The organism is Niveispirillum sp. GW835-FHT14G11 (assembly GCF_058793615.1).
Genome location: NZ_JBXAFZ010000007.1, coordinates 166,951 through 224,324, shown reverse-complemented (window position 1 = coordinate 224,324; position 57,374 = coordinate 166,951). Strand labels below are relative to the sequence as shown.

Here is a 57,374-nt window from a genome sequence, read left to right as displayed (position 1 = left end):
AAGTTCATGGCCTGGACTTCAAGGACAGCGCCTTGCCGCTGGCCTCCTTCAACAGGGTCGATCTGCGCGACCCGGCTTCGATCGAGGCAGGTGTGGCCGCCATCGGCGGCACGGTGGAGGCGCTGTTCAACTGCGCCGGTCTGCCGCAGACCGCCCCGCCCATGGATGTGATGAAGGTGAACTTCATCGGCACCCGCCACCTGACCGAACAGGTGCTGCCGCTGATGGGTGCGGGCGGGGCCATCGCCAACATCTCTTCCATCGGCGGCATGGGGTGGAGCCGGCGCGTGCCCGTGATCATGGGCATCATCGCCACGCGCGGCTATCAGGCAGCCATCGATTGGTGCGAGGCCAACAAGGACACCGTAGCGGAAGGCTATGCCTTTTCAAAGGAAGCGGTGAATGTCTGGACCATGCTGTCTGGCGCACACTTGATCAAAAAAGGTATCCGTATCAACGCCACCATGCCCAGCCCAACCCAGACGCCGATGATGGCCGCGTTCGAGGCGGCAACCCCGGCTGAGATTCTGCTGGCCGCCACCCAGCCCATCGGCCGGCGCTCCACGCCCGCAGAACAGGCCGGCGGGCTGGTGCTGCTGAACAGCGCGCTCGCCGGTTTCGTCAACGGCGTCGTGCTGCCGGTGGATGGCGGCTTCATGGGTGGCGTAGCCACGGGTCAGGTCGACATATCGGCCATGATGCGGCGCTCCGGCTAACCAGAGCGGTTGCCTCCCGATGCCTTGCAACGCCGCCCCCGCATGATGCGGGGGCGGCGAACGTCCTTTCTTTGCCTTTGACAGGGCCATCCCCATGAATTTCGAACTGACCGAAGATCAGGAGATGATGCGCGACCAGTTCGCGCGTTTCCTCAACAAGCACAGCAGCACGGAGCGGGTGCGCGCCACCCAGGCCACGGGTTTCGATGGCGCGCTCTGGCGCGGGCTGGCCGAGTTGGGCGCCTTCTCCATCCGCGTGCCGGAGGAAAGGGACGGGCTGGGCCTGGGCCTAATCGTAGCCACCATGCTGATGGAAGAAGCAGGCCGCACCCTGGTTTCCGGTCCGTTGGCCGAGGCGCTGGTCGCCGCCCGCCTGCTGGCCGAATGGGAACAGCCGCTGCTGAGTGCCGTGCTGGTCGGGGAGGTGGTGGTCACGCTGGCCCTGCAAGATCTGGAAACCCAGCCCGTGCAATGGGTGGCCGGCGGTACTGTCGCCCGCGCCATCCTGGCCCGGCGGGGACCGGACGTGCTGCTGTTCGACCTGTCGGGCCAACCGGGCAAGGCCGAGCCCAACCTCGCCTCCACCCCGCTGGCGGAGATCGACTTCGCCACCCTGCCCGGCACCGTGATCAAGTCCGGCCCCGATGCCGCCGCCACCTTCCAGGCGGGGATCGAGGAATGGAAGCTGCTGATCGCCGCCGGTCTGGCCGGCCTGTCGCGCGAGGCGCTGAAACTGGCGGCATCCTATGCCTGCGAGCGCAAGCAGTTCGACCAGCTGATCGGCGCGTACCAGGCCATTTCCCATCCGCTGGCCGATCTGCTGTGCGAGGTTGATGGTGGCAAGTTCCTGGTCTGGAAGGCCATCCGCGACGTGGCCGATGCGGCGGCCGATGTCGGGGCCACCATCTCGCTTGCCGCCTGGTGGAACGCCGATGCCGCCGCCCGCACCGTGGCACAGGCGCTGCATACGTTCGGCGGCTATGGCCTGACGACCGAATATGACATTCATCTCTACAATCTGCGCGCCAAGGCCTGGCCCCTGGTCTTTGGCGACCCCCGCCTGTGGCTGGAAGAGGCGGGCCGCCGGCTCTATGGCGGCGAGGCCACGTCCCTGCCCCCCGTGGGCGAGGTGCCGATCGAGTTTGACCCCGGTGAGGAAGCCCGCGCCCTTGTGGCAGAGATTGACGCCTTCTTCGCAGAACACATGACGCCGGACATCCGCGCCAACGCCCATTATTCATGGGAAGGCCATAACCCGGTTTTTCACAAGAAGCTGGCGCAGGCGGGCCTGCTGTTTCTCGGCTGGTCCAAGGATATGGGCGGGCGCGGCCTGTCGGCCTATGCCCGCAACGCCGCGATGGAGGCGTTCGAACATCATGGCTGGACCAATCCCGTCGCCAATGTCGCGGGGCTGGTCGGCGCCATGATCCACCGGTTTGGCAGCAACCAGGTGAAGCGGGAGGTGCTGGAGCCCATCCTGGCGGGCGAGGCCATCGCCTCGCTGGGCTATTCCGAACCCGGCTCCGGTTCCGACGTGTTCGCGGCGCAGTGCAAGGCCGTGCGCGACGGTGATGGCTGGCGCATCGACGGCACCAAGATGTTCACCTCGGGCGCCAACCTGACCGATTATGTGCTGATGCTGACACGGACCAACCCGGACGTGCCCAAGCACAAGGGCCTGACCATGTTCATCGTGCCGCTGAAGACACCGGGCGTGACGGTGCAGCCGGTCCATACGTTCCAGGATGAACGCACCAACATCACCTTCTATGACGGGGTGCGCATCCCCGATGCCTATCGCCTGGGTGACGTCGATGGCGGGGTGCGAACGATGAGCGCTGGCCTGGAACTGGAACATGGTGGTGGCTTTGCCAAGGTGCAGCGCGGCATGCTGCGCGCTGCTGAGAGTCTGGCACGGGAGATCATCCAGGGCGATCGTCCGCTGATCGAGCAGAGCCAGGCCCAGATGCGGCTGGCCCGCACCGCCGCCAATGTCATGGTTTCCGACCTGCTGACCTGGCGGTCCCTGTGGGCCAGCGTGGAGAAAAAACCGAACCTGGCCTATGGCCCCATGGTCAAGATGTTCTCCTCAGAGAAGTTCCTGTCCGATGCGCGTGACCTGCTGGACCTGACGGCGCCCTTGTCCCTGTCCAAGCGACCGGGGGCCGCGGCCCTGATCAACCAATGCTATCGCCATGCCCAGGGCACCACGATTTATGGCGGGACCAGCGAAATCCACCGTTCCATGATCGCCGAACGCGGTCTGGGCCTGCCACGCACCCGGGCGTAAGGGGGGGGAAGATCATGTCTGACGAAGCACCCCATCTGATCACCGAAAGCGCCGACGGCATCCTGGTCGCCACCCTGAACCGGCCGGACAAACTGAACGCCCTGTCCGGACAGACCATGCGCCTGTTCGAAGACGCTCTGCACCGGTTGCGCGATGATCCCGGCCTGAAGGTCATGCTGGTGCGCGCCACAGGCCGCTATTTCTGTGCCGGGGCCGATCTGCGCGACCGCAGCGACAGCCCGCCCTCCCCCCTGCGCTCCGCCACCGCCATCCGGGAGAACCACCGGCTGCGGCTGCACGGGATGCAGCGGATCTATGACGAGATGGAGCATGTGGAAAAGCCCATTGTGGCCGCCATCCACGGCCCTTGCGTGGGCGGCGGGCTGGAAATGGCTTTGTCCTGTGATTTCCGGCTGGCGGCGACCGGTGCGTCCTTCGCCTTTCCGGAGGGGTTGATGGGCGTGCTGCCGGCATCGAACGGCGTTTCCCGCCTCACCCGCCTGTGCGGCCCGCACTGGGCGCGTTACCTGATCATGGCCAACAAGCCCGCCGATGCGGAGCGCGCGCTGATGATGGGGCTGGCGCATGAGGTATATCCAGATGCAGGGTTCGATGCGGCAGCGCTGGATTTCTGCCGTCATCTGGCCCGGCAGAATGGGGAGCAGATGGGTGCCGCCAAGATCGCCATCGAACTGGCGCACGAGGTCGGGCGTGATCAGGCGCGCCATGTGGAACGGCTGGCCAACAGTGCCTTGATGCTGAACCCCGCCTATCTGGAAAAGCTGGACGCCTATATCGCCAAGGTGGGCAAGGGGGGCTGACGCCCCCCTCGGCTTCCCTACCCGGCCCGCATCTGCCTGCGGATTTCCGCGATGCCCAATTCCATCAGCTTGGCTTCCGCCTCAATGCGGCGCAGGGTCATCTGATCACTCATCGACGCACCGAAGAAATTGACCAGGATCGTGTCGGTCACAATGGTGACGACACGTTCCACCCCGGTCAGCAGCACGGTGGCCATGCTGAGCGCCGGGCTGTCCGGGGTCGGACTGGTGCAATCCATCTGCCGCACCAGCATGCCGATCATGGGCTGGGCCGAGTGCACACGGTGGATCATCATGCGTTCGTCATGCTGGTCGGCCATGCTGTTACGCAGATGAAGCAGGAAGGAATGCTTGCGCCAGAAGGCAAGATAGGCGTTCACGAACCGCAGGCAATACTCGTTCAGGTCCGCATCCGGCCAGCGCTCGCGGGCCAAGCCCATATAGGCCTCCTCCGCCGTCTCCATCACCGGCTCCAGCGTGGCCAGCAGCAGTTCCGTCAGATCTTTGAAATAAAGATAGAGCGTCGTCATCTTCAGGTCGGCCTCGCGGGCGACGGCGCTCAAACTGATCGGGGTGGAGGGCGGGCCGGCCAGCAGCTTCTGCGCGGCGGCGATGATCCGCTCGCGCGTTTCCCGCCCCTTGCGGCCCAGACGCTGGCCATTCAGGTTGAAATTGTCGTCATCCCCCGCCGCCTCGACGGCAACCATCGCAACGGCAGGCTTGCGCCCCCGCCGCTTGCGCTCCCCATCGCCCCCGGCCAGCTGCTTCTCTTCGTTCCCCATGCCCCTCACGCCCTGACCGCGATGACCTTCGATTCCAGAAATTCCTCGATGCCCTCGACGCCCCATTCGCGGCCGATGCCGCTGGATTTGTAGCCGCCGAAGGGCAGGTCGCCGGCGATGCACAGGCCGCCATTGACGCTGACCGACCCGGTACGGATGCGCCGCGCGACCCTGATCGCGCGTTCTTCCGATCCGGAAACGCCGCCAGATAAGCCATATTCGCTGTCATTGGCAATGCGGATGGCATCGGCATCATCCTCATAGGGGATGACGACCAGCACGGGGCCGAAAATCTCCTCCCGCGCGATGCGCATGTCGTTGGTGACATTGACGAAGCAGGTCGGCTCGATGAAGAACCCATCGCCCTTGTCGGGCCGGACATTGCCGCCGGCCAACAGGGTGGCACCCTCCGCCTTGCCCAGCTCGATATAGGACAGCACGCGGTCCAGCTGCTTCCTGGACACGACGGGCCCCATGATCTGGGCCGGGTCCTCTGGGTCACCCCATTTGGTGGCGAAGCCGGCATAGGCCATCTTCAGCGCCCCCACTGCCTCCTCATACCGGCTTTTCGGCACCAGCAGGCGCGACTGCACGGCACAGCCCTGGCCGGCATGGAAGACCAGCAGCGACATCATCACTTCCATGGCGAAGTTGGGCGCGTCATCCAGGATGATCTTGGCCGACTTGCCGCCCAGTTCCAGGAACAGGCGCTTCAGTGTGCCGGCCCCCTTCTCCATGATGCGCTTGCCGACACCGGTGGAGCCGGTGAAGCTGATGACATCCACACGCGGATCGGTGACCAGCATCTCCCCGGCCAGGGCCGGATCGCTGCCCGTCACGACATTCAGCACACCGGGCGGGAACCCGGCCTGTGCCGCCAGTTCGCCGAAGATCGCCCCCATGCCCGGCGTGTCGGGGGCCGGCTTCAGCACGATCGTGCAGCCGGCCAGCAGGGCGGAGACCACCTTGCCCACATTCACATATAGCGGCACGTTCCACGGCGTGATGGCCCCCACCACGCCGGCCGCGTCATGCACGACCCTGCGCTTGGAGGTGAAGCCGAAGCCCTGGGCCTCGCCATAATCCTTTTCCCACCTCACCTGCGGGAAAACGCGCAGCAGATCGTCCCAGCCGGCAAGGGCCATGCCCACCTGCGCCTTGTCCACGGCACCCAGCGCCGACCCCGCCTCGAACCGGGCCAGTGCCACCAGCCGGTCGCGGTTGGCCTGGAACAGGTCGCGCAGCTTGCTGACCAGGTCGAACCGCTTGGCATGGTCGGTGGACCAGTCGGTGGTATCGAAGGCCCGGCGGGCGGCGGCGATGGCGGCATCCACGTCTGATGCCGATGCATCGGCCGCCTGGCCGGCAACGCCGCCGGTCCAGGGATTGATCACGTCGAAGGTCTTGCCCTCCGCGGCCGGGCGCACGACACCGTCAATATAGAGCTTGGCTTCAGGCAGGATGGACACGGGCGTGGTTCCTTGGAGCTGGAATGTCGGGAATACGGGCGGCGGTCAGCGATGGCGCGCCTGCAGGGTCACATGTTCGATGTTCAGATCGTCGGGCAGGTTGAGGATCTGCCGGAAGATCTTGGCCGGGGAGGCGAAGTGGGAAATGGGGCGCGAGCGCAGATCCAGCCCCGCCTTCATGCAGGCCGCGCCGAACTTCTGCGCCACCTCCGGCGTGATGTTCCAAGTCATGTCCTCGCCCATCATCTGCCCGGCCCGGACTGTCGTCACGCGGATGCCGTCGGCGGCCAGTTCACCCGACAGCGCCTGGGAAAACCGCTCCAGCCCGGCCTTGCTGCTCTGGTAGAGCGAGAACATCGGGAAAGGCAGATCGACGGACTCGCTGGAGACATTGATGATGTGCCCACCCTTGCCCATCAGCGGGATGGCGGAACGGGCGCAGAGGATGGGACCGATATAGTTGGTCTGCGCTGCCGACAATATCTGCTCGTCCGTCGCCTCCTTCACCAGGAAGGGCTGGTAAACGGCGGCATTGTTGATCAGCACATCGATGCCCGCACCACGCGCCGCGATCTGTGTGAAGGCATCGCGGACGGACGCGGGGTCACCCACGTCGCAGGCTAGCGCATAGGCGCCGCTGCCGATCTCCGCCACCACCTTGTCCAGCTTGGCCAGTGTGCGGCCCAGCAGGACCAGCACATGCCCGGCGGCCGCCAGTTCGCGGGCCACCTGACGGCCCAGGCCGCTGCCGGCACCGGTGATCACGATGGTCTTGGCCATTTCTTCCCCCCAATTCATTGTCTTCAGGCTGCACAAGATCACGGCATTCGGGCAAGCATGAAGCCCATCGCCCCCGCGATGCTTTGTGCCTTCAATCCAGTGGCGTCGGTGCGCCCGTGTCCATGTATTCCGACAGCACGCGGTGGAAATTGGTCACCCCGCGTTCCTGCACGGGGTTGGGCCGGGCGCCGGGGAAGCCGCGCGACTTCATGCCCTTCTGCACCTGGCCCATATTGGCGAAGTCCTGGCACAGGACCTTGCGCCAAGTTTCCTCGTCCTGGGTCGGCTTGAACAGGTTTTCCGGCTTGGGCTCCTGGCCCTCCGGGAACCGTTCGATCACATAGACCTCAAAGATGCAGCTGTCGGGATCAAAGCCATTGGGCCGCGCCCGATAGCACAGCGCAAAGGTCGGCCCCTGGATGACCACCGTATTGGGGAAGATGTGCCAGACGGTGCCGGCCTTGGCGAAATGCGCCGGGTCGATGCGCGGCCAGAACACGCCGCGCGCCGCATCGTCCTTGGCCGCCTGCATCATCAGATGCGCCTGCACCTGCATCGGCGACGTGCCCGCCGGCAGCTCATCCACCAGCCTTTTCGCGGCATTCACAATGGTCTGCGTAGTGGTGGCATTCACCTCCTCCCACAATTGGCCGATCACGTCGGCCAGGGCCACGCGCATGTCGATATCGCCCGACACCCCACCCGACGCCCCGCCGAAGCCCTTCTGCGCCGCCGGACCGAACACGCTGTGCCGTCCATGCGCCTGGCTCCAGGTGGCCTTGGCACCGTACTTGGTCAGCTGCGGATGCGTGCCGGGCACGTGATAGCCTTCGACAAATGCCTCAATCGCGACCTTCCAGTTGCAGGGGAAGGTCAGCCATTGGCGCCAGCGATAGCGCATGCGGTCCAGCTCGAACGGCGCCAGCATGTCGGCCGCCACGTCCAGATAGGCGCGCAGCGGCTCCGCATCCGGGTCCATGTTGATGAACACCCAGCCGCCCCAACTGTCGACCTTGACCTGTTTCATGGTCAGGCTCTCGTCGGTCAGCGCCCCTTCCCAATCGTCGCGTGCCAGGCATTCGACATTCTTGCCATCCAGGCCCCATTTCCAGCCATGGAACTTGCAGACGAAGCGCTTGGTATGGCCGCAGCCTTCGGTCAGGCGCCGGCCGCGATGCAGGCAGACATTGTAATAGGCGGCGATCCTGTCCTCGGCCACGCGAGCGACAATGATGCTCTCATCCAGGATGTCATAGGTGACATAGTCGCCGACCTTGGGGATTTCCTCCGCCCGGCAGGCCACCTGCCAGACCTTGGCCCACAGCTTCTCCTCCTCCGCCCGTGCATAGTCGGGGCTGGTATAGGCCGCGATGTCGATGATCGTGGGGCGGTCGGAAAGGGCGCGGCTGACCTTGCTGATTTCATTCATGGCGGCGGCTCCGTTCCAGCTCTTTCAGGGTTGCTGAAACCTAGGCTGCGGGCCGGCGGATGAAAAGCCGGCGGCCGGGGATGCGGCACCGATATCGCTGCGGCGGGGTTTTGGCCCGCCGGGTTTACGACGGCCCGCACCCACCCTATTGCTTGAAGCCAGATCAATGACAGCGATGGATTATCCGGCATGTCCGAACAGGCAAGCTTTCAGGGGGCCGGCGTGCGGCTGGCCGCCGACATTTGCGGGCCGGCGGACGGTGTGCCCATCCTGTTCCTGCATGGCAGCGGCCAGACGCGGCAAAGCTGGGGCAAGGCGTTGGGCGAGGGGGTGTTGCGCGGCTTCCGCACCATCGCCCTCGACCTGCGCGGCCATGGCGACAGCGAATGGTCGCCCGACGGGCAGTACGAACTGGGCCTGTTCGCCGATGATCTGGCGTGCGTGCTGGAACAGCTTCCTGCCCCGCCCATCGTGGTCGGCGCCTCGCTGGGTGGTCTTGCCGGCATGCTGACGGCGGCACAGGCACCGCAGCTTCTGCGGGCCCTGGTGCTGGTCGACATCACGTCGCGCATCGAATTCGACGGCACGCGGGAGGTGATGGACTTCATGGGCAGCGGCCTGGACGGGTTCGCCTCGCTGGAGGAAGCGGCCGATGCCGTCGCCGCATATCTTCCCCACCGTGACAGGCCGCCGGACACGCGCGGTCTGGCCCGTAATCTGCGCCGGCGCCAAGGCCGCTTTTACTGGCACTGGGACCCGGCCTTCATGAAAATGGGGGAGAATGCGCAGACGCGAAAGGACGCCCCGGCCCGGCTGGAGGCCGCGGCCCGCGCGCTGACCATCCCCACCCTGCTGCTGCGCGGTGGGCGCAGCCGGATCGTGTCGGAGGCCGGGACGCAGGAATTCCTGACCCTGGTGCCCCATGCCGAGCATGTCAACATCGCCGACGCCCATCACATGGTCGCCGGCGATGCCAATGACGCCTTCAACCAGGCGGTGTTCGCGTTTGCGGCGCGGGTCGCTGCGGCCTGACCCTCTACACCTTCCGCATCACCTCGCTGCCCGCCAGTCGCTGCGCCGCCAGTTCCTTCAGCAGGCCGGTCTTCACCTTCTCGCTACCGGTCACCGCCCATTCCTGTTCTTCAAAGAACAGGATGGCGCGGGGCACCTTGAAGCTGGCCAGGCGCAGCTTCAGGAAGCCGGTGATCTCCGCAATATCCAGCGCCGCACCGTCATGTGGAATGATGCAGGACACGACCAGTTCCCCCAGCGTGTCGTGTGGCACGCCCACCGTCTGGGCGCGCTTGACGCCGGGATAGTTGGCCAGCACCTCGTCCACCTCCTGCGGCGCGACATTAGCGCCGCCGGTCTTGATCATGTCGGTCAGCCGGCCTTCCCAGAACAGATTGCCATCCGCATCGACATAGCCACCATCGCCGGTGCAATAGAAGCCTTCCGCATCAAAGCATTGATCCGCCGTCTTGCCGATATAGCCCAGCATCAGGGTCGGCCCCTTAATGGCAATCTCGCCCCGCTGGCCGATGGGCACCACTTCTCCGGTGCGCGGATTGAAAATCTTGAGAATGTTGCCGGGCAGTGGCTTGCCAAAACTGCCGCGATAAGTCTCACGCGGGGTATTGGCCGTCACCGCCGCCATGATGGTCAGCGTCTCCGTCGTGCCGAAGGCCGGGCAGTGGCACCAGTTGGTCGAAGCCGTTGGATGCTCCAGCAGCTTCGACCCATAGGTCACGTAATGCAGGCTGGACAGGTTCACATCCGGCCATTTCGGCGACGCCTCCAGCCGTGCCCATTGGTGCGGGCGGCCCATGGGGAAGCTAACCCGTTCCGCCTGCATCAATTCCAGCGCCTGATCGGCGTTGAACACGGGCTGCAACACTGCCGTCCCGCCTGTGGTCAGGGCATTGCCCACCACCATGGAGATGATGCCAGACCAGAAAAAGCCATTGCCGGTCCAGCAGCGCACGGGGAAATAGTCGGCATCGATATCCATGACGCGCGGCCAGCGCCACCATTGCACCGTGAAGGCGCGATGGGTGTGGATGATGCCCTTGGGCAGGCTGGTGGTACCGGAGGAGAAGAACACAGCCCCGACATCCGCCGGCTGTACCGCATCGGCGCGCGCCTGCACCATCGCATCCGAAACCGAACGGCCGCGATCCAGAAAGGCGGTCCAGCTTTCAACCGCTGCCGCGTCCGCCACCGTATCGGGACCGGTGACATTGTCCAAAGCCACCAGACGGCGCAGGAACGGCAGGCGGGTGGAAAGCAGCGCCCCCGGTGGGGCCGTCGCGATCTCCGGCTCCAGCCCCGACAGAATAGCCCCGAAATCCTTTTTCAGCACCTGCCGGTCATAGAGCAGAATGGAAACCGCCCCCGCCTTCAGCAGGTATTCCAGTTCCTCGGGCGTGGAGAAGGTGGACAGCGATACCGTGACGGCCCCGGCCAGGCCCACGCCGAACACCGTGGCCAGATATTCCGGCCGGTTGGTCATCAGCACGCCGACGCGCGTATCCTTGCCGGCGCCGGCGGCGATCAGGGCCTTGGCCACCGCCATCGACTGGTCCCAGAGCTGATCATAGGTCCAGGCGATCCGCCCATCCCGGCCATGCAGGACCACGGCTTCCCGCCCGGAGAAGCGTCGCGTCACCTGCCGCGCATAAGCACCAATAGTGAGGGGCCCCAGCCCCGGTTCGTCGGACAGGGGCGGGCCATGGATGATGGATGGACGCAGGCCGTCGGGTGCGGTGACCGGGCTGTTCATGGATTTCGCCTTCTTTACCGGGGCAGTTGTACGGTTGCTTTGCCTGTCAGGATCGTGTCGCCATTCTGGGTGGTCATGCGGGTCTGGACCAGGATGACCGGACAGCCGAACTCGCTCTCCTCCCGTTTCTCGATCACCTCCCCATCGATGAAGGTGACGTCGCCCTCGAAGGCCGGGCTGCGGAACTGCGTCTTGGAATGCCAGATATAGCCCTCATGCCCGGCCCAATAGGCGATGGTGTCCAGGTGCCAGGCATTCATGGAGGAGCCATAGCCATAGGCCCCACCCATGCCGACATTCTCGCCCTTCTTCTTGTTGATATGGCCCGAGGAGGGACCGTGATAGAGCCCGTCGCCCCGGCGCGGGTCGATCTTGCGGGCTTCGAAGTCATAGGTCATGTCCTTGCCGAAGCCGGCATCCTCCGTCGCCGGGTCGCGCATGCCGGCCGGCGGGTTCCAGCGCCAGGTACCCCAGATATTCTGGCGATGGGCGCGGCATTCATTGGCGAAGCTGACGATGGAATGCGGCCCGACCACACGGCGCGGCAGCTTGTCGCCGACCTGGACAGCGTCGAAGCGGGGCGACACGCCCTCGCGGTTGGACAATATCCAGTCATGCCGCAGCTTGTGGATCGCCTCCACCTCCTCATCCGCCCATTCCTTGGGATCGCGCTTTTCCTTGCCATAGACGCCGCGCTTCTTCGCCTCCTCCACCAGATAGCGGATGGAGGTGGCGCGCTCGCGGGCCACCAGCTCGCCCTTCTGGTTGCGATGGACCGTGTCGCCATCGGCGAACATGGTGGGGCCGGCGAAGCCCGTCTCCACCACCTTGTAGCCGGCGAAGGTGCGTTCCTGCACCAGCTTGTCGCCCGGCCGCACCGGCACGCCATGGAACCACCATTCCTCGCCCGCGAAGATCAGGTGGGTACCCGGCACCTTGCCCACACAGGAAGGGTGGCAGCCATGGCCATAATCCATGGCCACGGTGAAGCTCTGCGGCGCCACGATGCCGCCAAATTTGGACTTCGCGGCGAATTCCTGGTCCCAATGGATGGGGTTGGGATAATCCATGGCCTGCACCCAGCGGCGAATATCCGTGGCGTTGCAGGGGTCCCACATCTCCGCGAAGACGATGGGCTTGCCGACCCACTGGTCAACATCGCTGGTGTCCAGCACGGGCTTGTTCTCGTCGCTCATGATCGGCCCCTTGTTCAGCGGTTGACGTTGACGGTGATGCGGCCGCGCACCTTGCCGTCGATCAGATCGGCACCGGCCTGGATGGCGTCGGCCAGCCTGATCTCGGTGGCGATGGTATCCAGCAGGGTCGGGTCCAGATCTTTGGACAGGCGGTTCCAGGCGGCCAACCGGCGGGCCTTGGGTGCCATCACACTGTCGATGCCCAGCAGGCCCACGCCGCGCAGGATGAAGGGGGCGACCGAGGCCGGGAAATCCATGCCCTGGGCCAGACCGCAGGCCGCCACATAGCCGCCATAGCGCACCTGGGCGCAGGCATTGGCCAGCGTGTGGCTGCCCACAGCGTCCACCACCGCGGCGAACCGTTCCTTCTGCAGGGGCTTGCCCGGTGCCGACAGTGTGGCGCGGTCGAGGATGGCGGCGGCACCCAGCGCCTTCAGATACTCGCCTTCCGACGCCTTGCCCGTGGCGGCGACCACGTTGAAGCCATTCTTGGCCAGTAGGGCCACGGCCACGCTGCCCACCCCGCCCGTGGCGCCGGTCACCAGCACTTCGCCCTGGTCAGGAGCCACGCCGTGGGCCAGCAGGGCATCGACGCAGAGTGCCGCCGTATAGCCCGCCGTACCAATGGCCATCGCCTGCTTGGCCGTAAACGCCGCCGGCAGCCCCACCAGCCAATCGCCCTTCAGCCGCGCCTGCTGCGCCAGCCCGCCCCAATGCGTCTCCCCCACGCCCCAGCCGTTCAGGACGATTTTGTCGCCCGGCTTCCAGTCGGGATGTGCACTGTCCGTCACGGTACCGGCCAGGTCGATGCCGGGCACCATAGGGAACTTGCGCACCACGGGGGACCTGCCCGTGATGGCCAGGCCATCCTTGTAGTTCAAGCTGGAATAATCCACGGCGACGGTGACGTCGCCCTCGGGCAGGGCGGACGGATCGACCTGGGCGACGGCGACCTTCTGGCCGCTATCGTCCTTGGTAATCAGGATGGCGGAAAACATCGGCAAGCCCTTCTTGGTTCGCAAGGCTGAAAGGGCCGGCTTGGCCGCCCTTTGGGTTTTGCGCAGAGGCTTGCGTGAAGCAGGCAATCAGGTCAATAAAAATGAGATATATTCACTTGCCCGCAGACGCTGGTTAAATTATTGAAATACAACAATTTCAACAGCACCCAAGGCGTCGATGTGCACCTGTGGGCAAGCCGATCAGCCGCCCATCGCTGGGGCGATGACCAGGCGATCCAGGATTTCCGCAATGCGGTCCACGGACAGGTCCTGCCCGCGCCCCAGCCACCAAGCCAGCGTGTCCAGCACACCCGAAGCCCCCACACCGATGGCCAGGTCCAGCGGCACCCAGTCCGGCACCCGCACGTCGGCGGGCACGGCCAGCCGCGCCTGACGCACGAACTCCGCCCGCAGCTTTGCCGCGGCGCCGCCAGTCAGCAGGGCTGACCACAACCGGCGATGCGCATCCACATACTCGCACAGCACGCGGCAGCCGGCCCGGCTGTCCATCGCCACGGTCAGCGGCATGGCCCGGCTCAGCAGTTCCGCAATCTCCTGCGCCGCCAGATCGTCCAGCAGCGTGGCCGTGTCCGGGTAGTGCCGAAAATAGGTCGCATAACCGATACCGGCCCGGGCGCAGAGGTCGCGGATGGTGATCGCCTCGAATGGCGCGGTCTCGATCAACTCCAGCAAGGCGGCGCGCAGCGCAGCACGGCTGCGCCGGACACGGGCATCCTTGTGAATTGACGGAGGCGGAGCAGACGAATTATGATCCATAGTATATCATAAAATCCCAACTATCAGGTGCATGATGCAGGATGGTGAAACGGCCCCCATCATTGATGGGAACGGCGACGAACGCAAATCTGCAAGTCTGGCGGCCCGGCATGTGGCCGTTCCAGACGGCGTCAGACGGGTGGAACGTTTCGCCGATGCCCGCGACATCCTGCGCAACCCGGCTTCCCGCCAGGGCGGAGCCGGGGCCGAGCACGTGGATGTCGGCGATCCCGAACAGGTACCGGTCTTCTATCTGGACGGGGAGATGCACCGCAAGCGGCGCGCTGCCATCGCCAATCTGTTCACGCCCAAGGCCATCGCCACCCGGCATGCCAGGGTGATGGAACAGACGACCGACATCCTGCTGGCCCGGTTTCGGACCAGGGGACGGGGGCAGCTGGACACGATCAGTTTTGAACTGGCCGTTGCCGTGGCAGCGGAGATCGTGGGCCTGACGGAAAGCCCGTCGCAGCACATGGCGCCCCGCATCGACGCCCTGCTGCGCAGCGCCCTGGCCGGCAAGGGCCTGATGGCGAAGCTGGCCAGTGCGGTACACGGCCTGCGTTTCTACTGGCAGGACGTGCGGCCCGCAATCAAGGCGCGGCGACGGCAGCGACGGGACGACATCATCTCCCAGACGCTGGACAAAGCCTATTCCACCCGTGCCATCATGATAGAATGCATGACCTATGCGACTGCCGGCATGGTGACGACGCGGGAGTTCATCACCATGGTCGCCTGGCACCTGTTCGACCGGCCCGACCTGCGCCGGTATTTCCTGGACAGTGACGAAGCCGGCCAATTCGCTCTGCTGGAGGAGATTCTGCGGCTGGAGCCCGTCGCGGCGATGATCCAGCGGCGGGCTGGCGACAGTGGCGATATGGCCGGGATCGACATCCGGGCCGTCAATGCCGACCCGGCCGTGGTCGGCACCTGCCCCCACCGGATCGACCCCGGCCGCGCCCGCCGCCAGGGCCAGAATGGCGGCTATATGAGCTTCGGCGATGGCCCCCATACCTGCCCCGGCCGGCAGGTGGCGATGCACGAGACCCGCATCTTCCTGGACCGGCTGTTCCGGGTACCCGGCCTGCGCCTGTTGCAGGCCCCCGACCTGGGCTGGAACCAGGTGCTGATGGGGTACGAACTGCGCAACGCGTGGATCGGGTGCGAGAGGACATAAGGCCACCCGCCCCATTGACAGCTGCGCATCCATATACTAACCTAGGTTAGTGTTTTCAGCGCGCCGACGAAGGGATCACCCCCGGCGCCCCTTGGAGTGATGACCCGTGAAGAAGATTCTGCCGTTCCTCGTGATATCCCTGGGCCTTGCTACGCCGATCCTGGCGCAGGCCCAGACCGCCCCGGCCAGCACCGCAAATGTGGAAGTGGGCAAACCACTCGTTGATGTTGATGGCAAGCGCATCGGCGCCGTCTATCGCGTGGGCGAGGATGGGGCCGCCCAGGTGATCATCGACGGCAAGATGTATGTGGTGCCGGCCGCCACCCTGTCGGTGGTCGATGACAAGCTGGTGACCAGCCTGAAGAAGAAGGAAGTGCTGGCCAAACGTTGACATCCTTGGGTGCCGCCACCCAATCCTCCCCTTGGGGGTGGCGCGCCTGAGCCCAAGATGCCGGTATCCGGGATGGCCTGGATACCGGCTTCTTTTTGTTTGGGGGAGCCGCGCATCGCCCCGCCGATGATTTCCAGTGACACCGCTCCCCCGGTTCTGCGGGGCGGCATCAACTGCTAGTTCTGGGGCATGGGACAAGCGGCAGGAGGAGTTGATGCTTCGCATCGGGATAATCAGCGCCAATTGGGGTGCCGTGGCCCATCTGCCGGCCTGGCGCGCCGTGCCGGGGATCGAGGTGACGGGCATCTGCACCTCGCGCCGGGAAACGGCCGATGCGGCATCCGCCCGGTTCAAGGTGCCCCGCGCCTTCTGGAACGCGGCGGAGATGATTGCGGATCCGGATATCGACATCGTGGATTGCGGCACGCGGCCCAGCATCCGGCACCCCATGGTGCTGGCGGCCCTGGCGGCGGGCAAGCATGTCTATAACGGCATCCCGTTCGCCGCCGACATCGACCGGGCGCGCGAACTGTATACGGCCTGGACGGAAGGCGGCGGCACCGCCATCGTCGATGCCTATGCGCAATGGCTGCCGGCCCATCGCATGGCCAAGGAGATGCTGGAGGCCGGCTTCCTGGGCCAGCCCTTCGGCGGCACCTGCATCTTCAACCTGGGCCTGTTCAACCAACCGCATCCCCAGTTCCCCTATAACTGGTTCGCGCAGGCCGGCCATGGCGTCTCGGCCCTGCGCAACCTGGGCAGCCATGCGCTGCATATGCTGGTGCATCTGTTTGGGCCAGTGGCAGAGGTGATGGCCGACGACCGCCGCCTTCTGGACGAATGGCGCTTCCCCGACGGGTCGGTGGTGATGCCGGAGACCAATGATTTCGCCAACCTGCTGCTGCGCTTTGCCAGCGGTCTGGTCATGCAGATGCAGGTTTCCTGGAGCGCCACCGTGGGCCGCGGCTGGCATCTGGAGGCGTTCGGCAGCGGCGGGCGGCTGACGCTGACGGCCCCCACCTTCCCGACCAGCACGGATACGGTTTTGCAGGCCGGTACGCTGGGCAGCCGTGTCCTGGAACCCGTGGCGATCCCGGAGCGGTTGCGGCACCCGGAAGGCATCGGCATCAGCCCGGAGGTGCAGCCGCAGGCGGCGCACGGCATGGCCATATCCATGCGCAACATGCGCGACGCCATCACGGGCGGCAGCCGCGCCGCACCGGACTTCGCCCAGGCCTGGGCAGTGGAACGCACGCTGGAGGCGGCACGGCTGTCCTCGCTGCACCGGCGCTGGGTGGCGCTGGACGAGATCAACTGACACGTTCCCGATAAAGAGTTTGCTCATCGGGAACGAATACAAACCAGGGAGGCGGATGTGAGAGGGATCGTGGCCGTGACGGGAGCGGCGGGTGTGCTGGGCCGCAAGACGGTCGAACGGCTGGCCGCCGCCAAATGGATCGTGGTCGGCATCGACCGGGCGTCGCTGCCGGGTGACATCTCGTCCGACATGGATATCGACCATGTCGATCTGGCGGACGAGGCGGCGATGGCCGGGGCCGCGGAAAAGATCCGTGACGCGTTCGGCCGGCTGGACGCCCTGGTCAATGTGGCCGGCGGCTTCCGTTGGGAAACCATCGCAGACGGAGAGGTGGCGACCTGGGACCGGCTTTACACGATGAATGTGAAGACGGCCCTGGTGGCAACGCGCGCCCTGCTGCCCCTGCTGCGCGTCAATGGCGGTTCCATCGTCAATGTCGGTGCGGCGGCGGCGGTGAAGGCGGCGGCCGGCATGGGCGCCTATGCGGCGTCGAAGGCCGGTGTGGCCCGGATGACGGAGGCGCTGGCCGAGGAACTGAAGGATGCCGGCATCCGCGTCAACGCGGTGCTGCCCAGCATCATCGACACCGAGGCCAACCGCGCCGATATGCCCGATGCCGATTTCTCCCGCTGGGTGGCCCCGGACAAGCTGGCCGACGTTATCGGCTTCCTGCTGTCGCCGTCGGCATCGGCTGTCACCGGGGCACTGCTGCCGGTGACGGGCCGGGTGTGACATCAGCTACCGGGGTGGTGCCAACGGTTCCACCCCACCCCCACTGAAATCCCTTACCGTCCCGGTCACGTATTTCGCATTGGGCGCGTTCTCCGGCTGGAACGTGTAGCATTGGCCCAGCGGCAGGCGGCTCTTGTCCGACCGTTTATCGAACGCCATCACCCTTCCATGCGCCAGGATGGTGCCCCAGCGCAGCAGCCTTGCGGCCTCCTGCTGCCCGGGGTCCAATTTGGCGATCCAGGGACTGATCTGGTCCGGCCGCCGGCCTGCCAGCGCTGCCGGCACCCCGAACAGCCCGTTCTCCAGAACCCATTCCAGCAGGGCCGTGCCATTCAGGCGCAGTTCGGCCCGCACAATCCCGTCCACGGGGTCCGAGACCAGGATGTCATACTGCACCGGCCCCGCAGCATCCGCATGAGAGGCCGCCAGCAGGGCAAGGTCGTAAAGATGGGTGCAGTTGGAAAGCTTGGCCCCCTGGCGCACGAACCGGTTGAGCGGTGCGCCGGTGAAGGTCCGTTCCACGATGGCGGGGGCCCCCGGACAGGTCGTCCAGGGCACGCGGTGCATCACGGCCTGTACCCGCGAGGCGATGCCGTCGGCATGGTGGAGGACGATCCCCATGCAATGGTAATCATCCTCCAGGTCGCTGGTCACCCGTCCCGGCCCCGGCACAACGCGGATGCGCCGCCGGAAACCGGGAAGATCATCAATGGCCGGGGCCACAATCAGGCCTGCCAGGTCAGCCAGAGTTCCTCCGGCCCCACGACATGGCCGCCATGGTAGCGGACGGTGCGGGCGGGATCGAGGCTGAAGACCGGCAGGCGGGCCAGCAGCTCCTCATAGACCACCTGCAGCTCGATGCGTGCCAGATGGGACCCCAGGCAGCGATGCGGGCCCGTGCCGAAGGCCACATGCACCTTGTTCTCGCGCTCCAGGTCATAGCGTTCGGGCGACGCATATTCCTTGGCATCCAGGTCGGCCGCCGGCAGGAACAGCATCACCCGCTCATTGGCCTTCAGATGCGCGCCATGGAAATCGATATCCCGGGTCACGCGGCGCGGCGGCACCGTGAAGGTGTAGCGGCGCAGCAATTCCTCCGCGGCTTCCGGGATCAGCTTGGGATTGGCGCGCAGTTTGGCCTGCAGATCATGGTCGGCGGCCAGATGGCGAACGCCATGGCCGATGCCGTTCATCACCGTGTCCAGGCCAGCCAGGAACAGAAGCACACAATAGTTCTCCATATCCTCCAGCGTGGTCTGCGCACCACCGATATTGGCCTGCCACAAGAGGCTGATCAGATCATCCTGCGGGTTGTCCCGGCGGGCGAGCACCGTATCCCGCATGATGGCAGCCACCTGCACCAGCCGCCGGGCCATTTCGCGCGGGTCATTCTGACCGGCGCTCAGATGCTGCTTCACCAGGGCGCGATAGTCGGCCTGGCGTTCCAGCGGCAGGCCGAACATCTTCAAGAACACCTGCACCGGCAGCGGCTCCGCCACCTCGCCCATGAACTCCGCCCCGCCCTGCGGCTTGATCTTCTCGATCAGTTCGGCCGCCAGCGCGCGGATGCTATCTTTCAGCGCTAGCATCGACTTGGGCGAAAAGGCGCTCTGCAGTGGGGCGCGGTATTTAGTGTGCTCCGGCGGATCGACATTGATCGGCACGGGTTGCGGGATATGAGGGGCGCCGGGCGGCAATGCGGCCATCATTGCCTTGATCTGCGCGCGCGGCACGATCTCGCTGGAGAAGGTTTCGGTATCGCGCGACGCCTCGAAATTGGCGGCATGGCTCATCAGCATCCAATGCCCGCCATTGCGCGGGGTCCAGAATACCGACGGCACCGTCGCGGCCATCTCCAGGATGCGGCGGTGCGGATCGGCCAGATAATCGGGATCTTGAAACATGTCGAAATCATACAGGGCCGTTTCCGGCACATGGTCCGGGCGGGGAACAGCCGGGCTCAGCATCGCACCAGCACTCATCGGGGGCCTCCAACCTGTTGGGATGCGCGGGGCCTGATCGGGGGTGGCCTCACGTCCATTCTTCGCTGCTCCGGATTTACTAAACTTGGTTAGTATTTTCAATCCCACGCCGGTGCCAGATTGACCGGGACCCAAGGGTCCGGCCATGCCGGATGGGGGCCGCTGGCCAATCATCACCGGGGCGATGTTGGTCAGAACCGTTCGCCCACCAATGTCTCGCTGAGGCGCCACAAGGCCGCCGCCCGCACCGGGTCAATGGCATAGGCGGCCACGCCCGGCCCCAGCGGTCCCACCGTCACGCCGGACGGCACCGTCTGCGCCACCGCGCAATCCTCGCAATACCGGCCGCCCACCATGTCGGCATCGGCCACGATCCCGGCCCAGACGCTGGCGGCCGCCCCCTGCCTTACGCTCTTGCGCTGGAAATCGACGACGCCGCCGGCCGCACTTTGCAGCTTGGCCCGCTGTGCCTCCCGCGTGGCGGAATCCATATGGCGGCCCAGTTCCGTCTCCACCCCGCCCGGATGCACGGCGGTGGCGCGGATGCCCCGGTCGCGCACGCGCCGGTCCAGTTCCACCGCGAACAGGATATTCGCCGTCTTCGACCCGCCATAGCCGGTATAGGGTGTATAGTCCCGTTGCTGAAAGTTCGGGTCATCCAGGTCGATATCGGCGATGTGATGGGCCGACGATGCCAGCACCACGACCCGCCCGCCCGGCCGCATGTGGCGCGCCAGCCGGTTGACCAGCAGGAAATGGCCCAGATGGTTGGTGGCGAACTGTGTCTCGAACCCGTCCAAGGTCCGTCCCAACGGCGGCCCCATCACGCCGGCATTGGCGATGATCAGATCGAACGGCACCCCGCTCTCCAGCCGATTGGCGCAGGCCCGCACGCTGTCCAGTGACGCGAGATCCAACTCTTCAAGCCCGATCCCCGCTGCGTTGGCCGCCGGCACCTTTTTCCGGTCGCGGACCGTGCCCAGCACATACGCCCCGTGCGCCCGCAGAACCCGTGCCGTCTCCATCCCCAGGCCCGCCGACACCCCCGTGACCAATACGCGCCTGCCCGTCAGGTCGATACCGTCAAGCACCTCGTCGGTTGTACTGCTGAATCCGAACCGTCGGCTCATTCAGCGGCATCCCGGTTGCGACGGGCGCCCGCCGCGATGTCGTTGGCGGCGATGAAACCGAAGACCATGGCCGGCCCGATGGTGCCGCCCGCCCCCGGATAATTCAGGCCGAACGGGCTGCCCGCCGCATTGCCGGCGGCATAGAGGCCGGCGATCGGCTGGTCCCGCCCATCCAGCACGCGGGCCAGATGGTCGGTCTTCAACCCGCCCTTGGTGCCCAGATCGCCCAGGTGGATGGGAATGGCGTAATAGGGTGCCTGGGACAGCGCGCCTAGCGCCGGGTTGGGCTTGCAGGTCGGGTCCCCGAAAGTCTTGTCATAGATGGTGCTGCCGCGCCCAAATTCCGGGTCCTCGCCCGTGCGCGCAGCCTCATTCATGCGGGCGATGACCATTTCCAGCTTATGCGGGCCCAGCTGCAGCTGCCGGGCCAGCCCCGCCACACTGTCGGACTTGAAGATATAATGGCCCCACCAATCTACCGGGATTGATCTGTCGGGCATCACGGCGGATGGCAGGAAGCCGCCGGCGGTGAACTTGGTCCGGAACGTGCCATCAAAGATCAGCCAGCACGGCAGGTTCGCGCCCGAGCGTTTCTGATCCCCTACCATTGCGGCACCGAAACGATCGTACGAACAACTTTCGTTAACAAAACGATCCCCGTTGCGGTTGACACAGACGCTGTAGGGACGCCCTACATCGAAGATGGCCTGATGCACTTCCTCGAAATTCGAGGCGCTGGCGCTGGGCATGATCATGGTGGGGGCCCACCAGCCCTCCTGCGTATGCTCCGTCGCCGCCCCGGCGGCTTCCGCCGCGATCAACGCCTCGCCCGCATTCGCCCCTTGCGGGGTGGAGGACCACCAGATGGAGGTCTTGACCGGATAGAACCGGTCGCGCAGCTGCTGGTTCCATTCGAACCCGCCGGCACAGATGATCACCCCGTGCCGGGCCGCAATGTCATAGCTTGTGCCGAACCGGCTGACCCGCACGCCCGCCACGCGGTCGCCCTCGACAATCAGTTCGTCCAGCCGCGTTTCCAGCCGGATTTCCACGCCCATGGTGTCCAGCTGTTCCAGCATCGGCCCGATCAGCGCGGTGCCCGAGGTGAACCAGCGGTCGCGTTTCGTGATCGCCCTTGTCGACCGGTCCAGCCAGTAGCGCCCGATGACACGGGCCAGCGCCCGTTTCCAACCCTTGGCGCGGGCGGCGATGGTGAAGGTCTCCGCCAAATTCATCGCATAGCGGTTGAACAGCTTGAAACGCGGGAACTGCTCACGCACTAGCGGGAACCGGTCGCCCAGCCGGCGCCCATCCCACATGGGCAGCACCAGCGACCGGTCGGTGCGCGATCCCGGCAGTTCGGCGAAATAGTCCGGCCAGGGCATGGAGATGAAGTTGATCCCCAGCCCGCCCATATAGCGCAGCAACTCGCCACCCGTATCCACGAACGCCTCCAGCTTGCGCCGGTTCACCGGCTGTTTGATGACGCCGTCCAGATAGGTCAGCGCCTCTTCCCGCGTGTCGGTACTGCCGGCCAATCCATGGTTGGGGATCCAGGCGACGCCGCCCGACGTGGCCGAGGTGCCGCCATATTTGTGCGCCTTCTCGACGACCAGCACCTCCAGCCCCATATCGCGGGCGCGCAGCGCCGCCGCCAGACCGGCCGCACCCGACCCCACCACGATCACATCGACAATCTCGGCCATCGCTTCCCCCGTTCATCGCCTTCGCCTAGCGTTCTGGAGGGGGAGAGTAGCGACGCCAAGGCCCCGTTTCGACGACGCGGGCGCCACAGCGCGGGCGGGGGCTTGTCCCTGTGCCCTCAGGGACAAGTGCCGTTGCCAAACAGGCTGTATGTCTTCGCACTGAAGAACCGCCAACCGGGGAGCGTCCATTGTCCGCCTTGCGCAATATCAGGGTCATCGAACTGGCCGAGAGCGTCTCCGGCGAATATTGCGGCCGCCTGCTGGCCGATTTCGGCGCGCAGGTGGTGAAGGTCGAACGGCCCGTCTGCGGCAGCCCCACCCGCCGCCTCGGCCCCTTCAAGACCGGGGTAGGGACCGGGGAGAATAGCGGCCTGTTCGCTTATCTGAACACCAACAAGCAGTCCGTGACCCTGGACCTTTGCGCGCCGGAAGGGGGCACGGCACTGGCCATCCTGCTGAAGCAGGCCGACGTGGTGATCGACGATCATGCGCCGGGCTGGCTGGCCGGCATCGGCCTCAATCCCGGCGCGCTGGCGCAGACCCACCCCAGGCTGATCCTTTGCGCCATCACCCCCTTCGGCCAGGACCCGCCGGCGGATCGCCGCCACGCCACCGACCTGACGGTGATGCATGCCAGCGGCTGGGCCTATCACACGCCCAGTGCGGAGATGAAGCGCCCACCGCTGAAGGGGGCCGGCCGCTTCATGCCCAGCTATGAGGCGGGGCTGGAAGCCGCCATGTGTGTCGCCGCCTGCCTGTATGATGAAAAGGGCCGCTTCATCGACCTGTCGGTGCAGGAGGTGATGGCTTCGCGCGCCGATTATGTGCTGGGTCAGATGGTGGCGGGCGACATGGATGTGGACAATGCCCGCACCCGCTTCGACCTGGGCGGGCCGGCCGGCATCTTCCCCTGTCGCCTGGGCTTCGCCTATCTGTGGATGTCCATCGCCCAGCATTGGCAGGCGGTCCGTACCTTGCTGGGCGATCCCGCCTGGATGCGGGCCTTTCCCGACGACTGGCTGGAACGCGGCCTGACGCCCGAACGCATCGCCGACTGCCGCCACCATATCGGCGATTGGCTGGCCACGCAGGACAAGGACGATGTATCCGCCCGCGCCCAGGCGCTGGGCATCATCATGGTGCCCGTGAACGATCCGGGCGACCTGATCCGGCATCCGCAGTTCCGGCACCGCGCCTTCTTTACCGAACTGACCCACCCGGTCCTGGGCACCGCGCTTTACCCGACCGCCCCCTACGAGCTGTCTGCCACGCCGGTGGCGCTGACCGGTGCCGCCCCGCTGCTGGGCCACGACAATGCCCAATTCCTGGCCTGAAGGGAGTGATCCGATGAGCATGGTGAAGCGGGGGGGCCCCCTTCAAGGCATCCGGGTGCTGGAACTGACCAAGGTCTGGGCCGGCCCCTATGCGGGCAAGCAGTTGGCTTTCTTAGGTGCTGAAGTGATCAAGGTGGAAAGTCTCGGATCGCTGGACATCACCCGCGTCTATGGGGTGAAGGATATCGACAAGGCGCCCGGATTCATGGCCGTCAACCCGCAGAAACTATCGGTACAGATCGATATGAAGTCGGCCGACGGGCTGGCCCTGCTGAAGGATCTGGCGTCGACATGCGACATCCTGATCGAGAATCTGCGCCCCGGCGCCATCGACCGGCTGGGCATCGGGTACGAGGCTTTGCGGCAGGTGCGACCCGACATCATCTTCGTGTCCATGGGCATGTATGGCAATGACGGCCCGCTGGCCTATCAGACCGGGTACGCCCCCTGCTTCGTGGCGCTGGGCGGCCTCTCCTCCCTGGTGGGGTATGAGGGGGAGGCACCGCGCGGCATGAATATCCGCTACGCCGACAGCACGTTTGGCACCGCCGCCGCCTTTGCGGCCCTGGCGGCCCTGAACCACCGCAAGCGCACCGGCGAGGGGCAGTTCATCGACGTCTCGGCGGTGGAGACAATGACCAGCATGATCGGCGACAGCGTCATGGAATTCAGCCTGAATGGCCATGTCCCGGCCTGCGACGGCAACCGCCATGCGGAGATCGCCCCCCATGGGGCCTACGCTTGCGCCGGCGACGACTGGATCGCCATTGCCGCCCAGGATGACGGGGCCTGGGCCGCCCTGGCCGACCATGCCGGCATCCCGGACAGCCGCTTCGCCACGCTGGCCGGTCGCAAGGCGCACGAGGCGGAAATCGATGATGCGCTCGCCGCCTGGACAGCATCCCAGGACGCCGCCACCCTGGCGGCGGCACTGCAGGCGCGGGGCGTGGCGGCGGCGAAGAGCGCTTCCTCCATGGACATGGTGGCCGACGCCCATCTCTGGGGCCGGGAATTCTTCCGGCCCGTCATCGATGCACAGGGCGAGGAGCGCCCCATCATCGGCCCCGGCTACCGCATGAGTGATGCCGCCGCCCTGACCGACGGCGCACCAAAGCTGGGCCAGCACAATGGCTATGTCTTCGGGGAGATCATGGGCCTGTCGGCGGCGGAGCAGCGGCGGCTGGCCGATGCCGGCGCCATCCGATGATGCGCGCCGCCATCGCCACGGGCGGGGCCGGCCTGTCGGGCGTGACCTTTCGCGACATGCCCGTGCCCGAACCGGGGCCCGGCGAGGCTCTGGTGCGCCTGACCGCCGCCACGCTGAACTATCGCGACTTGATCATGCTGAAGGGGTTGCTGCCGGGCCTGGCCAAGCAGCCGGATTATGTGCCCCTATCCTGCGCGGCCGGCACCGTGGTGGCGGTCGGTACCGGCGTGACCCGCGTGAAGCCCGGCGACCGGGTCAGCCCGCTGCTGGCGCAAGGCTGGATCGACGGCCCGCCCGATTCCAAACGCATGCTGGGCGCCAGCCTGGATGGCGTGGCCCGCCCCTATGCGGTGTTCGAAGCGGAAAGCCTGGTTCTTCTGCCCGATGCCCTGGACGATATGGAAGCAGCATCCCTGCCCTGCGCCGGCCTGACCGCCTATAGCGCGCTGTTCGGCGTTTGCCCCCTGCAACGCGGACAATGGGTGCTGGTGCAGGGCACTGGGGGGGTCTCCATCGCCGCCTTGCAATGGGCCAGGGCGGCCGGCGCCCATGTCGCCGTCACCTCCTCCTCCGATGAGAAGCTGGCCCATGCCGCCTCGCTGGGTGCCGACCTGACGGTGAATTATCGCACCGTGCCCGACTGGGCCGGCGCCATCCGCGCCCTGCTGGGCCATGGCGTGGATATCGTCATCGATGTGGTGGGGGCCGGCGGCCTGGACGCGTCGGCCCGCGTGCTGCGCGAGGATGGGATGATCGCCGCCATCGGCATGCTGGACGGCCCGTTCAACTGGACAGCCAAGGAATATCAGGGCTGCCGCATCCTGCCCGTCACGGTCGGCAACCGCGGCCGGCACGAGGCGATGCTGGCCTTCGCCGCCCGCCACCGGGTCAAACCCATCGTGGAGGCGGTATATGCGCTGGACCGCCTGTCCGACGCGCTTGCCCACCTGGAAAGCGGCCGCTTCTTCGGCAAGATCGGCATCGACATCAACGCGTGAGGAACAAGCAATGACAGCAGCGGCGGAGCGCCCTTCGGCGGAGGAGATCATCCTCTATGAAAAGGACCCGAAGACCAAGATCGCCACGATCACGCTGAACCGGCCGGAAGCGCTGAACGCGCCCACCATCGCCGCCCGCCAGCGCTATTCAGCTTTGATCCACCGCGCCAACGTCGATGACGACGTCAAGGTGCTGGTGGTGCGCGGCGTCGGCAACAATCTGGGCAGCGGGGCGGACCTGGATGAACAGGCCGACATGCTGGGCGACAATCCGGATTTCTCCTTGCTGCATGAATTCGGCATCGGGGCGGATGAGGATGTGAAATACCCGCCCAAAGGCTCCTATCGCTATCTGGCGCAACTGACCCAGCTTTACGCCAATTCCGCTTTCGGCTGCCGCAGCCTGCAGGATTTCAAGAAGATCAGCATCGTGGAGGCCAAAGGCTATTGCTATGGCTGGCACTTCTACCAGACGGCCGATGCCGATCTGGTGGTGTCATCCGACGACGCCCTGTTCGGGCATCCGGCTTTCCGCTATGTCGGCTGGGGTCCGCGCATGTGGCAATGGGCCACCATGATGGGCATGCGCAAGTTCCAGGAAATGGTCTTCACCGGCCGCCCCTTCACGGCCAAGGAGATGTATGAATGCAGCTTCGTCAACAGCGTCGTGCCCCGCGCCGACCTGGAGGCGGAAGTGGCGAAATATGCCAAGGCCTGCGCCAGCACGCGGCCCACCGACGTAGTCTATATGCAGAAGACCTTGTTCGAGATCATGAAGCAGCAGCAGGGCGAATATATGGGGTCCATAATGACCGCCTGGCTGGAATCCATGCTGCCGCTGGTGAAGAATGACGGGGGCGAGGTGACGCTGGGCGACGATGCCTTCGACAAGGGCATCAACAATGTCGTGAAGGATAATGACGCACTGTTCCCGCCGGAATGGCGGTTGGCCAAGGGCGCGCGGCGGCGGCCGGAATGATGGTGAGGGGGCAACGCCCCCCTCACAACCTCTCCACGATCGTCACATTGGCAATCCCGCCCCCTTCGCACATGGTTTGCAGCCCATAGCGGCCGCCCCGCGCCGTCAGGGCGTGGATCAGCGTTGTCATCAGCTTGGTCCCCGACGCACCCAGCGGATGGCCCAGCGCGATGGCGCCGCCATTGACGTTCAACCGGTCGATATCCACGTCCAGCGCCTTGGCCCAGGCCATCGGGATCGACGCGAAGGCCTCGTTCACCTCGAACAGGTCGATGTCTGACAAGGACAGGCCGGCCCGCACCAAGGCCCGCCTGGTGGCCGGGATCGGTTCCTCCAGCATGATCACCGGGTCGCCACCGGTCACCGTCAGGTTGACGATGCGGGCCAGCGGGGTCAGGTTGAAACGCTTCACCGCCGCCTCCGACGCCACCAGCACGCCCGACGCGCCATCGGTCATCTGGCTGGCATTGGCCGCGGTGATGGTGCCGCCTTCGGTGATGGTCTTGACGCTGGCCATCCCCTCCAGGCAAGCGTCAAAGCGCACGCCCTCATCCTGCATGAACAGGCCGGTTCCCGTTTCCACCGGCACGATCTCCGACGCAAAGGCACCCGACCGGATGGCAGCAGCCGCGCGGCTATGGCTGCGCAGGGCATAGGCGTCCATGTCCGTGCGGCTGAAACCATACTTGTCGGCGATGGCCTGGGCACCGTGGAACTGGTTGAATTCCTTGACACCGTAGCGGGCCTGGATGCTGGTGGGCCAGGGCCCCTCCCCGATCCCCGCCTCGGCATGCAGGCGGAAGTTGGAGCCCATGGGCACACGGGTCATGCTTTCCGCACCGGCCGCGATCACCAGATCCTGGGTGCCCGACATCACCGCCTGCGCCGCGAAATGCAGGGCCTGCTGGGATGACCCGCATTGCCGGTCGATGGTGACCGCCGGCACGCTGTCGGGCAACCGGGATGCCAGCACCAGGTTGCGCCCGAAGGCGAAGGCCTGCTCCCCCGCCTGGGTGACGCAGCCGACGATGACATCCTCGATGGCCGCCGGGTCGACGCCCGACCGGTCCACCAGCGCATTCAGGATGACAGCCCCCAGATCGGCGGGATGAACACCAGTCAGCGCGCCCTTGCGCTTGGCCCCAGCGGTGCGGGCGGCTGCGACGATATAGGCTTGGGCCATGATCATTCCCCCTGTTTCACGAAATCGGGTTTGCGTTTGGCCAGGAAGGCGGCGATGCCTTCCTTCCCGTCGCCGGTGCGCGCCTGGGCGCTGATCGACCGGCTTTCCGCGTCCAGCTGCGCCTCCAGCCCGTTCACCCCGCTTTCCAGCAGCAGCCGGCGGGTGGCGCCCAGCGCCGTCATGGCCCCCCGTGCCAACTCATGGGCCAAGGCCCCGGCCTCTTCCCGCAAAGCGCCGTCCGCCACGACGCGGGTGGCAAGGCCGATCTCCGCCGCCTCCGCCGCCCCGACGCGCCGGTTGCGCAGGCACAGTTCCTGGGCACGGCGCATGCCGACCAGACGCGGCAGGAACCAGGTGGTGCCGCCATCGGGCGACATGCCGATGCCGGTATAGGCGACGGTGAAATGCGCCGCCGGATCGACCAGCACGATGTCGCCCAGGATGGCCAGACCGAAGCCGGCACCCGCCGCCGGGCCGTTGACGGCCACGACCAGCGGCTTGTTCATGCGGGCCAGCCGGGCAACGGCGGCATGCACATAGGCCGTGATCTCCTTCAGGAAGGCCGGCAACCCCTCGCCAGCGGCGGCGAAAGCGGCGACATCGCCACCCGCACAGAACAGGCGGCCCTCGCCGGTCAACAGGACGCAGCGCACGCTGTCATCCTCCTCCAGCGTGATCACCGCCTCCATCAGGGCGCGGGCCATGGGAATGTCCAGCGCATTGCCCACCGCCGGACGGTTGAGGATGATGGAAGCGACGGGACCGTCGCGTCTTACCAGGATGCTGTCATTCATGGCATCACCGCGGCGCCATGCGGATGGCGCCATCCAGGCGGATGACCTCGCCATTCAGCATCGGGTTGGCGATGATCGCCCCCACCAGCTGCGCATATTCCGATGGTTTGCCCAGGCGGCTGGGATGGGGCACCTGGGTGCCCAGACTGTCTTGGGCGGCTTGCGGCAGGCCCATCAGCATCGGCGTCAGGAAGATGCCGGGGGCCACCGTGACAACGCGGATGCGATGCTGCGCCAGATCGCGGGCCGCCGGCAGCGTCAGGCCGACCACCCCACCCTTGGACGAGGCATAGGCCGCCTGCCCGATCTGTCCGTCATAGGCGGCGACGGACGCCGTGTTGACGATCACGCCAGCCTCTTCCCCCTGAATGCCGGCCGCGATCAGACGGGCGGCGAATTTGGAGATCATATTGAAGGTGCCGATCAGGTTCACCTCGATCGTGCGGCGATAGGCGGCCAGGGAATGCGGCGTTCCGTCCTTGCCCACGATGCGTGCCACCGGCGCCACGCCGGCGCAATTGACCAGCACCCGGGCCGGGCCATGCGCCGCTTCCGCTGCCGCGAAGGCGGCAACGGCACTTTCCTCCTCCGTCACGTCGACCTTGAAGAAGGCGCCGCCGATCTCCCCGGCCGCCGCCTGCCCCGTCGCCTCGTCCCGGTCGAAGATGGCCACCCGCGCGCCAGCACCCGCCAGCATGCGTGCCGTCTCGTTGCCCAAACCCGATGCCCCACCCGTCACGATGGCGGCCAGATCTGTCAGTTCCATATTCCCTGTCTCCGGAATGATCGATCGATGCCGGCATTAGGGGTCAGGAAGGCGGATGGGGGGCAAGTCGCCAATGACGCCAGGACCGTTAGGGACAAGTCAGAGTGCGCTTGTGCTGATTGAGCCCGGCGGAACCCAGGGTCTATAGGATGGTCAATTGAGACGGCGAGGAACGCATGTCGGACACCAGATCCCTAGAGACCCTGCGCCGCCAGGTCCGCACCTGGCTGACAGCCAATGTGCCGGCCGGATGGCGCGACCGCCTGACCGGCTGCGACCAGGAGACCTTCGTTGCGGCCCAGCGCGACTGGCTGGGCAAGCTGGTCGATGCCGGCTACGCCACCCCGCACTGGCCCGCCGAATGGGCGGGTGGCGGCCGCGGCCTGGCCGAACAGCGCGTGATCTATGAGGAGATCGCCCGCATCGACGCTCCGCGCCTGATCCTTTATTTCGTATCACTCTATCATGCTGCCATGACGCTGCTGGAATGGGCCTCGCCCGATCAGGCGCAGGACCATCTGAACGGCATCCTGAAGGGCGACATCTGGTGCCAGGGCTTTTCGGAACCCAATGCCGGCTCCGACCTGGCGGCCCTGCGCACCAAGGCGGTGCGCCAGGGCGATGTCTATATCGTCAATGGTCAGAAGACCTGGTCCACCATGGCGCAGTTCGCCGACAAATGCCTGCTGCTGTCGCGCACCAGCGGCGACGGGCCGAAACAGGCCGGCCTGACCTACCTGATCCTGGACATGCGCAGCCCCGGCGTCACGGTCCGCCCCATCGTGCAGATCACCGATGATGAGGAATTCGCCGAGATCTTCCTCGACAATGTCGAAATCCCCGTCTCCAACCGCTTGGGCGCAGAAGGACAGGGTTGGGCTGTGGCACAGTCGACGCTGGCGTCCGAACGCGGCCTGACCTTGCTGGAACTCAGCCGCCGGATGCAGGGCATGCTCTGGCGCATCGTGGCGGCGATGGATATGGCCGGCCGTCGGGGCGACCCGCTGGTACGGCGTGACCTGGGCCGGCTGCACGCCCAGGTCACCGCCGTCTGCGCGCTGGCCGACAATTACATGTCGGGTCGCATCGACGGCACGGAACGGGTGGGCGATGCCTCCATCGTCAAGCTGGCCTATGCCCGCGTCTTGCGCGCCTACACCGCCCTGGGCCTGCGCCTGGGCGGCATCGATGCGCAGGTCCATCAGGACTTCACGCGTGGCGGCAGCCAGGAAACCGGCAACTGGGCCGTTGATTTCATGAACAGCTACGCCTGGTCCATTGCCGGCGGCTCTGACGAAATCCAGCGCAACATCATCGCCGAACGCATGCTAGACATGCCGCGCGAACCCAAACATTGGCAGGGAACGCCATGAGGATCGAACAGACCGAACTGCGCGACGCCGCGCGCGACATCCTGGCCGGACTGACCGGTGCCACTCCCGATACCGCGTGGCGGACGATCATGGAGGCCGGATGGACCGTCCTCACCGCACCGGAGGCGGCGGGCGGGCTGGAACAGCCGCTGGAAGCCGCCTGCTGGCTGCATCAGGAACAGGGTTTTGCCCTGTCACCCGTGCCGCTGCTCTCCACCCTGCTGGCCGCCGACGCGCTGGCCGCCGCCGGATCTGACCTGCTGGAACGGGTGGTGACGGGGGAAAGGGTCGCCGTGTCTCTGCTCGACCCAACGCGGGCAGAGGTCACTTGTGCCGATGGCCACCTGTCGGGAACCTTGAAAGCGGTGGAGAATGCCGGAAGCGCCACCCATCTCCTGCTGTCGCTGCCCGGCCGGCTGTTGCTGCTGCCGCTGGATCGGGTGGCGGTGGCGCCGCGGCGGATGTGGGATGAAAGCCGGGTGCTGGCGGATGTCACCCTGGCCGACATGCCCCTGTCCGGCATGGAAATCCTCGCACAGGGCGACGCCGCCGACCGCGCGCTGGCCGCGCTGCGCATCCACCTGCATTTTGCCATCGCCGCCGACAGTATCGGCGGGGCCGAGGCGCTGCTGGCCCACACCATCGATTATCTGAAGACCCGCCGGCAGTTTGACCGGCCGCTGGCCATGTTCCAGGCGCTGAAACATCGCTGCGCCGACCTGAAGATGACCCTCGCAACGGCCCAGGCCCTGCTCAGGGACCATCTGCGGGCCTTGCAGGAGAGGCGGGGCGATCCCGTATCCTTGGCCCTGGGAGCGAAATCACTCTGCTCCTCCGCCTTCCGGGCGGTGGCGGAGGAGGCGGTGCAGCTTCATGGCGGCATCGGCATGACGGCGGAGCACCCCTGCCACCGCTATGTGAAGCGCGCCTTGCTGAATGAACAGTTGGGCACCCCGGACGATCTCTGTGATCTGGCCGTGGCGGACGCGTTCATCGCATCACTGTCGGCGGCGTAATCTTCCCGACCTACGGCACCTGCATCAATTCCGCCACCTTGGCCCGCCACGCGGCCACGCCCGCCTCCTTCACCGGTCCATAACCGGCGATCAGGCGGGCGGCACCGGCGATTTCCACCGCGCGGTCAACATCCCCTTCGCCCAGGCCCTGGGCCAGGCGCGTCACCAGGTCCCGGTATTCCCCGATCAGCGCCCGTTCCATCCGCCGTTCGGCCGTCATCCCGAAAATGTCGAACGGCGTGCCGCGCAGGCGCTTCATCCCAGCCAGCAGCTTGAAGACGGGGAATATCCAGGCCCCGAACGCCATCTTCTTGGGCCGCCCCGTCCTGGCATCGCGACGCCAGGACAGCAGCGGCGGGGCCAGGTTCAGTGAAACCTTGTAATCCCCGTCGAACTGGGCCGCCAAGCCTTCACGGAAAGCCGGCAGGCTGTAGAGGCGCGCCACCTCGTACTCGTCTTTATAGGCCATCAGGCGGGCCAGCTGTTCGGCCACCTGCATCAGGAAGGGCCGGGCCTGCGCAACGCCCGCGACCGCCGTCAGATCGGCCATGAAGTCGGTGAAAGACCTTGCATAGTCCCCATCCTGGTAATCGGTCAGCAAGCGCCGCCCGCGCTCCACCAGTGCTTCCAGATCAACCGGGGCCGCCCGCGCCTCCAACTGGGCGAAGGCCAGCAGTTCCCTTGGCTTCACAGCCGCCAGCCGGCCGATGGCGAAGGCTTGCAAGTTCGCCGCCACCGCCGTGCCGTTCAGGCGCACGGCCTGTTCGATGGCGTCCAGCCCCACGGGCAGCAATCCCTGCTGTGCGGCGAAACCCACCATCATCAGGTTGGTGAAGATCGTGTCCCCCAGTAGGCGCGCGGCCAGCTCGTTGGCCCGCAGCAGGGCGACATGCTCGTCATCTACCCTTCCGTGAAAGGCGGCCAGGAAATTGTCCGGCCGCAGGTCCAGGTCCCTGCGGGTCTGGAACTCGCCCGTGGGCACCACGTCCTGGTTGGCGATGATGCGGCTGTCGGCGCGCAGCGTTTTCACCACCTCCGGCCCGGACGCCACGATCAGGTCGCAGGCCACCAGCAGGTCGGTCTGGCCCGTGCCCAGCCGGGCGCTGGGGATGGTGGCGGCGTTGGTGGCAAATCGGACATGGCTCATCACCCCGCCACCCTTCTGCGCCATGCCGGTCATGTCCAGCACCTTGGCGGCCTTGCCCTCGATATGGGCGGCGGTGCCCAGGATGGCGCCGACGGTCAGCACGCCGGTGCCACCGATGCCGGTGACCAGCATGGAATAGCTGTCGGTGACATCGACGATGGCAGGGACGGGCAGCCCGGCGATCAGCGCCTTCAGCACGCCCATGTCGCGCGCGCGCTTCGCCGGCTTGGCCCCGCGGAGCGAGACGAAGGACGGGCAGAACCCCTTGATGCAGCTGTAATCCTTGTTGCAGTTCGACTGGTCGATCACCCGCTTGCGGCCCAGCTCCGTCTCCAGCGGCGCCACGGAGACGCAGTTGGACTGCACCGAACAATCCCCACAGCCCTCGCAGACGGCGGGGTTGATATAGAGGCGCAGATCCGGGTCGGCGAGGGTGCCGCGCTTGCGCCGGCGGCGCTTCTCATTGGCGCAGGTCTGCTCATAGACGATGGCGGACACCCCCCTGATCTCCCGCAATTCCTTCTGCACATCCTCCAGATGGTCGCGGTGCAGGATGCGCAGGTCGCGGGGCAGATCGGCCTTCGCCCATTTCTCCGGCTCATCGCTGACCAGGATGACGGGGCTGACCCGTTCGGCCAGCAGTTCCTTCACGATCATCTCCACCGAGACATCGGCCTCCAGCGGCTGGCCGCCCGTCATGGCGACGGCGTCATTATAGAGGATCTTGAAGGTGATATTGGCTTTCGCGGACACCGCGGCACGGATGGCCAGGGTGCCGGAATGGGTATAGGTGCCATCGCCCATATTGGCGAAAACATGGCTCGTCTCGACAAAGTGCTGCGCGCCCACCCAGGACAGCCCCTCCGCCCCCATGCCTACCACATTCATGGTGCGACGCTCCGGCATGAAGGCGGCCAGGCCATGGCAGCCCGTGGCGCCCAGGGCGAAGCTGCCGTCGGGCACATGCGTGCTGGTATTGTGCGGGCAGCCTGAGCAGAAATAGGCGGGCCGGACGGCGGCAGGCGGCTTGGCGGCCAGCACCTCCAGGGCGGCCCGCTGCGTCGCCCTGTCCGCCACTGGCATCTCCAGCATGCCCAACCGTTCCAGCTGCCGCACCAGGGCGCGGCGGACGGCACCGGGGTCCAGCACCCCGTCCAGCGCGAACTGCGGCCGCCCGGCTTCGTCCCGTTTACCGATGATCGCCGGCCGCTGCCCGTCCATCCCGTAGAGGGTGGTGGCCACCTGTTCCTCGATGACCGGCCGCTTCTCCTCCACCACCAGCAGGGTCTGTGCCCCGGCACAGGCATTGCGCACGAAATCGGGGTCCAGCGGCCAGGTCATGCCCAGCTTGACCAAACCCAGGCCCATGGCCCGGCACCGTACCTCGTCCAGTCCCAGGTCACGCAGTGCCTGACGGACATCCAGCCAGGACTTGCCCGCCGTGACGATCATCAGTTTCGCCGCCGCCGGCGCGATATCGACACGGTTCAGACCGTTGGCACGGGCAAAGGCGATGGCGGCGGGCAGCCGTTCATTCACCACCAGCGCCTCCTGGGCCAGGGCCGGCAGGCCGCGACGCAGGTTCAGCATGATGCCGGGTGGCAGGACGGGCCGCGTGAAGGATGGGGAGGCCAAGGTGATGGACGATGTCAGATCCAGCGTATCCGTCACCGTCTTCAGCCCGACATACAGCCCGCTGTAGCGCGACATCGCCCACCCGGTCAGGCCATATTCCAGGATCTCGTCCGTCGTCGATGGCGCCAGGACGGGGATGAATCCGGCAATCAGCGTATGCTCGGACTGGTGTGCCGATGCCGACGACTTGGCGGCGTGATCATCGCCCGCCACCACCAGCACGCCGCCCTTTGCCGCCGTGCCCTCGAAATTGGCCAGCTTGAGTGCCTCGCAGGCACGGTCAACGCCCAGGCCCTTGGCGTACCAGAGGGCGAACACCCCCTCATATTGCGACGGGCCGAACCAGGAATGCTGCTGCGTGCCGCGCAGGCTGGTGGCCGCCAGCTCCTCGTTCAGCCCCGGTTCGAAATGGATATTGTGGGCCTGGAGCAGCTTCTTGGAACTCCAGAGCTGGGCGTCCAGCGTCGTGATGGGCGATCCGCGATATCCCGTCACATAGCCGGCCGTCTTCAATCCCGCCGCCTGGTCCAGGCGGGCCTGATCGATGGGCAGCCGCACCAGGGCCTGCATGGAGGACAGGAAAACCTGGCCCGACCGTTGCTCATATCGGTCTTCGAGCGTCACGACGGACTTGGTCAAGGCGGGGGCTCCCTGGGTTCAACAATGTCTGGACCTTCATAGCCCAATGGCCGCGGGCACAATTGCCCCCCGCCGCCCTCCGGCTTGCCCGCCGCTGCGTGGCATACCCGCCATCCTGGATAAGCCGCCCCTCCCCCCCAGTCATCGCCGCCGCAAGGGAGTGTTTATAAAGGACGGACAGGGGCACCTCGGCGCCCCCCTCCCCCACGAGTGGACGCAATGCAATTCGTATGGTCCGATTTCCATCGCGACTTCCGTCAGCGCATCCGTGATTTCCTGGCGGCCAACCTGCCGCCGGATTGGGAACGCATGGCCCATCACGGGCCGGGATCGGAAGGGCAGACGCATTTCTCCCGGGCGATCTGCGGCAATCTCGCCGAAGCCGGGCTGCTGATCCCGCATTGGCCGGCGGAATGGGGCGGCCAGGGGCTGGACCCCTGGTGCCAGATCATCCTGGCGGAGGAGATGTGGTCGGCGGGGGAGCCGCGCGGCGCCCAGTACATGAATGTCAACTGGATTGGCCCGACCCTGATGCGCTATGGCAGCGCCGAACAGCGTGCGCGCTACCTGCCGCCCATCGCGCGCGGCGACGCCGTCTGGTGCCAGGGCTTCTCCGAGCCCGATGCCGGGTCGGACCTTGCGTCCTTGCGCACCCGGGCCGTTCTGGACGGCGATGTCTATCGCGTCACGGGCCAGAAGATCTGGACCTCCTATGCCGGGCTGGCGGAGACCTGCTTCCTGCTGGCCCGCACCAGTGTGGACCGCAAGCGCGGCATCTCCATCTTCCTGGTGCCCATGGACAGCCCCGGCATAGAGGTGCGGTCCATCCCCAGCCTGATCGGCGAGGGCGACATCCATGAAGTGTATTTCGACGATGTCGAGGTGCCGGCATCCGCCCGTCTGGGACAGGAGGGGGAGGCATGGGAGATCATCGCCTTCTCGCTGGCCAATGAACGCCTGGGCATCCCGCGCTATGCCCTGGCGCGCCGCGCCCTGGATCGGGCCGTGTCGATCCTGCAGGCGCGCGGCGGGTTCGGGCGTGAGGCGGTCCGTATCGCCGCAGCCAGAGCGGCCGGATTGTGCGAGGCGGCGCGCATGGCGGCCTATGCCCTGATCGACCAGCGGGCGCGCGGCATCCCCATCGGTGGGGAGGCCAGCTCTGCCCGCGTCGCCACGGTGATGGCCGAACGCACGGTGGGGGAGTTCGTGGTGGAACACCTGCCCGAAACCCTGTGCGGGGAGGAAGGCGACCCGCTGCTGAAGGCCCATCATCAGCGGGCCATCGTGGCCGGCATCGCATCCGGTGCCGCCGAAATCCAGTTGAACCTCGTGGCCGGCGACGTGCTGAAGCTGCCCAGGGAGACCCGTTGATGGAACTGTCACTGAACCAGGACCAGAGCGTCATCCTGGATGCCGTGGATGGCCTGTGCCGTCCTTATCTGGGGCCGCCTGCCGACAGCCGCTATTTCGCCCTGACCAGTGCCGCCCTGGACCGGGACCTGGAAGAGGCCGGCTTTCTGGATGTCGGGTTCGATCCCGACCTGGGGACGCTGACGGCGGCCCTGGTGCTGGACCGGCTGGCCCGCCTGCCATTCGCGACGGAAGCCGCCGCATCGCTGCTGGTGCGCCCGCTGCTGGGGCAGGTGCCGGGCCCGCTCTGCCTGGTCGATGCATCGACGCCCACCAGCCCTGTCCGCTTTCTGAAGGCTGGTGCCAGTGTGGTCACCCTGCATGCCGACCGGGTCACGCTGCTGACGGCCAGGGCGGATCAGGTGCGACCGGTGGACAGCCTCTATGCCTATCCCATGGCCATGCTGGCGAACACCAACGGCACGACAACCACGGATGTCTGCCCGGACGCCCTGCGTACCCGCTGGCGCATCACGCTGGCGGTGGAGATGGCGGCGCTTCTGCATGCCGCCATCGACAGCACCGTGACCTATGTCGGTGAGCGCAAGCAATTCGGCAAACCGCTGGCCATGTTCCAGGCCATCCGCCACCGCCTGGCGGAGGCCGCTGTGCGGGCCAATGGCGCCCGCTGGCTGGCGCTGCAGGCGGCGGGAACGGAAAGTCCCGGCGATGCAGCCCTGGCCGCCCATGTAGCGCAGGAGGCGGCGAACGCCGTGATCTACGACCTGCACCAGTTCCTGGGCGGGATGGGCATGACGCTGGAACATCCGCTGCATCTGTGGACCTACCGCCTGAAGGCGCTGGCATCCGATCTGGGGGGCCGGGCCGTGAACGCGGCCGATGCGGCAGCCCTGATCTGGACAGCGGCGTAGGAGACGCGATTATGAGCTTCGAACCCGAACGCGACGTCGATTATGCCGACTACAAGGCCCTGAAACTGTCGCTGACCAACCGTATCCTCACCATCACCCTGTCCAATCCCGGACGGCGCAACGCCATCAATCCGCAGATGAGCGTGGAACTGGCCCGTATCTGGAACGATGTATGGGACGACCGCAACGTCAGCGTCGTCATCCTGACCGGCGAGGGCGACAGTTTCTGTTCCGGGGCCGATCTCTCCATCCTGCCCGACAGCGGGACGGAGGCCGACGCCCGCCCCCTGAACATCACCACCCGCATCGCCCGCAAACATATCATGGGTCTGCTGGACCTGGAGAAGCCGGTGCTCGCCAAGCTGCGGGGACCGGCCTTCGGGCTGGGCGCCACACTGGCGCTGGCCTGCGACATGGTATTCGCCGCGCCAGGGGCAAAGATCTGCGACAGCCATGTCAGGGCGGGGCTGGTGGCCGGCGACGGGGCCGTCCTGCTGTGGCCGCTGGCTATTGGCTTCCACCGGGCCAAGGAATATCTGCTGACCGGCGATCCGATCCCGGCGGAAGTGGCCGAACAGATCGGCCTGATCAACCGCGTCATCCCCGATCCCAACCTGGACCTGCATGTCCAGGCCATGGCGGAGAAGCTGCGCGACCTGCCGCCGCTGGCCGTCAACTATACCAAGTCCGCCATGAACATCACCCTGAAGCAGATGACCCAGGCATCGTTCGAAGCCTCGCTGGCCTATGAGGTCTATTCGATGGGCACGCAGGATCATCAGGAAGCCATGCGCGCCTTCGCCGAACGCCGCCGGGGCCGCTTCACCGGCCGCTGACCGTCGCGTCATGCTGCTGTAGGCGGCGATGCTTGCCTGGGTTGGCAGTCGGGTCCGTGCCGCCTTGCCCCCCACCCCGCCACAGGTCAGAACGGGTGACCGGTCACCATACCGGTTCACGACAACAGACAGGACAACGCGCCGAACGCCGGGCGTGGCCGATCGGCCATGTCCGCGAACGGGCGGACATGACAGGAGGGGACACCCATGAAGGGATCGACAAGCCTACAGCATCGCCACCATTTGCTGGCCGGCACCGCAGCCTTGGCCATGCTGGCTACACCGGTCGGCGCACAGCAACAGGCACCCGCGACCGAGAGCGATACGCTGCGCCTGGAGGAGATCGTGGTGACGGCCCAGCGCCGCAAGGAGAACCTGCAGGAGGTTCCCATCGCCGTCACGGCCATCACGGCCGACAGCCTGGAAGAGGCCGGCATCACCAATACCAGCCTGCTGCCCCAGGCCGTGCCCAGCCTGCAGATGAGCCGGTCCGGCCCGTCGGGCATCTTCTTCGTGCGCGGCGTGGGCAATACCAGCGGCGGCACGGGGGAGGAAGGCGCCAACGCCTTCTATGTCGATGGTGTCTTCCTGTCCAACCTCAACCAGTCGGTCCTGAAATTCAACAATATCGAGCGGATCGAAGTGCTGCGCGGGCCGCAGGGCACATTGTTCGGCCGCAACGCGTCGGGCGGCCTGGTCAATGTCATCACCCGCGATCCGGGCGACCAACTGGTGATCAAGGGCCAGACCGGCATCGCCAATCATGAGACCTATAGCGGCCAGCTCTATGTCGCCGGCCCCATCTCCGACAATCTCAGCGCCGATATCGCCCTGTCCGGGTCGGACCAGAAGGATGGCTGGGGCACCAACCTGGCCACCGGCAAGGAGGTGGGCAAGGGCTGGAACTGGGGTCTGCGGTCCAAATGGCTGTGGACACCCACCGACAATACAAGCCTGACCTTTGCCGGCGAATATGGCAAGCAGGATGAGGATTTCTCCTCCCTGTTCGCCTTGGCCCCCGGTTCGGTGGGTACCGGCGGCACCCGCCGCCCGGCGGGCCGGTATGACACCAACACCGTCAATGCCCAATATGCAGCCCAGCGCACCTACGGCCTCAGCCTGACGTCGGAATTCGACCTGGATTGGGCGACGCTGACCAGCATCACCGCCTTTCGCGGCAACAAGACCAACAGCGCGCTCGACCCCGATGGCGGCCCCCTGCCCCTGTTCGCCAACATCCTGTCCACCAATGGCAAGTCATTCCAGGAGGAACTGCGCCTGGCATCCGACATGGATGGGCCGCTCAGCTGGCAGACCGGTCTGTTCTTCCTGCGTACCGTCGCATCGGTCGATCCGTTCGCGTCGCGCGGCACGGCCCTGGGTGGGGCCAATGCCGGCAACGATATCTTCGCCTCAATGACCACCCAGTCCTATGCGGCGTTCGGTGAAGCCACCTATGCCATCCTGCCCACGACCTTCCTGACGGGCGGCATCCGGTACACCCATGATGACCGCACGTTGACTGGGCGCCAGGTGTCGGTGGGTCTGGCCACACCCACCTCCCAGACCCGCGATGCCAGCCAATCCTATGGGGAGTTCACCTATCGCGCCTCGCTGCGGCATGAGTTCAGTGACGATTTCAACGTCTATGCCTCCTATAACCGGGGGTTCAAGTCGGGCCTGTTCTCGCTGACCTCGCTGTTCATCGCGCCGGTAACGCCGCAGACCATTGACGCCTATGAGATCGGATCCAAGGCGGAACTGTTCGATAATCGCCTGCGCCTGAACCTGTCGGCCTTCACCTACAAGATCCACGACTATCAAGTACGCGCGGCCACCGGCGTCGGCGCCACGGCGGTGCTGTTGAACGCGGCGGAGGTGAAGAACCAGGGGGTGGAGGCGGAATTCGACCTAGTCGTCACCGACGGTTTGAACCTGTTCGGGTCCTTCACCGTGCTGGACAGCAAATTCTCCAGCTTCCCCTTCGCCCCTTACACCTATCCCAACCCGTCGGTCTGCACGCCCACCGGCACCACACCGGGCCAGGTGACAGGGGGTACACCCACCGGCGGTGCACGCAACTGTATCGGCAGCGCCAAGGGCAACCGCACGCCCGTGGCCCCTGAATTCGTGGCCAGCCTGGGCACATCCTACACGGTGCCGGTCGGTAATGATGGCGAGGTCCGGTTCTCCGCACTCTACAGCTACAATGACGGCTATTTCTTCGAGGTCGATAACCGCCTGCGTCAGGACAGCTACAGCACGCTGAACCTGTCGGTGGAATATTCGCCGGTGCAGCACTGGAGCGTGGAATTGTGGGCGCAGAATGCCACCAACGAAAAATACTATGTCCAGAAGCTGGGCAGCGCGCTGGGCGACCTGGCCGTCAGTGCCGCCCCGCGTCAGTACGGTCTGAATTTGAAATATGAGTTCTGATTAAGGAAAGCAGGGTGAGCCTACTCAGTCCACCCTATGTTTCTCTCAACACCGCCCGCCCCGACATTGTCGGGGCGGGCGTTTTGTTGTCAGAACTTCACCGACAGTTCCAGACCGTAGGTCCGCGGTTCGCCCACAGCCGCCGCATTGTGGCCCAGCGCCGACGCCAGGGTCATGCCACCCGCGAAATAGGCCTTGTCCAGCAGGTTCTTGGCGAACAGGGCCCCCGTCACCTCGCTGCCCAGGATATTGGACCAGGTCAGGCGGGTATTGACCAGGGCATAGCCCGGCAGGCGCGTGCGCGGCGCGATAGAGGCGGCGGCATTGGAGAAATACTGCCCCGTCTGCGCATAGACCTCCCCGCGCAGGGTGATGTCGCCCGTCTCCGCCCCCGTCGGCAGTGCCAGTTCGGCATAGCCCACACCCGACCATTCCGGCGTGTCCCCCACGGGACCATAGGAATAGGCATTACCGAACAGGGAGATACGGCCATTGGTGAACTTCGCGCTGGTATAGTTCAGCGACCCGCCGATCGTCAGCCCGTCGACCGGCATCAGGGCCGCCTCCACCTCCAGGCCCCGCACCCGTTCCGACGGCACGTTGGAGGTAACAGCGATGGAGGCCAGGCCGCCCGGACCATCGGGATCGGGAAATTCCACGCGCTGCACATCCTGGATCCACTGATTGTAGACCGCGACGGTGAAGGTCGCGGGACGGTCGAACGCCTGACCCTTGTATTTCAGGCCCGCTTCCACATCCTGGGTATGTTCCGATCCGAAAACGTTGCCGCCCAGCGTGGCGGTAGCATCCACGGGCGGTGCCGCCCCGTTGAAGCCACCGCTGCGGAAACTGCCGCGCGTCTTCAGATAGGTGAACATCTGCTCCGTCGCCTGGTATTCCAGCCCCACCTCCCAACTCGGGTCCTTGAAGGTGCGTTTCTGGTCGGGTGCGCCGAATGTATAGGTGGCGCGGGGCAACTGCGCGATGGACACCCGTTCCCAGGTGTAGCGGATGCCGGCGGTCAGCCGCACATCCTGCAAACCGGTGTCGCCCAGGTCATAAGTACCCTGGCTGTAAACTGCGTCCGTCTTGTTCTTGATGCGGAACGCATTGGTCACCGAGGCGGGCGCCATCACCGGGCTGACGTCGAAATAGGTCTGCGGCCAGAAGGTATCGGTGCGCAGCCGCTGGAAATAGGCACCGACAATATAGGTCAGGTTGCCGTCCAGCGCCTTGCCCTGCACTTGCAGTTCGTCCGACCAGGACCGGTTATGCACCTCGTTCCCCACCTCACCCGAGACAAGGTTCTGGGTCAGGATGGTGACAAACGGTGCGCCCAATTGCGGCTGCTGTGAATCCACATCGGACTTGGACCAGCCGAAGATGTTCTTCACGGTCAGATCGTCCGACAGCTCGATGCCGGTCGTGTTGTTCAGGTTGTAATCCTTGCCGATATGGTCCGCCCCGGCCGGATGGTTGGTGACATAGGGCCCAAGCCGTTGTTGTTCGGCGACATAGGCCAGCAGCCCCTGCGCATAGGCCTTGGGATGGGCCGCCAGATACCGGGCCCAGGAGCCAGCACCCGCCACCGCATCCAGGCCCGGCCCGAACAGCAGCCCGGCACCGCAGGTCAGTGCAAAGCCGTTGTTCGTCTCGCCACAGCCATAAACGGAATAGGTATAGGAAGCCCCGGTATTGGTGCCGTTGGTGTGGCCATACTGGAACACGGCGGTGTTCGTGACCCTGTCGGTCGGGTTGAAGGTCAGCGAGGTACGGACCCCATCCCGCCGCGTCTCGCCCAGGTCCTGGCCATTATAGAGATTGTGGATATAGCCGTCGCGGCGGATGACGTCTGCCGCGACGCGCAGCAGCAGCTTGTCCTCCACCACCGGTACGTTGAACCAGCCCTCAACCTCCCTCAGGTCCAGATTGCCCAGACGCGTACGGATCATGGCTTCCGACCGGTTGGTCGGCTTGGCGCTGGTATAGAGGACGGCACCACCGGTGGCGTTGCGGCCGAACAAGGTGCCCTGCGGCCCTTTCAGCACCTGCACCGATTCCAGATCATAGAAGCTGGAGGCCCCGCCGATCGACAGCGGCACCTCGTTCAGATAGGTGACAACGGCCGAGGGGGAGCCGGAAAAGGTATCCGCACTCTGCCCGCGAATGGAGTAGGTCAGCGAATTGTTGCCCTGGGTCTGGCGGATGGTCAGGCCGGGGACGGATATCTGCAGATCGCTGTCAGTGCGGATGGCGCGATCAACCAGTTGGTCCGCACCGATGGCCGTCACCGCGATGGGCACACGTTCCAGGCTTTCATTCTGGCGCCGGGCGGTGACGACGATCTCCTCCAGCGCGCCGGCCTTGTCGTCGGCCGCCATTGCCGGGGTGGCGACGGACAGGGTCAGCAGCGCCGAGGTGGCAAGGATAACCGGGCGCACGACGCGCGCCGGACATGCATGGTTCCGGACCATAAATCTGTCTCCCTTGTCGATTTTCTGGGGGTGCCGGCGAAGCCGCGGACGCACCCTTTTCATTCGCCCCCCAGGCTATGGAGAGGGGCTGTCCGGTCAATGCCTGGGATGGCGCCGCGACGCGCCCCTGCACGCGCAAGTTCAGGCATCGCCGGGCCGATTGACCCTGGTTGACACAGCATTTGATCGGGACCGCCACAGGCCCGCTTTCCGGCTGTCACCCCCGCCGCCGCCCGTTATGACGATTGGCAATGATAACGGGCCAATGGGAGTGGATATGGGTCAGCCCATCAGCAGCAGGGACAAGGACCCCGTCGTCCTGATCACGGGTGCCAGTGCCGGCATCGGCGCGGCCATCGCCCGGCGTTTCGCAGCCGGCGGTTTCCGCATTGTCGCGGTGGCGCGCCGGCCGGAAAAGCTGGAAGGAATGGCGACGTCGCTATCGGGCGTCACGGACATCGTCCCCTTCGCCGGCGACGTGTCGGCGCCGGGTGTGCCGGAACAGGCGGTTGACCTTGCCATGCAGCGGTTCGGCCGGCTTGACTGTCTGGTCAACAATGCCGGTTCCGGTAAATGGGCGCCCGTGCACCTGACCGACGATGATACCCTGGAAGAGGTGATCGCCATCTCCCTGAAGGGTCCCTTCCGCTTCGCCCGCGCCGCACTCGCCGTCATGGGTGCCGGATCGTCGATCATCAATGTCGGTTCCACCTTCGGCCTGATCGGCGGGTTGAATGGCGGGGCCTATTGCGCGGTCAAGGCCGGACTGATCGGCCTGACCCAGACGCTGGCGGCGCAGTATGGCGCGCAGGGCATCCGGTCCAACCTGGTCGCCCCCGGCGTCATCAAGACCGACATGACCCGTGATTACTGGGAAGCGGCCCCGTTCCAGCGCCTGAACCAGGAAATGACCCCCTTCAACCGCGACGGTACGGCCGAGGATGTGGCCAACACGGTGCATTTCCTGGCGTCCGCCGAGGGCAGCTACATCAACGGCCAGTCGATCGCGCTCGATGGCGGCTGGACCACGACCAAGTATCTCAGCGCCGAGGCCCTGATGGCCCAGCGCGTCCCCCAAGCCACCGCCTGAATGAGAAGGACCGGACCCATGGTTGCGAATTTCGGCGCGGGCACCTGCCCGTTCACCGGCAAGGGCGGATCAATCCTGGAGACGGGATCGCTGATCGATCCGGAAATCTCCGCCCGGCCCAAGGCGTATTACGACGCCATGCGGGCCGGTGACCCGATCCATCTCGACCCCAAGCTGAACATGTATCTGGTCTCCCGGTACGAGGATATCCAGGTGATCCAGCGCGACCCCATCACCTTCTCGGTCTATGAAGGCTATAACGCGCAGTACGCCAAGGGCTTCTTCGAGGAATTCAAGCAGATCCTGGAGCGTGACGGCGGCGGCTATTTCCCCGATGCCATCATGTCGGACCCGCCCTATCACACGCGTATCCGCAAGCTGATGGACAATGCCTTCTCGGCCCACCGGGTGCGGGAGCTGGAACCGCTGATCACCGACATCATCGTCGATGTGCTGAACAACATGCCGGACCAGGGGCCGGTCGATGTGGTCAAGGCCTTCTCCGTCCCCGTCACCATCCGCGTGATCTGCGAACAGCTGGGCATCTCCCAGTATAACGCCGACAAGATCCAGCGTTGGTCGCTGGCCGTGACGGCGCAGATCGGGCGCATGCAGAACCGCGAGCAGATGGTCGAGAACGCCAGGGATCTCTGCGAATTGCAGCATTTCCTGATCGGGCAGATCAGGGACCGGCAGGAAAACCCGAAGGAGGACATGATCTCCGACCTGGTCCATGCCCGCACCGATGACAGTGCCGAACCGACGCTCACCTTCAAGGAGGTGGTGTCGCTGGTCCGCGCCCTTATGATCGCGGGCAACGAGACCACGGCCACGGCCATGACCAACATGTTCTACATCCTGGCAACCCAACCCAAGGTGGTGGAGACGCTTAAGTCGGCCGCCGATGATGACCGCCTGCTGTCACGCTTCGTGGAGGAATTGCTGCGGATCGAGCCGCCGGTGCGCGGCCTGTCACGCATGACGACCAAGGAAGTGGAGGTTGGTGGCAAGCTGTTGCCCAAGGGCGCGCATCTGCTGCTGATGTACGCATCGGCCAACGATCAGGAAGACGTGTTCCCCTGCCCGCGTGACTTTGACATGGAACGCTCGAACCTGGGCCGGCATGTCGCGTTTGGCGGTGGGCCCCACCGCTGCATCGGCCTGTCGCTGGCCCGCATGGAAATCCGCGTGGCGGCGCGGGAGGTCATCAAGCGGCTGGACAATTTCAGGCTGGAAATCCCGGTGGAGGAAATCCCTTACCTGAAGACAGTCGCCACCCATTCCATCGAGACGCTGCCCGTCAGCTACACACGGCGCGGGTAAGGAGGCGGGATTGGCACAGGAACTTCAGGGCAAGGTCGCCATTGTCACCGGCGGGGCCGGCGGCATCGGCCGGGCCACCGCCGAACTGTTCGTGGCCGAAGGGGCCAGCGTCATCATTGCCGACGTGAATGATGACGCTGGGGAGGCGTTGGCCGCATCGCTAGGCAAGGCCGCCCTTTACCGCCATGCCGACGTGTCGAAGCCGGACGACATTCAGGTGCTGGTGGACAGTGCCGTCGACCATTTCGGCGGCCTGCACATCATGCTCAACAATGCCGGTATTTCCGGCGGCCGGCATCCGCATTTCCTGGATGACGACCTGACGGATTTCCACAAGGTGGTAGGGGTCAATCTCTATGGCGTCATGATCGGCACACAGCGTGCCGCCCGGCATATGGCCAGGCATGGCGGCGGCGTCGTGCTGAACAATGCCTCCATCGCCGGCATCATGGCGGGTCAGGCGTTGATGTCCTACCGTGCCACCAAGGCCGCGGTCATCCACCTGACCAAGTCGCTTTCCATCGACCTGGCCAAGCACAATATCCGCGTCAACTGCATGGCGCCGGGCCATATCCGCACGCCCATCCGCTCCATGACCACCGATCCGGTATCGCTGGAACAGCAATTGCGCATCGAAGCGGCGCTGAAGCCCGTCTGGGATGTCAACAAACCGCTGAAGCGCGATGGTGTGCCCGAAGACGTGGCCCAGGCAGCCCTGTTCCTGGCCAGCGACCGCGCGGCCCAGATCACCGGGGCGATACTTCCCGTGGATGGCGGCATTTCCGCTGGCGACAGCGTCAATCATCTGGAGGAACTGTTGGCGGCGCAGGCGGCGGCCCTGGCAGAGGGCTGAACCGCATTGCCGTCAACCCAATCGGGAGCAGCGTGAACATGAGTTCGATCAATGTCACCTTCATCGAAGAGACCGGCAATGTCGTGCAGGCGACGGTGGAGACGGGCCAGAGCCTGATGGAAGCGGGGAAGGCCAAGGGTATCGCCGGCATCCTGGCCGATTGCGGGGGGTCATGCGCCTGTGCGACCTGCCATGTCTATATCGACGGGGACTGGTACGCGAAGGTGGGCGCCCCCGACGATGTGGAGGCGGAAATGCTGGACATGGTTTCCGATGTCCGCCGCGACACCAGCCGCCTGGCCTGCCAGATCAAGCTGACGGAGACGCTGGACGGGCTGAAAGTGGAAGTAGCGCCGTTTGCGTAACCTGTCAGCGCAGCAAATCCAATCGGAAATCACATCCCTCCGCCGTCTCCTGGATCTCGATGACATTGCCTTCCGGATCGCGGCCATAGACCGATTTCACGTGGCCCATGTCGACGGCATGGGGATGGCCGAAGGTCATGCCCAGACCCTTCAGCCGTACATATTCCACCTCGATGTCCGTTACATCGATGCACATATGGGTATAGCCCTTGTCCTGCGGGTCGCGCGGCCGCGTCTCGCCCGCCGGCGCCTGGAACTCGAACAGCTCCATATAGCAGGTGCCGGCGCGCAGCATGGCACCACGGGCCGCCGAACCGGGAACGTCGATCAGCCGGTCCACGATCTCCACATCGGCCCAGGCGAACTTTTCGCCGACCACCTCGAACCCGAACGCCTCCCGGTAGAAGCGGATCATGCGGTCCAGGTCGCGGCAATGCATGGCGACATGGTGAATACCCCGGATCATGCTTCGTTCCCTCCCGGAATTATTGGCTTTCCGCCCCGAAAATGGCGCCGGAACAGGGGTGCGACAACGCAAAACGGGTTATGTGGCAGGCGCAGACAAGCGGGGCTGCGCACCCCGTCATTCGCCTTCTGGGCGGGTGCGCGATAATCCCCCCCAATGCAAACCGACCTCATAAGAAGGATCGACCAAGATGGGGAAGACGCTGATCACCGGGGCCGCGATCTGGGATGCCACAGGCGCGCCGGTCTACCGGGGCGATGTCCTGATCAACGGCAACCGCATCGCCGCCATCGCGCGCGATCCGGGTGGGCTGGCGGCATCCGGTGCATTGCATATCGACGGCACAGGCCTGTTCCTGATGCCCGGTATGGTGGAAGGTCACACGCACCTGTCCTTTGAGACGGTGGCCGCGACCGAGGACCTGATCAAGCCGCCACCGGAGGAACAGGTCTTCACCACGGCACGGGGGGCCAAGGCCCTGATCGATGCCGGTTTCACCAGTGCCTATGGCGCGTCGGAGGCCAAGCTGCGCCTGGCGGTGGCTGTCCGCAACGAGGTGAATGCCGGCAGGCTGCCGGGCCCGCGCATCCGCGCCGGATCGATCGAGATTTCCGTCACAGGCGCCATGGGCGATGAAAGCCGCAACCATGACCCGCGTCCGGGCGGCCCCTCCCTGATCGTCGATGGGCCGGAGGAGATGCGCAAGGCAGTGCGCCTGTGCTGCCGCGAGGGCTGCGACAATATCAAGCTGGATGTCTCGGGCGATCCCTTCTATCCCGGCACCCCCGGCCATACGACGCCCATGAGTTTTGCGGAAATCCGCATGGCGGTGGAAACCGCCCATGCCTATGGCCGCAAGGTCAATGCCCATACAAGGTCCCTGGAAGGGTCGAAGGCCTGTGTGCGGGCCGGTGTCGATGGCCTGTTCCATGTCGAATATTCCGACCCGGAATTGCTGGACATGCTGGAGGAGGCCAGGGACCGCTGCTTCGTGGTGCCGACCGTCAGCCTGTTCCACACTATCGTCAATGGCGAGGCCTCAGGTTCCGGCCTGACCCCGGAGGTGGGGGGCTATATGGGTATCCCGGGCCTGCTGGAAAAATCGGTCGAAACCCATACCGAACTGCGCAAACGCGGCATCCGCCACCTGATCGGCGGCGATTACGGCTTCGCCTGGAGCCGGCAGGGCACCAACGCCCGCGACTTGCAGTTCTTCGTCGATTATTACGGCTACAGCAACGAAGGCGCCCTGATCTGCGCCACCCGTCATGGCGGCCAGGCCATGCGCGACGAGGGCGACCTGGGGACCGTCACTGAACGTGCCCTGGCCGACCTGCTGCTGGTCAATGGCGATCCGCTGAAAGACGTCACGATCATGACCGATGCCGACCGCCTGGCCCTGATCATGCGTGACGGACAGATCCACAAGAATGCGACGGCCACCCTGGCGCACCGCGCCCTGGCCTGACCTCAAACCCGCACCCGGAGACCCCCATGCACATCTCGTCGAAGAAGCCGGAGCCCGGTGACGCCCGGTGCCCGGCCGACAGCACCCAGGACATCATCGCCCGCGACAAGGTCGCCGCCCCCGCCTGGGTCCGCTCGGAAAGCTATCAGTTCCTGGGCGACGCAGACGTGTCCAGCGACCGCTATATCGATGCCGACTATGCCAAGGCGGAATATGAGCGGCTCTGGACCCGCACCTGGCAATTCGCCTGCCGGGAGGAGCATATCCCGAATGTGGGCGATTATTCCGTCTATGATCTGGGGCGCTACAGCTTCATCGTGGTGCGCGTGGCCGAGGATGATATCCGCGCCTACTATAATGCCTGCCTGCATCGCGGCACCAAGCTGCGCCCATCGGGTACGGAAGGCTGCGCGTCGGAATTCAAGTGCCCGTTCCATGGCTGGAGCTGGAACCTGGATGGCAGCAATAAGAACATCCTCTGCAATTGGGACTTCCCGCATGCCGAGCCGGAGAAGTTCAGCCTGCCGCAGGCCCGCGTGCAGCGCCTGGGCGGCTTCGTCTGGGTCAACATGGACCCCGACGCCCCCTCACTGGAGGAATATCTGGGGCCGGAAGCCCTGGCCCATATGCAGGCCTGGCGCCTGGAGGACCGCTATATCCATGTGCATGTGACCAAAAGCTTCCCCGCCAACTGGAAGCTGACCATGGAGGCCTTCATGGAGGCCTATCATGTGCTGGAAACCCATCCACAGGTGGCACCGTCCAACGCCGACGCCAACTCACAGTATGATTTCTACGGCGACCATGTGAACCGCTTCATCTCGCCGCTGGGCGTCTGCTCCCCGCATCTGGGCGGCCAATATACCGAGCAGGACGTGCTGGACCGCTTCACCGTGGGCGACAGTTCCATGGTGAGTGAGAAGCCGCTGGTGGGCGATGGCACGGCGCGGCAGGTGATGGCCGACATGTTCCGAACCATGTTTGCCCAGGCCACCAACAGCGACCTGTCCCACACATCGGATAGCGAGGTGCTGGACTGTTTCTCCTACACGATCTTCCCCAATACCTTCCTGTTCCCCGGCATCTCGCTGCCCATGGTCTATCGCTTTCGGCCCGATCCGCGCGACCATCGCCGCACCATCTACGAGGTGATGTTCCTGCGCCCCGTGCCCAAGGACAGCCCCCGCCCCAGCCCCGCCGAAGCCGTGGTGCTAACGGACGAGCAGTCCTTCACCGAAGCGGACGGCATGGACCCTGGCTTCGGCCGCATCCTGGACCAGGACACCGACAATCTGTTCGCCCAGCAGGAAGGGCTGGAGGCCAGCGCCAAGCGCGGCTTGACCCTGGGCAACTATCAGGAAATCCGCATCCGCCACTTTGAAAAGGCGGTGGACAAATACATGGCCATGCCGCCGAAACGGCCGGAGATGAAGCGCTGAGGCAGAAGGGTGCCGGCGGCGTCGCGGGCGGCACCCTTCTCGTACTTCCATCAGCCACGCCATCCCCTGATCCGGTTGCCGGCATCACAGTGAACGATCTCACCCGTGATGAAGCGCGCCTCGTCAGAGGCCAGAAACAGTGCAAGGTTCACGATATCGTCGGGCTGCCCCTCCAGGTTGATGAGCTGCATGGCCCGCACCCGCGCCACGGCTTCGGCGGGCAAGGCACCGGTCGCGGCGGGCGTTTCCATCAGGCCGGGCGCGATGGCGTTCACGCGAACCCCGTCGGCCCCGAACCCCGCCGCCATGCCGCAGGTGATGGCGTTCAAGGTAGACTTGGTCACGCCATAGATGGTCGTGGGCATGTAGGCCGCCATCGAAGACTGGTTGATGATGCACCCCTTCGCCGCCACCAAGGCTGGGCGCAGCGCAGTAGCCAGCAGCAGCGGCGCCAGACTGTTGACCGACAGATAGGTCAGCCATTTCGCCTGATCGATGCTGTCGACCGGTCGCGTCACCTCGCCATAGGCGATGCCGGCATTGTTGTAGAGCACGTCGATGGTCGGACAGGCGGCGCAGATCTCCGCCCCGAAGGCCCGGATTTCCGCCTCCGACGCCAGATCGACGGCATGGGTGACGCAGGCTCCGCCCCCGTCCCGGATCATTTCCGCCGTTTCTGTCAGTCCCGCCGACTGCACATCCGTCAGGATCAGCGACGCACCTTCGCCCGCGAAGCCCAGCGCCAGCGCCCGGCCCAGCCCGCCGGCCGCCCCGGTGATCACCACCCGCCGATCCATGTACCGCTTGCCCATCCTCTTCCCCGATCTTGATTGATGTCTGGGCCAATAAAGCATGATTTGACATTCGCGCCTGATGCCAGGTGCATCGCGGCTTGGCTGTAGGCGCGATGACCCGGATTGATCGTGGTCTGCCCCCTAACCCGTTGATTATCGTCGCCTTCGTGCGAATGCACCCAACAACATCACGATAATGGGGAAAGAGGGGGAGAGAATGCGGATCAAGACGATCCTGCTGGCCGGCTTGGCATCCGGCATGATGCTGCCGGCGCAGGCCCAGGAACCACCGGCAGGCAGCCCACGGGCCGGCGCCCCCGTGCTGGATGAGATCATCGTGACGGCGCGTAAGCGGCAGGAGAGCATCCTGAAGGTGCCGGTGGTGGCCACGGCGCTGACGGCGGAGATGCTGGGCCAGACGCAAGCCGTGGACCTGTCCAGCATCGCGCAGAAAGTGCCGGGCCTGCTGACCGGCTCGGGAACCCTGTCCGTGGGCAATCAGATTTCCATCCGCGGCGTGGGCACTACCAGCCTGGATTCCGGCGTGGACCAGTCGGTCTCCCTGAACATTGACGGGCTGCAATTGACCCAGGGCCTGGCCTACAAGGTCGGCCTGTTCGATCTGGCGCAGGCCGAAGTGCTGAAGGGTCCGCAGGCCCTGTTCTTCGGCAAGAACAGCCCAGGCGGCGTGGTCTCGCTGCGCTCCGTCGATCCCGGTCCCGCGTTCGAGGCCATCGCCCGCCTGGGCTATGAGGCTGAGGCGCGTGAGAGGCGGGCGGAGCTGATCCTGTCCGGACCGGTCAGCGACACGTTGGGCCTGCGCATCGCCGGCATGTATGACGTTGCCGACGGCTTCTTCCGCAACCACGGTGCCGCATTGCCCGATCTGGGCGGTGTGAATCCCGACACGCGTTTCGCAGGGGCGGAAAACTATATCATCCGCGCGACCGGCGTCTGGAAGCCCACACCCGACATCGACGTGCGGCTGAAGGTCAATGTGGCGCACGATGAGCTGGATGATGGCGGCATCCAGCAAATGGTCTCCTGCCCCGACGGGCGGGCTGCACCGGCCGGCATCCCCTTCATCAACCCCAGTGACGATTGCTCGCTGAACCGGAACATGTGGGTGGTGGACAGTGATCCCGCCGCCTTCCAGGGCGTGCGCAACAATGGCCGCACCTTTGCCGACCAGGAGCAGCGGTTCGGCACGCTGGAACTGAACCTGCGCCCCGATGACGAACTGACTCTCACTTCGGTCAGCGGTTACTATCATCTGGTGCAGGACAGCATGATCAACGGCACCGCCACGGGGGCCGCCGGTGCGGCGCTAAATGCCGACAATCATTTCCGGCGCCAGGATTTCACCCAGGAATTGCGTCTGACATCGGACTATGACGGCCCTGTCAATTTCACGGCCGGCGGTTTCTATCAGAGCGGGGAGATGTCCAACCGTATCTGGGTGATGGGCAATACCAAGCTGGGCCTGCCCGCGAACCTGCAACTGGGCTCCCACTATGTCGATATTGAATCGGCGTCGGCCTTCGGGCAGTTGCGCTGGCAGGCCACCGACATGCTTGAAGTGTCGGGTGGCGTGCGCTTCACCGACGAGACGCGCCGCAACCGCGAGGTGGACCGCATCACCGGGCGGGAGGTGACGGTGGACCTGCTGACACCGGAAATTTCCTCCAGCAATTTCTCCCCTGAACTGACCCTGAACTATACGCCCACCGACGATCTGACCCTGTTCGGCTCGCTGAAGCGCGGCTTCAAGTCGGGTTCCTTCTCCATCACCACCATGACGCCGGCCGGGCGTGACAATTCCTTTAGCGATGAGAAGGTCGATGGCGGCGAAGTGGGGATGAAGTCCCGATGGCTGGACCGCCGCCTGTCAGTCAACTTGGCGGGCTATTATTACCGCTACAAGGGTTTGCAGGTGGGGGCCAACGACCTGCCGCAGGCGGGAACCAGCGCCATCGTGCTGCGCACGCTGAATGCCGGGTCGGCGGATGTCTATGGCGTCGAGGCCGATGTCAATTACCGTCCGCCCGCCGTGGATGGCCTGACCCTGCATGGCGCCCTGAACTGGAATCATGCGGAATTCACCTCCCTGGACCGGGTACCCTGCTGGGGCGGGCAGACCATCGCCCAGGGCTGCGACCAGGTGGCCGACCCGACAACGGGCCGCTTCACCTCGCAGAACCTGGATGGCAGCCCGCTGGTCCGGGCCCCGCGCTGGCAGGCAAATTTTGGCTTCGATTACACGATCCCGGTGGAGGAGAAGACGCTGACCATCACGTCTTCCAACCAATATTCTTCACGCTATCTGACCAACCTGCTGGCTCGCGATGATTTCTACCAGAAAGCCTTCGTGAAGCTGGGCGCCAGCGTGGCGTTGGCCGGAGAGGATGAGGGCTGGGAACTGGCGCTGATCGGCAACAACCTGACCAACAAGATCACCACGGGAAATTGCACCAACGGCAATTTCGCCAATGGCCAGATCCTGGGCGGGCAGTTGACGGGCAGCAACGCCGTGGGACCGGCCGGCACGGATGAGCTTCTGTGCTTTGCCGACCAGGGGCGTGAACTCTGGGCCAGGGTGACGGTCCGGTTCCGCTGACGGTGAACGAAAACGGGGGGCGGCACCTGGATGCCGCCCCCGCTCCCCCCACGCCCCCTCCGCTGTCGCCCGGATGGGACCTCAGCCTTTGTTCGGATAGACGGATAAATCGCCGGCATAGGCGATCCCGCCAGGCCAGAACCTGTCACCGCTGACCTTGGCGAAGTAATGCACAGTGCGGGCAAAGGATCCGGCATCCGACCGTGGCGCCATGGCGATGCCGCTGGGGCTCCTGCCCTGCGCCCGGTCACTGAAATCCTTCACGGTGAAGGCCAGATCGTCCGTCTGCTGCGCGCACAGGACCAGTTGGTCACCGGGGCAATAGCGGCGGGGCTCGATCTGGATCGGGGACAGTTCACCCCGCTTCATGGCGACATGGCCGGGGACATTCGTCACCTCAACGGAATGCACCTCGTCATACCATTGGTGATATTCGGCGGCACGGCCGGCGACATAATTGCCCAGAATGATGGAAACCCCGCTGAAAGGCTGATCCTGACGCCAGTTGGCGCTGCCCTTCCAGTCGCCATACAGGCGGTAGCTGTAGATGCGTTCCGTCTCGTCATCCGCGATCAAACCGACATCGCGGGCATCCGCCAGCAACGGACCCAGCGCCGGCAGGTCGATGGCCGGGTCGGGCAGATCGAAATCATAGACGCTGACATAGCGCCAGGGCTGCGGGATCATGAACATCACCTGTTCTGCCGTCACCTGATACCGGTCGGCGGTGATGTGCCCGCGCAGATGCGCTAGGGCCGCACGGTGCGGGCCATCGAACCAGGCCGCATACTCATCCTGCCGCCCTTCCGGCACGTTATGCAGGTGAATCACCGTATAGAGCGCCATGGTCCCTCCCCATCGCCGCTGCCACGCGGCCTGGAACCGGATGATGTTGACGCCGCCCTCTCGTGGCAACGCCGCGCAGGGCATGGCGACCCAATCATCGCTCCCCCGATGCGGCGTATCGCGCCCGCGATGATTGTGCAACGCGGCAGGTTCGCCCCGCGCAAGGGGGCACCCGTGATGCTAAGCATCATTCAAATTCCGTCCCATCCGCGCCGCCATCAGCGTGCGCTTCGCGCAAGAGGAACCCCAGCATCATGGCAACTGAAATCCTGCTGCCGCAGATCGGCTTCTCCATGTCGGAGGGCCAGATTTCCGAATGGCTGGCGAAGGATGGCGACACGGTGACGGAAGGCCAGCCCCTGTTCCTGCTGGAGGCCGACAAATCCGCCAACGAGGTGGAGTCCCCCGCCAGCGGCACGCTGCGCATCCTGAAGCCGGCGGGGGAGACCTATGACGTCGGCACCATCCTGGGCACCATCGAATAAGCGGAGGGCAACCAGCCATGACATCCCCCGGATTGAACCGTCCCACGCCCGGCCCCGGCATCCAGATCGACATCTATCGCCGCATGGTGCGGATCGAGCGCAATGACGACGCCATCCGCCGGACCATCAAGCTGGGCCGGCTCCAGATGCCCTATTATTCGGCGCGCGGACAGGAGGTGATCCCGTCGGCCATTTCCGCCAATCTGAACCGCGACGATATGATCTGCACCATCTATCGCGGCATCCACGACATGGTGGCCAAGGACATGCCGCTGCGCCCCTTGTGGGCGGAGATCGCGGGCCGTATCGATGGCACCTGCAAGGGCAAGGGCGGGCCCATGCACCTGACCCACCCGGAAAGCGGGGTGATGGTCACCACGGGCATCGTCGGCTCCTCCATGCCCATCGCCAACGGCCTGGCCTGGGCCGCGAAATTGGATGGCAGCCGGCGGGTTTCCATCGCCTATTTCGGCGACGGCGCATCGAATATCGGCGCCTTCCATGAAAGCCTGAACCTGGCATCAGTGTGGAAGCTGCCGGTCATCTTCGTCTGCCAGAACAACCGCTTCGCCGAACATACACGCTATGAGGTCGGCACCTCGGTCGACAAGATCTCCAAACGCGCCATCGGCTATGGCATGCCGGGCGTCACCGTGGACGGCAACGACCCGTTCGAGATGTATGCCGCCGCCGCCGAAGCCATTGAACGCGCCCGGGCCGGGGAAGGCCCGACCCTGATCGAGGCCATCACCTTCCGCTTCTTCGGCCATGTCTTCGGCGACGACGACAAATACATGACGAAGGAGGAGAAGGCGGCGGCGATGGCAAAGGACCCCCTGCCCGCCTTCCGCGCCCGCCTGATCGCCGACGCCGTCGCGACCGAAGCCCAGTTGGCCGAGATCGAAACCGCCATCGCGGCGGAGGTGGAGGACGCCATCCAGTTCGGCCTGTCCAGCCCCCTGCCCAATGCCGATGAACTGCGCCGCGACGTTTTCGCCACGGAGATCGCGTGATGAGTGCCACCACCAAGCTGAACGGCATCGCCGCCGTCAATGCAGCCATCGCCCAGGCCATGGAGCGCGACCCCAAGGTCATCGTGCTGGGTGAGGATGTGGCCGACCGGGAGGGTGGCGGCGTGGTCGGCACCACGCGCGGCCTGTCCACCCGCTTCGGCGATGACCGGGTGAAATCCACGCCGATTTCCGAGCAGGCCATCATCGGGGCGGCCATCGGGGCCGCCATCGGCGGCTACAAGCCGGTGGCGGAAATCATGCTGATGAATTTTACCACCGTGGCCATGGACATGATCGTCAACCATGCGGCCAAGCTGCGCTTCATGTCGGGTGGCCAGACATCGGTGCCCATCACCATCCACACCCTGACCGGGGCCGGCGTCTCCACGGCCGGGCAGCATGCCGACCATCTGGAGGCCTGGTTCGCCCACACAGCCGGCATCAAGGTCGTCGCCCCATCCACGCCCACCGATTACAAGGGCCTGATGCTGTCCTGCATCGACGATCCCGACCCGTGCCTGATGATCATGAGCGCCATGACCTTGCGCACGTTCGAGGAAGTGCCCAACGATCTGGCCCCCATTCCACTGGGCCAGGCCAAGGTGATCCAGGAAGGGACCGACGTCACCATCGTGACCTATTCCGCCATGGTGCTGACGGCGAAGAAGGCCGTGGAGACACTGAAGGCCGACGGCGTGTCGGTGGAACTGATCGACCTGCGGACCGTAGCGCCCTGGGACCGGGAGACTGTACTGGCGTCCGTCGCCAAGACCGGCCGCGCCGTGCTGGTGCATGAGGCGCTGCGCAGCCACGGCATCGGGGCGGAGATCGCCGCCACCATCCAGGAGGAATTGTTCGGGCAGCTGAAGGCTCCCATCCGTCGCCTGGGCGCCCCCTACTCCCCCGTCCCCTTCTCCAAGCCGCTGGAGAATGCCTATCTGGTGCAGCCGGATGAGATCGTGGCCGCGGCAAAGTCGGTGGTGGGGTAGGAACAGGCGTAGGTCGGGGTGAGCCCACGGGCTCCCCCCGACCTACAG

General features: G+C 65.4%; 48 protein-coding genes (1 of these 48 running past the window's edge). 28 read left to right on the top strand and 20 right to left on the bottom strand.

Annotation, left to right across the window (positions count from 1 at the left end; all coding sequences use genetic code 11):
- The 3 genes from AC1Q7F_RS14915 to AC1Q7F_RS14905 form a co-directional block, all read left to right on the top strand.
- Positions 1-716: the 3' portion of a coniferyl-alcohol dehydrogenase gene (locus tag AC1Q7F_RS14915; RefSeq protein WP_492508155.1), read on the top strand. Its footprint begins 103 nt before the window's first position; only the last 716 of its 819 coding nucleotides appear in the window; its start codon lies beyond the left edge, outside the window; its stop codon occupies positions 714-716.
- 94 nt (positions 717-810) lie between these two features.
- Entirely contained in the window at positions 811-3,006 is a 2,196-nt protein-coding gene (locus AC1Q7F_RS14910; protein ID WP_492508154.1) for an acyl-CoA dehydrogenase family protein, read from the top strand.
- A gap of 14 nt (positions 3,007-3,020) precedes the next feature.
- Positions 3,021-3,827 (top strand): enoyl-CoA hydratase/isomerase family protein, encoded by an 807-nt coding sequence (locus AC1Q7F_RS14905; protein WP_492508152.1) that lies wholly within the window; start codon positions 3,021-3,023, stop codon positions 3,825-3,827.
- Positions 3,828-3,844: 17 nt separating this feature from the next.
- On the opposite strand, the gene AC1Q7F_RS14900 is transcribed toward AC1Q7F_RS14905, so the two are convergent.
- The 4 genes from AC1Q7F_RS14900 to AC1Q7F_RS14885 form a co-directional block, all read right to left on the bottom strand.
- A complete protein-coding gene (locus AC1Q7F_RS14900; RefSeq protein ID WP_492508150.1) occupies positions 3,845-4,609 on the bottom strand; it encodes a TetR/AcrR family transcriptional regulator in 765 nt (254 codons plus the stop codon).
- Between the two features lie 5 nt (positions 4,610-4,614).
- Positions 4,615-6,078, bottom strand: coding sequence for an aldehyde dehydrogenase family protein (locus AC1Q7F_RS14895; RefSeq protein WP_492508148.1), 1,464 nt, complete (start codon positions 6,076-6,078; stop codon positions 4,615-4,617).
- 45 nt (positions 6,079-6,123) lie between these two features.
- Positions 6,124-6,858, bottom strand: a complete 735-nt coding sequence (locus AC1Q7F_RS14890; RefSeq protein ID WP_492508146.1) for an SDR family oxidoreductase — start codon at positions 6,856-6,858, stop codon at positions 6,124-6,126.
- Between the two features lie 91 nt (positions 6,859-6,949).
- Complete coding sequence (locus tag AC1Q7F_RS14885; protein ID WP_492508144.1) at positions 6,950-8,287, bottom strand: aromatic ring-hydroxylating oxygenase subunit alpha; 1,338 nt, start codon at positions 8,285-8,287, stop codon at positions 6,950-6,952.
- 189 nt (positions 8,288-8,476) lie between these two features.
- Here AC1Q7F_RS14885 and AC1Q7F_RS14880 point away from each other — a divergent pair, with 189 nt between their 5' ends.
- Positions 8,477-9,319: an alpha/beta fold hydrolase gene (locus tag AC1Q7F_RS14880; protein WP_492508142.1), complete on the top strand. Its 843-nt coding sequence runs from the start codon at positions 8,477-8,479 to the stop codon at positions 9,317-9,319.
- Between the two features lie 4 nt (positions 9,320-9,323).
- On the opposite strand, the gene AC1Q7F_RS14875 is transcribed toward AC1Q7F_RS14880, so the two are convergent.
- From AC1Q7F_RS14875 to AC1Q7F_RS14860, 4 genes are all read right to left on the bottom strand, one after another.
- Complete coding sequence (locus tag AC1Q7F_RS14875) at positions 9,324-11,069, bottom strand: class I adenylate-forming enzyme family protein (RefSeq protein WP_492508140.1); 1,746 nt, start codon at positions 11,067-11,069, stop codon at positions 9,324-9,326.
- Between the two features lie 14 nt (positions 11,070-11,083).
- A complete protein-coding gene (locus AC1Q7F_RS14870; protein ID WP_492508138.1) occupies positions 11,084-12,265 on the bottom strand; it encodes an FAS1-like dehydratase domain-containing protein in 1,182 nt (393 codons plus the stop codon).
- Between the two features lie 14 nt (positions 12,266-12,279).
- Positions 12,280-13,263, bottom strand: a complete 984-nt coding sequence (gene acuI / locus AC1Q7F_RS14865; RefSeq protein WP_492508136.1) for an acrylyl-CoA reductase (NADPH) — start codon at positions 13,261-13,263, stop codon at positions 12,280-12,282.
- Between the two features lie 201 nt (positions 13,264-13,464).
- Positions 13,465-14,040, bottom strand: a complete 576-nt coding sequence (locus AC1Q7F_RS14860) for a TetR/AcrR family transcriptional regulator (protein WP_492508134.1) — start codon at positions 14,038-14,040, stop codon at positions 13,465-13,467.
- Between the two features lie 34 nt (positions 14,041-14,074).
- Here AC1Q7F_RS14860 and AC1Q7F_RS14855 point away from each other — a divergent pair, with 34 nt between their 5' ends.
- The 4 genes from AC1Q7F_RS14855 (at position 14,075) to AC1Q7F_RS14840 (ending at position 17,661) form a co-directional block, all read left to right on the top strand.
- Complete coding sequence (locus AC1Q7F_RS14855; protein ID WP_492508132.1) at positions 14,075-15,220, top strand: cytochrome P450; 1,146 nt, start codon at positions 14,075-14,077, stop codon at positions 15,218-15,220.
- A gap of 106 nt (positions 15,221-15,326) precedes the next feature.
- Positions 15,327-15,611 (top strand): hypothetical protein, encoded by a 285-nt coding sequence (locus tag AC1Q7F_RS14850; RefSeq protein WP_492508130.1) that lies wholly within the window; start codon positions 15,327-15,329, stop codon positions 15,609-15,611.
- A gap of 214 nt (positions 15,612-15,825) precedes the next feature.
- A complete protein-coding gene (locus AC1Q7F_RS14845) occupies positions 15,826-16,929 on the top strand; it encodes a Gfo/Idh/MocA family protein (protein ID WP_492508128.1) in 1,104 nt (367 codons plus the stop codon).
- A 57-nt stretch (positions 16,930-16,986) separates the two neighbouring features.
- Positions 16,987-17,661, top strand: coding sequence for an SDR family NAD(P)-dependent oxidoreductase (locus AC1Q7F_RS14840; protein WP_492508126.1), 675 nt, complete (start codon positions 16,987-16,989; stop codon positions 17,659-17,661).
- Positions 17,662-17,667: 6 nt separating this feature from the next.
- Here AC1Q7F_RS14840 and AC1Q7F_RS14835 read toward each other — a convergent pair whose 3' ends face one another.
- From AC1Q7F_RS14835 to AC1Q7F_RS14820, 4 genes are all read right to left on the bottom strand, one after another.
- A complete protein-coding gene (locus tag AC1Q7F_RS14835; protein WP_492508124.1) occupies positions 17,668-18,384 on the bottom strand; it encodes a hypothetical protein in 717 nt (238 codons plus the stop codon).
- Positions 18,385-18,386: 2 nt separating this feature from the next.
- Complete coding sequence (locus AC1Q7F_RS14830) at positions 18,387-19,643, bottom strand: cytochrome P450 (protein WP_492508122.1); 1,257 nt, start codon at positions 19,641-19,643, stop codon at positions 18,387-18,389.
- 191 nt (positions 19,644-19,834) lie between these two features.
- A complete protein-coding gene (locus tag AC1Q7F_RS14825) occupies positions 19,835-20,773 on the bottom strand; it encodes an SDR family NAD(P)-dependent oxidoreductase (RefSeq protein ID WP_492508120.1) in 939 nt (312 codons plus the stop codon).
- On the bottom strand, positions 20,770-22,479 hold the full coding sequence (locus tag AC1Q7F_RS14820) for an FAD-dependent oxidoreductase (RefSeq protein ID WP_492508118.1): 1,710 nt from the start codon (positions 22,477-22,479) through the stop codon (positions 20,770-20,772). The genes AC1Q7F_RS14825 and AC1Q7F_RS14820 overlap by 4 nt, the downstream gene beginning before the upstream one ends.
- A 188-nt stretch (positions 22,480-22,667) precedes the next feature.
- Here AC1Q7F_RS14820 and AC1Q7F_RS14815 point away from each other — a divergent pair, with 188 nt between their 5' ends.
- The 4 genes from AC1Q7F_RS14815 to AC1Q7F_RS14800 are packed head-to-tail and all read left to right on the top strand — an operon-like array spanning position 22,668 to position 26,997.
- A complete protein-coding gene (locus AC1Q7F_RS14815; protein ID WP_492508116.1) occupies positions 22,668-23,813 on the top strand; it encodes a CaiB/BaiF CoA transferase family protein in 1,146 nt (381 codons plus the stop codon).
- 13 nt (positions 23,814-23,826) lie between these two features.
- Positions 23,827-25,020, top strand: coding sequence for a CaiB/BaiF CoA transferase family protein (locus tag AC1Q7F_RS14810; protein WP_492508114.1), 1,194 nt, complete (start codon positions 23,827-23,829; stop codon positions 25,018-25,020).
- On the top strand, positions 25,017-26,018 hold the full coding sequence (locus tag AC1Q7F_RS14805) for a zinc-dependent alcohol dehydrogenase family protein (RefSeq protein ID WP_492508113.1): 1,002 nt from the start codon (positions 25,017-25,019) through the stop codon (positions 26,016-26,018). Before AC1Q7F_RS14810 ends, AC1Q7F_RS14805 begins: the two co-directional genes overlap by 4 nt.
- 10 nt (positions 26,019-26,028) lie before the next feature.
- On the top strand, positions 26,029-26,997 hold the full coding sequence (locus tag AC1Q7F_RS14800) for an enoyl-CoA hydratase/isomerase family protein (protein WP_492508111.1): 969 nt from the start codon (positions 26,029-26,031) through the stop codon (positions 26,995-26,997).
- Between the two features lie 22 nt (positions 26,998-27,019).
- Here the strand turns inward: AC1Q7F_RS14800 and AC1Q7F_RS14795 are convergent, their stop codons facing one another.
- The 3 genes from AC1Q7F_RS14795 to AC1Q7F_RS14785 are packed head-to-tail and all read right to left on the bottom strand — an operon-like array spanning position 27,020 to position 29,740.
- Entirely contained in the window at positions 27,020-28,180 is a 1,161-nt protein-coding gene (locus AC1Q7F_RS14795; protein WP_492508109.1) for an acetyl-CoA C-acetyltransferase, read from the bottom strand.
- A 2-nt stretch (positions 28,181-28,182) separates the two neighbouring features.
- On the bottom strand, positions 28,183-28,974 hold the full coding sequence (locus AC1Q7F_RS14790; RefSeq protein WP_492508107.1) for an enoyl-CoA hydratase/isomerase family protein: 792 nt from the start codon (positions 28,972-28,974) through the stop codon (positions 28,183-28,185).
- Positions 28,975-28,978: 4 nt separating this feature from the next.
- Positions 28,979-29,740: an SDR family NAD(P)-dependent oxidoreductase gene (locus AC1Q7F_RS14785; protein ID WP_492508105.1), complete on the bottom strand. Its 762-nt coding sequence runs from the start codon at positions 29,738-29,740 to the stop codon at positions 28,979-28,981.
- 176 nt (positions 29,741-29,916) lie between these two features.
- Here AC1Q7F_RS14785 and AC1Q7F_RS14780 point away from each other — a divergent pair, with 176 nt between their 5' ends.
- Positions 29,917-31,113, top strand: a complete 1,197-nt coding sequence (locus AC1Q7F_RS14780; RefSeq protein WP_492508103.1) for an acyl-CoA dehydrogenase family protein — start codon at positions 29,917-29,919, stop codon at positions 31,111-31,113.
- Positions 31,110-32,129, top strand: coding sequence for an acyl-CoA dehydrogenase family protein (locus tag AC1Q7F_RS14775; RefSeq protein ID WP_492508101.1), 1,020 nt, complete (start codon positions 31,110-31,112; stop codon positions 32,127-32,129). The genes AC1Q7F_RS14780 and AC1Q7F_RS14775 overlap by 4 nt, the downstream gene beginning before the upstream one ends.
- Positions 32,130-32,139: 10 nt before the next feature.
- On the opposite strand, the gene AC1Q7F_RS14770 is transcribed toward AC1Q7F_RS14775, so the two are convergent.
- Positions 32,140-35,550, bottom strand: a complete 3,411-nt coding sequence (locus AC1Q7F_RS14770) for an indolepyruvate ferredoxin oxidoreductase family protein (RefSeq protein WP_492508099.1) — start codon at positions 35,548-35,550, stop codon at positions 32,140-32,142.
- Positions 35,551-35,769: 219 nt separating this feature from the next.
- Here AC1Q7F_RS14770 and AC1Q7F_RS14765 point away from each other — a divergent pair, with 219 nt between their 5' ends.
- The 4 genes from AC1Q7F_RS14765 to AC1Q7F_RS14750 all read left to right on the top strand — a co-directional run bounded on the left by AC1Q7F_RS14765 (position 35,770) and on the right by AC1Q7F_RS14750 (position 41,104).
- Positions 35,770-36,921: an acyl-CoA dehydrogenase family protein gene (locus AC1Q7F_RS14765; RefSeq protein ID WP_492508097.1), complete on the top strand. Its 1,152-nt coding sequence runs from the start codon at positions 35,770-35,772 to the stop codon at positions 36,919-36,921.
- A complete protein-coding gene (locus tag AC1Q7F_RS14760) occupies positions 36,921-37,832 on the top strand; it encodes an acyl-CoA dehydrogenase family protein (protein WP_492508095.1) in 912 nt (303 codons plus the stop codon). The genes AC1Q7F_RS14765 and AC1Q7F_RS14760 overlap by 1 nt, the downstream gene beginning before the upstream one ends.
- Before the next feature lie 11 nt (positions 37,833-37,843).
- The gene (locus tag AC1Q7F_RS14755; RefSeq protein WP_492508093.1) at positions 37,844-38,668 is read left to right on the top strand and encodes an enoyl-CoA hydratase/isomerase family protein; all 825 of its coding nucleotides are present in this window, start codon (positions 37,844-37,846) and stop codon (positions 38,666-38,668) included.
- Positions 38,669-38,875: 207 nt separating this feature from the next.
- Positions 38,876-41,104: a TonB-dependent receptor gene (locus AC1Q7F_RS14750; protein WP_492508091.1), complete on the top strand. Its 2,229-nt coding sequence runs from the start codon at positions 38,876-38,878 to the stop codon at positions 41,102-41,104.
- Between the two features lie 89 nt (positions 41,105-41,193).
- Here AC1Q7F_RS14750 and AC1Q7F_RS14745 read toward each other — a convergent pair whose 3' ends face one another.
- Positions 41,194-43,578, bottom strand: a complete 2,385-nt coding sequence (locus AC1Q7F_RS14745) for a TonB-dependent receptor (RefSeq protein ID WP_492508089.1) — start codon at positions 43,576-43,578, stop codon at positions 41,194-41,196.
- 277 nt (positions 43,579-43,855) lie between these two features.
- Between AC1Q7F_RS14745 and AC1Q7F_RS14740 the strand changes: the two genes are divergently transcribed.
- The 4 genes from AC1Q7F_RS14740 to AC1Q7F_RS14725 are packed head-to-tail and all read left to right on the top strand — an operon-like array spanning position 43,856 to position 47,209.
- Positions 43,856-44,668: an SDR family NAD(P)-dependent oxidoreductase gene (locus tag AC1Q7F_RS14740; protein ID WP_492508087.1), complete on the top strand. Its 813-nt coding sequence runs from the start codon at positions 43,856-43,858 to the stop codon at positions 44,666-44,668.
- Positions 44,669-44,686: 18 nt separating this feature from the next.
- Positions 44,687-45,991 carry a cytochrome P450 gene (locus tag AC1Q7F_RS14735; protein WP_492508085.1) on the top strand — a complete coding sequence of 435 codons (1,305 nt, stop codon included), beginning with the start codon at positions 44,687-44,689 and terminating at the stop codon, positions 45,989-45,991.
- Between the two features lie 10 nt (positions 45,992-46,001).
- On the top strand, positions 46,002-46,844 hold the full coding sequence (locus tag AC1Q7F_RS14730) for an SDR family NAD(P)-dependent oxidoreductase (RefSeq protein ID WP_492508083.1): 843 nt from the start codon (positions 46,002-46,004) through the stop codon (positions 46,842-46,844).
- Between the two features lie 38 nt (positions 46,845-46,882).
- The gene (locus tag AC1Q7F_RS14725) at positions 46,883-47,209 is read left to right on the top strand and encodes a 2Fe-2S iron-sulfur cluster-binding protein (protein ID WP_492508081.1); all 327 of its coding nucleotides are present in this window, start codon (positions 46,883-46,885) and stop codon (positions 47,207-47,209) included.
- Positions 47,210-47,213: 4 nt separating this feature from the next.
- On the opposite strand, the gene AC1Q7F_RS14720 is transcribed toward AC1Q7F_RS14725, so the two are convergent.
- Entirely contained in the window at positions 47,214-47,675 is a 462-nt protein-coding gene (locus tag AC1Q7F_RS14720) for a VOC family protein (protein ID WP_492508079.1), read from the bottom strand.
- Between the two features lie 190 nt (positions 47,676-47,865).
- On the opposite strand from AC1Q7F_RS14720, the gene AC1Q7F_RS14715 reads away from it, so the two are divergent.
- Both AC1Q7F_RS14715 and AC1Q7F_RS14710 read left to right on the top strand, forming a co-directional pair.
- On the top strand, positions 47,866-49,143 hold the full coding sequence (locus tag AC1Q7F_RS14715) for an amidohydrolase family protein (protein WP_492508077.1): 1,278 nt from the start codon (positions 47,866-47,868) through the stop codon (positions 49,141-49,143).
- 26 nt (positions 49,144-49,169) lie between these two features.
- Positions 49,170-50,582: an aromatic ring-hydroxylating oxygenase subunit alpha gene (locus tag AC1Q7F_RS14710; protein ID WP_492508075.1), complete on the top strand. Its 1,413-nt coding sequence runs from the start codon at positions 49,170-49,172 to the stop codon at positions 50,580-50,582.
- Between the two features lie 50 nt (positions 50,583-50,632).
- Here the strand turns inward: AC1Q7F_RS14710 and AC1Q7F_RS14705 are convergent, their stop codons facing one another.
- The gene (locus tag AC1Q7F_RS14705; protein WP_492508073.1) at positions 50,633-51,394 is read right to left on the bottom strand and encodes an SDR family NAD(P)-dependent oxidoreductase; all 762 of its coding nucleotides are present in this window, start codon (positions 51,392-51,394) and stop codon (positions 50,633-50,635) included.
- Between the two features lie 199 nt (positions 51,395-51,593).
- Here AC1Q7F_RS14705 and AC1Q7F_RS14700 point away from each other — a divergent pair, with 199 nt between their 5' ends.
- Positions 51,594-53,993, top strand: coding sequence for a TonB-dependent receptor (locus tag AC1Q7F_RS14700; protein WP_492508071.1), 2,400 nt, complete (start codon positions 51,594-51,596; stop codon positions 53,991-53,993).
- Positions 53,994-54,074: 81 nt separating this feature from the next.
- Here AC1Q7F_RS14700 and AC1Q7F_RS14695 read toward each other — a convergent pair whose 3' ends face one another.
- Positions 54,075-54,839 carry a hypothetical protein gene (locus tag AC1Q7F_RS14695; RefSeq protein WP_492508069.1) on the bottom strand — a complete coding sequence of 255 codons (765 nt, stop codon included), beginning with the start codon at positions 54,837-54,839 and terminating at the stop codon, positions 54,075-54,077.
- Between the two features lie 254 nt (positions 54,840-55,093).
- Here AC1Q7F_RS14695 and AC1Q7F_RS14690 point away from each other — a divergent pair, with 254 nt between their 5' ends.
- From AC1Q7F_RS14690 to AC1Q7F_RS14680, 3 genes are read left to right on the top strand one after another with little or no spacing between them, the layout of a single operon-like run.
- A complete protein-coding gene (locus AC1Q7F_RS14690) occupies positions 55,094-55,324 on the top strand; it encodes a biotin/lipoyl-containing protein (RefSeq protein ID WP_492508067.1) in 231 nt (76 codons plus the stop codon).
- Positions 55,325-55,341: 17 nt separating this feature from the next.
- Positions 55,342-56,337, top strand: a complete 996-nt coding sequence (locus AC1Q7F_RS14685; RefSeq protein WP_492508065.1) for a thiamine pyrophosphate-dependent dehydrogenase E1 component subunit alpha — start codon at positions 55,342-55,344, stop codon at positions 56,335-56,337.
- Positions 56,337-57,326, top strand: coding sequence for an alpha-ketoacid dehydrogenase subunit beta (locus tag AC1Q7F_RS14680; RefSeq protein ID WP_492508063.1), 990 nt, complete (start codon positions 56,337-56,339; stop codon positions 57,324-57,326). Before AC1Q7F_RS14685 ends, AC1Q7F_RS14680 begins: the two co-directional genes overlap by 1 nt.
- Positions 57,327-57,374 lie beyond the last annotated feature (48 nt).

Bases quoted from the DNA above. Each gene is read 5' to 3' on its own strand.
- AC1Q7F_RS14910 (WP_492508154.1), top strand. From the start codon at position 811: ATGAATTTCGAACTGACCGAAGATCAGGAGATGATGCGCGACCAGTTC.
- AC1Q7F_RS14905 (WP_492508152.1), top strand. From the start codon at position 3,021: ATGTCTGACGAAGCACCCCATCTGATCACCGAAAGCGCCGACGGCATC.
- AC1Q7F_RS14900 (WP_492508150.1), bottom strand. From the start codon at position 4,609: ATGGGGAACGAAGAGAAGCAGCTGGCCGGGGGCGATGGGGAGCGCAAG.
- AC1Q7F_RS14890 (WP_492508146.1), bottom strand. From the start codon at position 6,858: ATGGCCAAGACCATCGTGATCACCGGTGCCGGCAGCGGCCTGGGCCGT.
- AC1Q7F_RS14885 (WP_492508144.1), bottom strand. From the start codon at position 8,287: ATGAATGAAATCAGCAAGGTCAGCCGCGCCCTTTCCGACCGCCCCACG.
- AC1Q7F_RS14880 (WP_492508142.1), top strand. From the start codon at position 8,477: ATGTCCGAACAGGCAAGCTTTCAGGGGGCCGGCGTGCGGCTGGCCGCC.
- AC1Q7F_RS14875 (WP_492508140.1), bottom strand. From the start codon at position 11,069: ATGAACAGCCCGGTCACCGCACCCGACGGCCTGCGTCCATCCATCATC.
- AC1Q7F_RS14870 (WP_492508138.1), bottom strand. From the start codon at position 12,265: ATGAGCGACGAGAACAAGCCCGTGCTGGACACCAGCGATGTTGACCAG.
- acuI (WP_492508136.1), bottom strand. From the start codon at position 13,263: ATGTTTTCCGCCATCCTGATTACCAAGGACGATAGCGGCCAGAAGGTC.
- AC1Q7F_RS14860 (WP_492508134.1), bottom strand. From the start codon at position 14,040: ATGGATCATAATTCGTCTGCTCCGCCTCCGTCAATTCACAAGGATGCC.
- AC1Q7F_RS14855 (WP_492508132.1), top strand. From the start codon at position 14,075: ATGCAGGATGGTGAAACGGCCCCCATCATTGATGGGAACGGCGACGAA.
- AC1Q7F_RS14845 (WP_492508128.1), top strand. From the start codon at position 15,826: ATGCTTCGCATCGGGATAATCAGCGCCAATTGGGGTGCCGTGGCCCAT.
- AC1Q7F_RS14830 (WP_492508122.1), bottom strand. From the start codon at position 19,643: ATGAGTGCTGGTGCGATGCTGAGCCCGGCTGTTCCCCGCCCGGACCAT.
- AC1Q7F_RS14825 (WP_492508120.1), bottom strand. From the start codon at position 20,773: ATGAGCCGACGGTTCGGATTCAGCAGTACAACCGACGAGGTGCTTGAC.
- AC1Q7F_RS14820 (WP_492508118.1), bottom strand. From the start codon at position 22,479: ATGGCCGAGATTGTCGATGTGATCGTGGTGGGGTCGGGTGCGGCCGGT.
- AC1Q7F_RS14810 (WP_492508114.1), top strand. From the start codon at position 23,827: ATGAGCATGGTGAAGCGGGGGGGCCCCCTTCAAGGCATCCGGGTGCTG.
- AC1Q7F_RS14805 (WP_492508113.1), top strand. From the start codon at position 25,017: ATGATGCGCGCCGCCATCGCCACGGGCGGGGCCGGCCTGTCGGGCGTG.
- AC1Q7F_RS14800 (WP_492508111.1), top strand. From the start codon at position 26,029: ATGACAGCAGCGGCGGAGCGCCCTTCGGCGGAGGAGATCATCCTCTAT.
- AC1Q7F_RS14795 (WP_492508109.1), bottom strand. From the start codon at position 28,180: ATGGCCCAAGCCTATATCGTCGCAGCCGCCCGCACCGCTGGGGCCAAG.
- AC1Q7F_RS14790 (WP_492508107.1), bottom strand. From the start codon at position 28,974: ATGAATGACAGCATCCTGGTAAGACGCGACGGTCCCGTCGCTTCCATC.
- AC1Q7F_RS14785 (WP_492508105.1), bottom strand. From the start codon at position 29,740: ATGGAACTGACAGATCTGGCCGCCATCGTGACGGGTGGGGCATCGGGT.
- AC1Q7F_RS14780 (WP_492508103.1), top strand. From the start codon at position 29,917: ATGTCGGACACCAGATCCCTAGAGACCCTGCGCCGCCAGGTCCGCACC.
- AC1Q7F_RS14775 (WP_492508101.1), top strand. From the start codon at position 31,110: ATGAGGATCGAACAGACCGAACTGCGCGACGCCGCGCGCGACATCCTG.
- AC1Q7F_RS14765 (WP_492508097.1), top strand. From the start codon at position 35,770: ATGCAATTCGTATGGTCCGATTTCCATCGCGACTTCCGTCAGCGCATC.
- AC1Q7F_RS14760 (WP_492508095.1), top strand. From the start codon at position 36,921: ATGGAACTGTCACTGAACCAGGACCAGAGCGTCATCCTGGATGCCGTG.
- AC1Q7F_RS14755 (WP_492508093.1), top strand. From the start codon at position 37,844: ATGAGCTTCGAACCCGAACGCGACGTCGATTATGCCGACTACAAGGCC.
- AC1Q7F_RS14750 (WP_492508091.1), top strand. From the start codon at position 38,876: ATGAAGGGATCGACAAGCCTACAGCATCGCCACCATTTGCTGGCCGGC.
- AC1Q7F_RS14745 (WP_492508089.1), bottom strand. From the start codon at position 43,578: ATGGTCCGGAACCATGCATGTCCGGCGCGCGTCGTGCGCCCGGTTATC.
- AC1Q7F_RS14740 (WP_492508087.1), top strand. From the start codon at position 43,856: ATGGGTCAGCCCATCAGCAGCAGGGACAAGGACCCCGTCGTCCTGATC.
- AC1Q7F_RS14735 (WP_492508085.1), top strand. From the start codon at position 44,687: ATGGTTGCGAATTTCGGCGCGGGCACCTGCCCGTTCACCGGCAAGGGC.
- AC1Q7F_RS14725 (WP_492508081.1), top strand. From the start codon at position 46,883: ATGAGTTCGATCAATGTCACCTTCATCGAAGAGACCGGCAATGTCGTG.
- AC1Q7F_RS14720 (WP_492508079.1), bottom strand. From the start codon at position 47,675: ATGATCCGGGGTATTCACCATGTCGCCATGCATTGCCGCGACCTGGAC.
- AC1Q7F_RS14715 (WP_492508077.1), top strand. From the start codon at position 47,866: ATGGGGAAGACGCTGATCACCGGGGCCGCGATCTGGGATGCCACAGGC.
- AC1Q7F_RS14710 (WP_492508075.1), top strand. From the start codon at position 49,170: ATGCACATCTCGTCGAAGAAGCCGGAGCCCGGTGACGCCCGGTGCCCG.
- AC1Q7F_RS14705 (WP_492508073.1), bottom strand. From the start codon at position 51,394: ATGGGCAAGCGGTACATGGATCGGCGGGTGGTGATCACCGGGGCGGCC.
- AC1Q7F_RS14700 (WP_492508071.1), top strand. From the start codon at position 51,594: ATGCGGATCAAGACGATCCTGCTGGCCGGCTTGGCATCCGGCATGATG.
- AC1Q7F_RS14695 (WP_492508069.1), bottom strand. From the start codon at position 54,839: ATGGCGCTCTATACGGTGATTCACCTGCATAACGTGCCGGAAGGGCGG.
- AC1Q7F_RS14690 (WP_492508067.1), top strand. From the start codon at position 55,094: ATGGCAACTGAAATCCTGCTGCCGCAGATCGGCTTCTCCATGTCGGAG.
- AC1Q7F_RS14685 (WP_492508065.1), top strand. From the start codon at position 55,342: ATGACATCCCCCGGATTGAACCGTCCCACGCCCGGCCCCGGCATCCAG.
- AC1Q7F_RS14680 (WP_492508063.1), top strand. From the start codon at position 56,337: ATGAGTGCCACCACCAAGCTGAACGGCATCGCCGCCGTCAATGCAGCC.